Raw genomic sequence first — 57,271 nt, forward strand, 5'->3', positions numbered from 1 at the left:
ACTCCACCAACGCCTCCGGAGTCGCCTTCCCGTACTTCGCCAGCAGCCGCGCATCCAGCGAACCCGCGTTCACACCGATCCGGATCGGCGTACCCACATCCCTCGCGGCCCGCGCGATCTCCTTCACCTTGTCGTCGAACTGCTTGATGTTCCCCGGATTCACCCGCACCGCCGCACAACCCGCGTCAATCGCCGCGAACACATACTTCGGCTGGAAATGAATATCCGCGATCACCGGAATCTGCGACTTCCGCGCGATCGTCGCCAACGCATCCGCGTCATCCTGCGTCGGACACGCCACCCGCACGATCTGACAGCCCGACGCCGTCAACTCCGCGATCTGCTGCAACGTCGCACCCACATCCGACGTACGCGTCGTGGTCATCGACTGCACCGACACCGGCGCATCCCCGCCCACGGCAACCGACCCGACCTGGATCTGGCGGCTGACCCTCCGGTCGGCGAGCTTGGTCGGAACGGACGGCATTCCGAGAGAAATCGCAGTCATGCGCTGAGCATCCCCAAGGTGTGGATCGAGGTCCCGAGATCGGCGGGCTCCGGGTTTCGAGGTTACGGCACCGGCGGCGGCCCGGAGCACACCGCGTCGGGGAGCGCCGTGGAGAGGGACGGGCCCGGACACACGCTGTGTGCCGGGCCGTCACCCTTGGTTCACCGGCCCGGTCGAAAGATCAGGTGATCTTGACCGGATTGACGATGTCGGCGACCAGCACGAGCAGCGTGAAGCAGATGAAGACACCCGCGACGACATAGGCGACCGGCATCAGCTTGGCCACGTCGAACGGGCCCGGGTCGGGGCGCTTGAAGACCCGTGCCACATTGCGGCGCAGGGCCTCCCAGAGCGCTCCGGCGATGTGCCCGCCGTCGAGCGGCAGCAGGGGCAGCATGTTGAAGAGGAACAGCGAGAGGTTGAAGCCTGCCAGCAGGAACAGCATCATCGCGATCTGGTTCTGCGCCGGTACGTCCAGCGTCATCACCTCGCCGCCGATCCTGGCCGCGCCGACGACGCCCACCGGGGAGTCGGCCGCTCGCGGGGCGTCGCCGAAGGTGGCGTTCCACAGATCCGGGATCTTGGACGGGAGGGCGATGATCGAGTCGACGCCGTTCTCGATCATGTCTCCCATGCGGACGACCGAGTCGCCGAGGGAGAGCGGGACGATCTCGGTCTGGGCGGCGAAGCCGAGGTAGCCGGCCGGGACGAACTTCCCGGGGATCACCTCGCCCTTGGAGTCCTTCTTGGCCACCGAGTTCTCCTGGAGCACGGCGTGGAGGGTCTTCTCCTGGCCGTCGCGCCGGACGGTGATGGTGGCGGGGCCGATGGTGCCGCGGATCCTGTCGGAGAGCGTGGCCCAGTCGTCGACCTTCTGGCCGTCGAACGCGACGATCCGGTCGCCCTTCTTCAGCCCCGCGGCCCGGGCGGGCGAGATCGGGTCGGACTTCTTGCAGGCGTCACGGTTCTCGCTCTGGGCGATCACGCACTTCTGGACACCCGCCACCTCGGTGGTCTGGGTCTGGAACCCGAAGGTCATCGCCACGCCGAGGAAGATCGCGACGGCGAGGACCAGGTTCATGAACGGTCCGGCGAACATCACGATGACGCGCTTCCACGGCTTGCGCGTGTAGAAGAGCCGCTTCTCGTCACCGGGTTCGAGCTCTTCGAAGGCGGCTGATCTGGCGTCCTCGATCATGCCGCGCCACGGGGACGTGGACCGCGCCTCCAGCCGCCCGTCCGGTCCCGGCGGGAACATGCCGATCATGCGGATGTAGCCGCCGGCCGGGATGGCCTTGATCCCGTACTCGGTGTCGCCCTTCTTCCGTGACCAGATCGTCGGTCCGAAGCCGACCATGTACTGGGGGACGCGGATCCCGAAGAGCTTCGCGGTCGAGAGGTGTCCGAGCTCGTGCCAGGCGATGGAGAACAGCAGGCCGATGACGAAGACGACGATGCCCAGAATCGTCAACAGGACCGTCGTAATACTCATGCGCGCGCCTCCGCTGTCGCTTTCGCCGAGAGTTCACGGGCCCGGGCGCGTGCCCAGGTCTCCGCTTCGAGGACGTCTGCGACCGTGAGCGAAGTTCCCGTGGCGGGGGTGCCGTGTTCGGCGACCACCGCCGTGACCGTATCCATGATTCCGTTGAACGGCAGCCGTCCTGCGAGGAATGCGTCGACACATTCCTCGTTCGCGGCGTTGAACACGGCCGGGGCGGTGGCACCGAGCGTGCCCACGTGCCTGGCGAGCCCCACGGACGGAAACGCCTCGTCGTCCAGGGGGAAGAACTCCCAGCTGGACGCCTTCGACCAGTCGAAGGCGGGTGCGGCATCCGGGACGCGCTGGGGCCAGCCGAGGCCGATGGCGATCGGGCCCCGCATGTCGGGGGGCGTGGCCTGGGCGAGGGTGGAGCCGTCGGTGAACTCCACCATGGAGTGGACGTACGACTGGGGGTGGACCACGACCTCGATCCGGTCGAACGGGATGTCGTAGAGCAGATGTGCCTCGATGACCTCCAGTCCCTTGTTGACCAGGGTGGCGGAGTTGATCGTGATGACCGGTCCCATGGCCCAGGTCGGGTGCGCGAGGGCGTCCTCGCGGGTGACGTCGGCGAGGTCGCTCCTGCTGCGTCCGCGGAAGGGGCCGCCGGACGCGGTGACGACGAGCTTGCGCACGTCGGCGCGGGTGCCCGCGCCGAGCGCCTGGAAGAGTGCGGCGTGCTCGGAGTCGACCGGGATGATCTGGCCGGGCTTGGCCAGCGCCTTCACCAGCGGGCCGCCGACGATCAGCGACTCCTTGTTGGCCAGGGCGAGCGTGCGGCCCGCCTCCAGCGCGGCGAGCGTCGGGGCGAGTCCGATCGAGCCGGTGATTCCGTTGAGCACGGTGTGGCAGTCGCTCGCCGCCAGCTGTGCGGCGGCGTCGGGCCCGACCAGGATCTCGGGGAGCGGCTCGCCCGTCCCGTACTGCTCGCGCAGCGCCTCCCGGAGCGCGGGTACGGCGTCCGGTGCGGCGACGGCCACGGTGCGCACCCGCAGTTGCCGCGCCTGCTCGGCAAGGAGGGCGACCCGTCCGCCCGCGGCGGAGAGTCCGGTGACGCGGAAGCGGTCGGGGTTGCGCAGCACCAGGTCGATCGCCTGGGTGCCGATGGAACCGGTGGAGCCGAGGATGACGAGATCCCGGCGGCCTTCCGCGGCGTCGAAGACGAGGTGCGGGTCGGCGAGGGGGGCAGGGCTGTCGCTCATGCCCCCCATTGTTGCCGCATCGGCTGTGGGCGTGGACAGTGCGTCCCCGCGCCGGGCCGACGCGGCCCGCCCGGACGCTCGTCGGCCGTACCCCGCCGGGTGGTGCGGGGTACGGCCGACGAGTGGGCGTGTGCCCGCCCGGTGGAGAACGGCTCAGCGAATGGGCCGGTGGACGTCGTCCCGGGCGGACGGCCCCGGGGTGGCGTCGGCGATCCACGGTCCTTCGCCGCTCGGGTCGATGATGCCGTCCTCCAGCCAGGTGTACGCACCGGACAGCACGCCGTCGACCATGCGCCGGTCCAGGTCGTCGGTGTTGGACCACAGGCGGGTGAAGAGCTCCTCGACCCGGACGCGGGACTGGCGGCAGAAGGCGTCGGCGAGCCGGTACGCTTCGCGGCCGTGGTCGCCGGAGGAGCGCAGCAGTTCGGCACGGACACAGGCGGCGCTCATCGCGAAGAGTTCCGCGCCGATGTCGACGATCCTGCCGAGGAAGCCCTGCTTGGTCTCCATCCGGCCCTGCCAGCGCGACATGGCGTAGAAGGTGGAGCGCGCGAGCTTGCGGGCGGAACGTTCGACGTAACGCAGATGGGTGGACAGGTCCGGGTGTCCGGCCGGGTTGAACTCCCCGTAAGTGCGAGGGAGTTGTCCCGGTCCCGCAACGAGCTTGGGCAGCCAGCGGGCGTAGAAGCCGGCCGCGTTCGCGCCCGCTCGCGCCTTGGCGGAGAGGGGCTTGTCGGGGTCGATGATGTCTCCGGCGACCTTCAGATGGGCGTCGACGGCCTCGCGCGCGATCAGCAGGTGCATGATCTCGGTGGAGCCCTCGAAGATCCGGTTGATCCGCAGATCGCGCAGGAGTTGTTCGGCGGGTACGGCCCGTTCGCCGCGGGCGGCGAGGGACGCGGCGGTCTCGAAGCCCCGGCCGCCCCGGATCTGGACCAGTTCGTCGGCCATCAGACAGCCCATCTCGGAGCCGTACAGCTTGGCGAGAGCGGCCTCGATACGGATGTCGTTGCGGTTCTCGTCCGCCATCTGGGAGGAGAGGTCGACCACCGCTTCCAGCGCGAAGGTGGTCGCGGCGATGAAGGAGATCTTGGCGCCGACGGCCTCGTGCCGGGCGACCGGCCTGCCCCACTGCTCGCGCACCGCCGACCACTCGCGGGCGATCTTCAGGCACCATTTCCCGGCGCCGACGCACATGGCGGGCAGCGAGAGCCGTCCCGTGTTGAGCGTGGTGAGGGCGATCTTGAGCCCCGCGCCCTCGGGGCCGATGCGGTTGGCGGCGGGGACCCGGACGCGGTGGAAGCGGGTGACGCCGTTCTCAAGGCCGCGCAGGCCCATGAAGGCGTTGCGGTTCTCGACGGTGATGCCCGGGGAGTCCGCCTCGACGACGAAGGCCGTGATGCCCCCCTTGTGACCGTCCGACTTCGGGACGCGGGCCATCACGACGAGCAGGTCGGCGACGACCCCGTTGGTCGTCCACAGCTTCACACCGTCGAGGATGTAGTCCGACCCCTCCGGAACGGCCGAGGTGGCGAGCCGGGCCGGGTCGGAGCCGACGTCCGGTTCGGTGAGCAGGAACGCCGAGATGTCGGTACTGGCCAGCCGGGGCAGGAAGGCGTCCTTCTGCTCCTGGCTGCCGAAGAGCTTCAGCGGCTGCGGCACGCCGATGGACTGGTGGGCGGAGAGCAGCGCGCCGATGGCGGGGCTGGCGGAGCCGACCATGGCGAGGGCCTTGTTGTAGTAGACCTGGGTCAGGCCGAGCCCGCCGTACTTCGGCTCGATCTTCATCCCGAGCGCGCCGAGCTCCTTGAGGCCGTTGATCACCTCGTCGGGGATCCTGGCCTCACGCTCGATCAGGGCGCTGTCGATCCTGGTCTCGCAGAAGGCGTGCAGCCGGGCGAGGAAGGCCTCGCCGCGCCGGACGTCGTCCGCGGGCGGCAGCGGATGCGGATGGATCAGGTCGAGCCGGAAGCGGCCGAGGAAGAGTTCCTTGGCGAAACTCGGCTTGTGCCAGTCCTGTTCGCGTGCGGCCTCGGCCACTTGGCGCGCTTCACGCTCGGTGACCCTGGGCGTGTTCTTCGGGGCGGATGGTGCGGACATGAGGAGCTCACCTCGCCGCGTCGTGGGATGGGCGGACACGGCCGGAACGCGCGGAGGCATGCGCGCCTGCCGAGCCGTACCAACCGGTGCTACTTGTCCTGATGTACCCGATTCCTGGCACGCCCACCATCCCCGGAACGCCGATCGGGTCGACGGCCACTCCACTGGCCAGCCCCGCGGTGACACGGCGGCCGGGCCGTGGTCGGGGCGGAGAAGCGGAAACGGCCGGAGCCCCCGCTCGGTGGGCTGCTCACACGCCCCTGACCTGCGGGTCTCCTCCGACCTGCGCGAATGCTCAGCCCTTCGGCCCGCATGGGGCCGTTCCGCCCCGTCGCAAGCCGCTTCAGCCCGCCACCACAGCCGATGCACCCGGCCGCCGCTCAGCTCGGCCGGCCTGCACGAAGTCGGCCGGGATACGGATCGCGGCGAACACTCCGCCGCATCGCGGGAGCGCGATACCCCTCGTCGCCCACTGATCGCGAGCTTCTTTCATGTCCGGAGCCGCGCTGAGCAGCCAAGGGCCTACCGCCGACTCCCGTTGCCGCCGAGCGTGCGGGCCCCATCTCGTCGGACGAGGCGGAGCCCACTGCACTGCCGTCAAGGCCGAGCAGGATGAACGCCACGGGCTCAGGGCGTGCCGTTGCCCTGTCGGTTGCCGCCCGTGCGCCGGCTCAGCGTCATCAGGATGATGCCGGTCAGCAGAAGCGCGCTGCCTGGCAGGCTCCCCCACCCCCGGATGCCGGGGCCGAGGATGTCGGGGTCGTTGAGCACCAGCAGGTAGGCCGGCTGCCAGCACAGGGCGAAGGCAGCCACCAACAGGCCCCAGCCGTAGACGCGAGGGCGGCGGACCGGTCGCCGGTTCACGGGGACCACCCAGCCACGGGCGACCGCCGCTACTCCGGCGGCGGCACAGAACAGCGCCAGCAGAGCATCAAATATGGCGAGGTAAAGCATCATGGTCCCTCCCTGCACGCCGGACCCGCGCCGGACGCCCGCGTGATCACGGCACCCGCCGTGCCGCGCGTCCACGCGCTTCCCGACAACCTCGTGATCGGCCGGCCGAGCCCTGGCCTGTCCTCGGTCGACGTCCAGCACACCGGTGATGCCGGGGCCGGGCCTCGCGTTCAGGGCTGCGCGGCGGTTCGTACAGCGCGCTCCGCCGCAGCAGCCCCGAACGCGGCCATGGACATCGAGGCCGTCAGGCCTCCTTGGTGTTGATGTTGACGTCGATGACGGCGTTCTTGATGGCCGTCTCGACCGCGGCGACGATGGTCTCGGTGTCGGCGCCGGTGCCGACCTGCCCCGCGAGTGCGGTGATCGCGGCGGACTGGGCGGCCAGGGTCTTGTCCATGCGACGGATGCGGGCCTGCACGTCCTTCAGGATGGACTGCGCCTGCCATGTCGGGTTCGTGCTGTGGTCCGCGGCGTCCGCCGGGCCGCCGATCGCGTCGGTCTTCCACACGGCGTCGAAGATGTCCTTCTTGGTGATCCCTGCCATGGGGTCCTCCTCGTGGTCGGAGCCGGGGTTCCAGCTCGCGGGGTGCTTCAGCCGCTCAGCCACATCGGCGCGGAGCCCGGCCATGGTGAAGCCGCGGGGGTCGATCTTGTCGCTGGACCATTCCAGGTGGCCGATCACGGACTTCGCGGACCAGCCGTGCTTCCGGCAGAGCGCGGCCTGGACGCGGACGATCGCGTCGTACTGAGCCTTGGGCCAGGGGTCCTTGCCGTCGCCGAGATTCTCGCACTCCCACCCGTAGAACCGGCTGTTGCCGTCGACACCGTTGCTGTTGCCGCGGGTCGGTGGGGTCGGGCGGGTGCCGTAGGACTCGGATATGACCTGCTCCAGCACGCGCGGGTCACCACCGCCCGCGTGATTGGCGCGGCCCCAGCCGACCATGTGCACACGGCCGTCCTTCGCGATCATCCCGTGGCACAGCGGTCCCGGCAGAGATGCGTAGCCGTCCCGGACGGTCGCGACCGTGGCAGCGGTGCCCTTGGTGACCGTGTGGTGCACGATCGACCCGTTGACCGGACCCCATGCCCCCTTCGAATTGCGGTTGTGGGTCGTCCAGTTGCCGACCTCCACCACGCGCACACCTTCGGCGCGGAGGGCGGTGAGGACGGCGGTGGCCGTCAAGGGAGTGGCCATTCAAACCTCCTGGTCACTGAGCGCGGACACGGGGGCCCGGAACAGGGTCGTCCTTCCGGTGCTGATCGGACGCGAGTACGGCACAGGAATGAGACACGGATGCGTGCGGGCGATCCCGTCCTCCATCGGCTTACCGCCAACCGTCCGCGGCCATGGTGTTCCCCTTCGGCCTGCGTTGTACACGACGTCACCGGACTTCCCCTCGAAGCCGCTCGGCCCCCGTAGGTCGCCTCCATCTTCTCCACCCGGAGAACGGCGCCTTACGGGGGGGCGGTGTTCCCGTCCTGGTCCGCGTCCACCGACCGCCACCCTCTCGCCCCCGCCAATGGGCAAGGGAGGCCCGGCAGTTCTCGCAGGCCGGGGCGGAAGAACGCAGGAACGGCCGGAGCCCCCGCACAGTGGGCTCCGGCCGTTCTCCTGCCGCCTGCTGTCATGCTGTCCAGGCGGAACGCAGGCGGCGCTGGTGGATCGGTTCGATCCTGTTCGCGGACTACAGGGCGAGGCCGGTGAGGACCAGCACGCGCTCGTAGGTGTAGTCGTCCATGGCGTAGCGGACGCCCTCGCGGCCGACGCCGGACTGCTTGGCGCCGCCGTACGGCATCTGGTCCGCGCGGTAGGAGGGGACGTCGCCGATGATCACGCCGCCCACCTCAAGGGCGCGGTGGGCGCGGAAGGCGGTCTGCAGGTCGTGCGTGAACACGCCTGCCTGCAGGCCGTACTTGGAGGAGTTGACCGCTGCGAAGGCCTCGGCCTCGCCCGCCACCTTCTGCACGGAGAGCACCGGTCCGAAGACCTCCTCGCAGGAGAGGGTGACGCCGTCCGGGAGCTCGGCGAGCACGGTCGGGGCGTACGTGGCACCGTCCCGCTTGCCGCCGGTGAGGAGCTGGGCGCCGGCCTGTACGGCCTCGTCGACCCAGGACTCGACGCGCTTGGCGGCGTCCTCGCTGACCAGCGGGCCGACGTCGGTGGCGGCGTCGGACGGGTCGCCGGTGACCTGGGCCTCGACGGCCGCGACGATCTTCGGGACGAGCCGGTCGTAGACCGAGGCGTCCGCGATGACGCGCTGAACGGAGATGCAGGACTGGCCGCCCTGGTAGTTGGAGAAGGTCGCGATGCGGTTCGCGGCCCAGTCCAGGTCCTCGTCGGAGGCGTAGTCGCCGAGGACGACCGCGGCACCGTTGCCCCCGAGCTCCAGGGTGCAGTGCTTGCGCGGCACCGACTCCATGATCGAGTAGCCGACCGGGCCGGAACCGGTGAAGGAGATGACCGGCAGGCGCTCGTCCTGGACAAGGGCGGGCATCCGGTCGTTCGGGACGGTCAGCACGGACCACGAACCGGCCGGCAGGTCGGTCTCGGCCAGCAGCTCACCCAGGATCAGCGACGAGATCGGGGTGGCCGGGGCGGGCTTCAGGATGATCGGGGCACCGACGGCGATGGCCGGGGCCACCTTGTGGGCGCTCAGGTTCAGCGGGAAGTTGAACGGCGCGATGCCGAGGACCGTGCCGCGCGGGAAGCGCCGGGTCAGACCGAGACGGCCGGTGCCACCGGCGTCGGTGTCGAGGCGCTGGGCGTCGCCGCCGTTGAAGCGGCGGGCCTCCTCGGAGGCGAACCGGAACACGGAGACGGCACGGCCGACCTCGCCGCGGGCCCACTTGATGGGCTTGCCGTTCTCCGCGGAGATCAGCTGGGCGATCTCCTCGGTGCGCTCCACCAGACGCCGTACCACGTGGTCGAGTGCGGCGGCCCGGACGTGCGCCGGGGTCGCGGCGAACTCCTCGCGCACGGCGTGCGCGGCCGCGACGGCCTCCTCGATCTGCGCGTCGGTCGGCACGCTGACGGTGCCGACGAGACGGCCGTCCCAGGGGTTGGTGACGTCGAAGCTGTCCTCGCCGGTGGCCTGGCGGCCGGCGAGCCAGAAGGCGTGGGTGGAAGTCATGGCGGGTCCGGCCCTTCGAAGTCGTGGGGTGTGCTGCCCCCACCGTAGGGCCGCGCGGCCGACATGGCGTTTGTCCGAGGTGGAGCAGAGCACGCCGGGGACACGCCGCTTTGTCGGATGCGCCGACGGGATGGCGGCGACGGGGCACTGAGGCAACGGGTCGGGCTCCCGAGCCGACGGGCGGTGCCCTGCTCCCGGGTACGGCTCCCGAGCCGGCGGGGGCCCCTCGGGCGCCGCTACGGCTCCGGCGTCGCCGGGGAGGCCGTGGCCTTCAGGGCCAGCCACAGCTCCATCCGGACGTCCGGATCGTCCAGTGAGCGGCCCAGGATCTCCTCCACGCGACGCATCCGGTAGCGCAGGGTGTGGCGGTGCACGCCCAGGTCCGCCGCGGCCGCGTCCCACTGGCCGTGATGGGCGAGCCAGGCCCGTAGCGAGGCCACCAGGTCGCCGCGGCCCTTGGCGTCGTGTTCGTGCAGGGCGCGGAGCATTCCGTCGGCGAAGGCCCGCACGGCGTCGTCCGCGAGCAGCGGGAGCACCGAGCCCGCCGCCAGCTCCTCGTGCTCGACCAGCGCCCTGCCCCGGCGGCGGGCCACCGACAGGGCCTGCTCGGCCTGCTTGTACGCGGCGGAGACGGCGATGGGTCCCGCCGGTGCGGACAGGCCCACGACCACCTGTGCCTCCTCCTGCGCCGTCGCCGGTTCGCGCGGGGGCCGTGCCTCGTGGGCCTCCTGCGCCTCCGCGTATGCCGCGCACGCCGCGACCGCCGCTCCGCCGTCCGCGGCCAGGACGACGAGCCGCTCACCCTCGGGCACGCTGAGCAGGGCCTCGCCGGTCCGGAAGGCCGCCGCCTCCATCGCCTCGCTCAGCGAAGCGGTCGCCGGGGGGGCCGACGCCTCCGCGATGAGCAGCCGGAACGGGGCGTCGAGCAGCCCCCCGTACAGATCCCCGGCGACGGCCCGCGCGTGGTCGGGCTGGCCGGCGAGCAGCATGCGCAGCACCGCCGCGCCCAGCCGCTGCTCCGCGCCCTGGAGGGACCGGGAGCGGGCGGTGGTCAGGGTCAGCAGGGCGACCGCCGAGTGCACGGCGTACCGCTCGGCGGTGCCCAGCGCCGCGCCGGTGCCGACGGCCAGCGCGCCCCGGACACGGCGGCCGGTGCCCAGGGACTGGAGCTCGACCCGGTCGTCGGTGTCGCCGACGACCACGCTGGCCGGGGCGGGACGTTCCCGCAGCCGCTCCACGTCGGGGGTGAGCCGGGCCGCCCGGCGCGCGGCCCACTCCGGGGCCACGGCGACGACCGCGCCGGAGGCGTCGTACAGCGCCGCCCAGCCGTCGACGTGCGTGGCGAGCCGGCAGAGGAGCTCGCTGGGGCCGTCGCCCGCGAGCGCGGCCTTCGTCAGCTCCCGCTGGGCCTCGAACCCCGCTGTCACCGCCCGGTACTGATCGGCGGCGATCGCCGACGACACGGCCTTGGCGATGGCGAGGAACGGCGTGCGGCGCGGCACTTCGAGGAGCGGCAGTCCCTCCTCCTCGGCGGCGTCGATCAGCGCCTGGGGCACGTCGTCGTAGTTGACGCCGACGGCGAACCCCAGCCCGACGACTCCGGCCCCGGCCAGCCGCCGCACGTACCGCCGCATCGCCTCGGGGTTCTCGGCGTCGAGGTTGGTGGCGGTGACCAGCAGGAACTCACCGCCCTCCATGTACGGGACGGGATCGGGCAGCTCGCTGGCGTGTGCCCAGCGGACGGGCGCGTCGAGCCGGTCCGCCCCCGCACGCACCGTGAGCTTGAGCGCCGAATGCTGGACGAGCGAGGCGAGAGTAGGGGGCATGGGGACCGCAGGACCTCAGGAATCGATTTTCGCCGTCCCGTATGAACGGCTCCTCTCGATTCTGCCAGGGCGGCAGGGTCCGTCGTAACCGCTCCGGGCGCGCGGACCCCGGGCCGCTCAGCCGTTCAGGTCCACCAGCAGGGGCGGCGCGTGCTCCCCCCGTACCGTCGTCAGGGACAGCACCGCGTGTCCGGCCGGTACCCGGTGGGCCAGCTCGGAGGCCGACCAGCGTTCCCGTTCGACCTGGCGCACGGTCACCGCGTCGGTGGTGACCGCCTTGCCGGTGACCAGTTTGCGGAAGGCGTGGATGGCCCGGGTCATGGGCTGGTCGGCGAAGACCGTGCGCTGGGTGACGTCGCGGGTCTCGACCCACTCCGTACCCCAGGCCTCGGCGAACTTCTTCCCGTCCCACGTCGTGATCCCGGAGAACGCCATCCGGCAGCCGACCGCGCCGAGCAGCGCCGTGTGCAGGTGTTCCGGCACGTCGTCGAGGGTGCGCAGGGTGAGTACGGCCCCGGCGTGGGCGGAGCGCAGCCGCTGGATTCCGCGGACGGTGTCGGTCGTCAGGGTGCCGGTCGCGTCGTCGAGCACCAGACAGGCGAACAGGGATCGGTCGGTGCGGGCCGCGGCGCTCGCGGTGAACTGGGCGAGGACGAGGCGCGCCAGCACCCGGGACGCCTCGGCGTGACCGCGTTCGGGCAGATCGATACGGACCCGGAGCGGGTGTTCCAGGGCCCGCGGCGAGAAGGGGCGGGACTTGCCCGTGGTGTCGAAGAACTCCGCGAACGCGGGCCGGTCGAGCAGCGCCACGCGGTCGGCGAGAGCGGGGCCCGGGTCGCCGGGCGCTCCGGACTGGCGGGCGCGGGCGTCGAGTTCGCGCCGCATGCCGGGGTGTCCCGTCACGTCGAGCGCCTCCCGCAGAGCGGTGAGGACCTCGGGCACCCCGTCCAGGAGCTCCCGCAGTTCCGGTACGGAGGGGAAGCGGGCGTGGGCCGCCCGGAACGGGCCGAGGAGCTGGGCGAGGGCCGTGGCGGCACGCCTGCCGTCCACCTCGGGGAGGTCGCCGACCAGGCCGTCGGCGAGGACGGTCGCGGCCTCGTCGGGGTCGGTGGTGCCGCCGTACAGGTCGAGGTCGTGGGCCGAGGACGGGTCGCCGACCTTGATGACGACGTCGAAGCCCTGGTCGCCGCCGAGCTGGGTACCGGCCGCGCACACGGCGACGACGGCGGCCTGTCCGGCGAGCGCCTGCAGCGCGAGGGCCTCGACGACGGGCCGGGCCAGTGCCCGGCTCTTGCCCGCTCCGGGCGGGCCGACGGCGAGCAGGGAGGTGCCCAGCAGTCCGGGGTCGAGGGCGATGCCGCTGCCGCGGCGGGCGTAGGGGTTGCGTTCGCCGTCCTCGACGGCGCCGAGCCTGACCTGCTGGACCAGCAGATCGTGCCGGGCGGCGCGGACCGGCAGGTCGCGTGCGCCGGAGGGGTGGGCGCAGGCGGCGGAGCCGTTGCGCAGCACGGTGTCGCTGAAAGCGGAGAGCCGGGAGTGGTCGGCGCGCACGGAGGTCCAGGCGCGGCGGATGCGGACGTAGTCGACGTCGTTCATCCGCCCGGACCGGGTCTCCTTGGCCAGCTCGGCGGCGACCCGCTGCTGTCCGGCGGCGCGCAGGTCGGGCCATTCGGCCGGGTCGTTCTCGCCACCCTCCTCGATGATGTCCGCACCACCCCCCGCGGTCGGCTTCGACGGGTCACGCTGTTCCCGGCCCGGCGCCGACCGCGCGGGCCTGCGGGCGCGCCATGCCTCGGCCCAGCGCCCGAGCCTGGCGAACGGCCACACGATCACCAGGGTGAGCAGGGCGTACAGCCCGTAGCTGATCAGTGTGGACTGCGCGCGGTCGTGGCCCAGCCAGCCGTCCGGCACCAGGCCGAAGACCAGTCCCATCCCCGGCACGGTCCCGTTCCAGACGAGGGCCCAGACCAACAGCGCGCCGATCGCCGCGCCGCCCGCCCGCGCCGCGGCTCCTCTGGCCGCCACGCACCGCTCGAAGGCGGTCGGCCAGTTGCCCAGGCGGCCGAATCCGTAGACGAGGCCCCCGATGATCAGCAGACGGTAGAGGTCGAGCGCGCGGACCGCTCCACGGGTCTGCGGCCGGTCGTCGAACGGCCCCCACCAGTCGCCGGGGGTGAAGAGCTTCAGCGGAACCCGCCAGTACGGGATGTAGTTGTTGCGGAAGAGCGACCAGACGAGGATGCAGGCCAGCAGCGAGATCACCGCTCCGCTCACCAACGCGCGGTCCGGTGGGCGCTCCTTCTCCTCGGCGGGCCGGGGGGCGTGGCCGAGCCGCCAGACACCGGGTTCCGAGACGGGCCTCGGGGTGCGGAGCCAGTCCCCCAGGGAGGGGCCGGAGGCGGGGGCGTATCCCGGCCTCGGGGGCAGTTCTGGCGGTGGTGGGCCGGCCGGGCGCGGCACCGGTGGACCGGAGCGCGTGCCGCGGGAGTCGTACGTGCCCTCGGTGTCCATGTGCTGTCCCTCGTCCCCTGACCAGCGCCGACCGGTAACTCCGGGCGCATGCGCCCGAAGTCATCAATCTAGTGCCCCGCACCACCCCGTCGGACGCGGACCGGCGGGATGTCTTCGGCCGTGGCCCGGGGGCCGTCGTCCCGCCCGCGCACCGCCGCGGCCCGGCCCCCTACCCCCTCGCTATGTCCGTGACGGACAACCACGTCCGGCCACCACTCCCGAACGGAACATGCCGGACCCCGGGCCCCGCCCATAGCCTGCAGAGAGAGAAGCGTCCGAAACACCCCCACAGGAGCCCCTCATGACCGCAATTCCGCAGGAGCGCCGCGTCGTCACTGCCATTCCCGGCCCGAAGTCGGTGGAGCTGCAGGCCCGCCGCCTCTCGACGGTGGCCGCAGGTGTGGGCTCCACCCTGCCGGTGTTCACCGCCCGCGCCGGTGGCGGGATCATCGAGGACGTGGACGGCAACCGTCTGATCGACCTCGGTTCCGGCATCGCCGTGACCTCGGTCGGCGCCTCCGCCGAGGCCGTCGTGCGCCGCGCGTCCGCGCAGCTCGCCGACTTCACCCACACCTGTTTCATGGTCACGCCGTACGAGGGGTACGTCGAGGTCTGTGAGCAGCTCGCCGAGCTGACGCCGGGCGACCACGCCAAGAAGTCCGCGCTGTTCAACTCGGGCGCCGAGGCCGTCGAGAACGCGGTGAAGATCGCCCGCATCTACACCAAGCGCACCGCGGTCGTCGTCTTCGACCACGGCTACCACGGCCGCACCAACCTCACGATGGCGCTGACCGCCAAGAACATGCCGTACAAGCAGGGCTTCGGCCCGTTCGCGCCCGAGGTCTACCGGGTGCCGGTGGCGTACGGCTACCGCTGGCCGACCGGTGCCGAGAACGCCGGCGCGGAGGCGTCCGCCCAGGCCATCGACCAGATCACCAAGCAGATCGGCGCGGACAACGTCGCCGCGATCATCATCGAGCCGGTGCTCGGCGAGGGCGGCTTCATCGAGCCGGCCAAGGGCTTCCTCCCGGCGATCGCCCAGTTCGCCAAGGACAACGGCATCGTCTTCGTCGCCGACGAGATCCAGTCCGGCTTCTGCCGTACCGGCCAGTGGTTCGCCTGCGAGGACGAGGGCATCGTCCCGGACCTGATCACCACCGCCAAGGGCATCGCGGGCGGCCTCCCGCTCTCCGCCGTGACCGGCCGCGCCGAGATCATGGACGCCGCACACTCCGGTGGCCTCGGTGGCACCTACGGCGGGAACCCGGTGGCCTGCGCGGGCGCGCTCGGCGCCATCGAGACGATGCGCGAGCTGGACCTGAACGGAAAGGCGAAGCGCATCGAGGAGGTCATGAAGGGCCGCCTCGTCGAGATGCAGGCGAAGCTGCCGAACGGCGATGTCATCGGTGACATCCGCGGCCGCGGCGCGATGATCGCGATCGAGCTGGTGAAGTCCGGCTCGAAGGACCCGAACCCGGAGGCCGCCGCCAAGCTCGCCAAGGCCTGCCACGCGGAGGGCGTGCTGGTCCTCACCTGCGGCACGTACGGCAACGTCCTGCGCTTCCTCCCGCCGCTGGTGATCGGCGAGGACCTGCTGACCGAGGCCCTCGACGTCATCGAGCAGGCTTTCGGCCAGATCTGATCTGTGCGAACCCCCGGCGGTGACGGAGGCCGTTCCCGGCGGGGTTGCAGGGGGCCGCGTGAGGGCCTGTGAAGAAGGTGTGGGGGGCCGATGGCGGGATCCGTTTCCGTCTGTCGGTCCCCCATCGGCTGACGTACGGTTTCTGCAGATGAGAGAAACACCCCGCCCGCAGGGGACTGCCGGCGACGCCGGGTCGGAGCTTCCCCAGCACCTTCCTGGCCGTGCCTTCGCGCACACCACTGGGGCCTTCGGCTCCGGAACTCCTCACCGATCGGATGGCCGCTCGCCCCAAACCCCCCGGGGCGCGCGGCACACCGATCCGACCGGCCGCCCCGGAACCACCCCCCCTGTTCCCGGGCGGCCGGCTCTTCTCGTTTCTCTGGTGTCGTCCTTCCTCGCACTCTTCGCGCTCACCACCTGGCAGGTCGCGGCCGACGGTCCGCTGCGCGGTCTGGACGAGCGGACCGGCCGGGCCGCCGTCGGCCACGGCCCCGCCCGGGTGGCCGAGTTCCTGGCCGATCTCGGCAACACGCAGGTCGCACTCCCGGTGCTGGGCTGCGCCCTCGTCTGGGCCCTGGTGCGCGGCGCGCGTCGTGCGCCCCTGTACGCGGTGTCCGCCATGGTGGCGGTGCCTGTGCTGGTCGTCCCGCTGAAGGACTGGGTCGCCCGTCCGGGACCGCTGACCGATGCCACCGGCTACTACCCGTCCGGCCACGCGGCGACGGCCGCGGTGGCGTACGGGGCGGCGGCGCTGCTGGTCGCGCCGTATGTGCGCCGGTCGTGGATGATGCCCGTCGCCGCCGTCTCGCTGACGGCGGCGACGGGCATCGGTCTGGTGCTGCGCGGCTACCACTGGCCGCTGGACGTGCTGGGCAGCTGGTTCCTGTGCGGCCCGCTGCTCCTGCCGTGGGTCCTCAGCCGCCGAAATAGGCGTCGAAGTTCTTCGAGAACTCCCCGTTGTTGAAGCGGTCCCAGTTGATCGACCACGTCATGAGTCCCCGCAGCCCCGGCCATGTCCCGTGGGTGGCGTACGAACCGCAGTCGGTCTTCTTCGTCAGGCAGTTCAGCGCCTTGGTCACCTCGGCGGGCGCGGTGTAGCCGTTGCCCGCCTGGGTGGAGGCCGGCAGGCCGATGGAGACCTGGTCGGGACGGAGCCCCGGGAAGATCCTGGCCTGGTCCCCAGCCACCGGGAATCCGGCGAGCAGCATGTCGGTCATGGCGATGTGGAAGTCCGCGCCGCCCATCGAGTGGTACTGGTTGTCCAGACCCATGACGGAGCCCGAGTTGTAGTCCTGGACGTGCAGCAGGGTCAGGTCGTCGCGCAGCGCGTGGATGACCGGGAGGTAGGCACCGGCACGGGGGTCCTGGCCGCCCCAGGGGCCCGAGCCGTAGTACTGGTAGCCGAGTTGTACGAAGAAGGTCTCGGGGGCCATGGTGAGGACGAACTTGTCGCCGTACGTGGCCTTGAGGGTCTTCACCGCGGAGATCAGGTTGACGATGACCGGGGTGGTGGGGTTGCGGAAGTCGGTGTCGCCGGTGTTCAGCGAGAGAGAGTGGCCCTCGAAGTCGATGTCGAGGCCGTCGAGACCGTACTCGTCGATGATCTTGCTGACCGAGGAGACGAAGGTGTCGCGGGCGGCGGTGGTGGAGAGCTGCACCTGGCCGTTCTGACCGCCGATGGAGATCAGCACCTTCTTGCCCGCGGCCTGCTTGGCCTTGATGGCCGCCTTGAACTCGGCCACGGACTCGACGTTCGGGCACTCCGTGACCGGGCAGAGCGAGAAGCGGATGTCGCCCGAGGTGACCGAGGTCGGTTCGCCGAAGGCGAGGTCGATGACGTCCCAGGAGTCGGGCACGTCCGCCATGCGCGTGTAGCCGGAGCCGTTGGCGAAGCTGGAGTGCAGGTAGCCGACGAGTGCGTGCGCGGGCAGGCCGCCGCCGGTGCCGCCGCCCCCACCCGCCGTGGTGGTGGCCAGGACCGCGGCGGACTTGGCGGACTCACCGGCGGAGTTGGTCGCGGCGACCTGGAAGCTGTACGCGGTCGAGGCGGCCAGCCCCGTGACGGTCGCGGAGGTGCCGGTGACCGAGAGGACCTTCGTGCCGCCCCGGTAGACGTTGTAGCCGGTGGCCCCCGAGGAACCGGTCCACGAGAGGTCGACCGAGGAGGCGGTGGCCGCGCCGGCCTTCAGCCCGGTGGGGACGGCCGGGAGCGCGACCGGGTCGCCGCCCGGTCCGACCAGGGTGAGGTCGTCGGCGTAGTAGGCGGGGGTGCCGTACCAGCCGTGGGTGTAGACGCTCACGGAGGTGGTGGCCGGGCCGGTCCTGAACGTGGTGGTCAGCTGCTTCCAGTCGGACGCCGACTGCGTCCAGGTGGACACGTCGGTCGTGCCGGTGCCGTCGGCGCCGAGGTAGACGTAACTGCCCTGCACCCAGGCGCTCAGCGTGTACGTGGAGTCCGGCCTGACCGTCACGGACTGGGAGCACTTGGCGTTGTCGCTGCCGGCCGGGGTCGCTTTCAGCGCCGAAGTGCCGCTGTGCGCGGGCGTGCTGACGACGGCTCCGCTGCCGCCGGTGCAGCTCCAGCCGTCCAGGCCCGCCTCGAAGCCGCCGTTGCGCGCCAGATCGGAGTCCGCGGCGGCGGCGGACGGCGCGGTGGCGGCGAGGCCGCCGGCGGCGAGCAGGGCGGCCGAGAAGGCGGCCAGAATTCCGGTAAATCGGGCGGGGGGTCCCGTGCGTTCCACAACGGCCTCCGTACATGGGGGAATCGAGTGCGGCGGCCACAACATGGTCCAGACCAATCGGGTTGTCAAGACCTCTGTCAGTGGCCCGGCCGCACCGGGGTCCCCGTCCGCTCCGCCGCTTCCTGCCCGCGGCCCGGGTCCGGCCGTCGGCGGGCGCCGACCGCCGGCCCCGGCCGCCCTCGCCCTCGATGTCCCTCGTTCCCGGGCCCCACCGGCCCCCGTCAGCCCTCGCGCATCCCGGCCCGTGCGGCTGCCGCCTCATGCATCGCGAGCTCCAGGAGCGCCGCGTCGTTGAGCGTGCCCGAGCCGTCCGGCGGGATCAGCCAGCGCGCCGCGCCTGTGGCCTCCCGCCCTGGGTGCGGCACCACGATCCACGTCCCCTGCCCCGCTCCCCGTACGCCGGTGCCGACCCAGCGGCCGGCGGTGCCCGGGGCCACGAAGAAGCCCATGCGGGCTTCGCCCGGATCGGAGAGGACCGGTCCGGGCCGGTCGACGAGCCGGGTGAGCACATCGAGCGCGGGATGGCCCAGCTCCCCCGGGAGAATCAGTACGTCCCAGCGCTGGCCGGCGGGAAGGAGCGCGACCCCTCGGGGATTGCGCTCCCACTCCCACCGACAGGCATCCGGATCCGGTGCCACCGATGCGAGCCACTCGACTGCTGCTTTGACCTCCGCGCCAGCCATGACCGGCCTCCGTTCCCGTGTGCACCGGCCATGCGCTGCCGGTGCGTTCACACGGGAGAGAGGGGTGGCGGTGATCCATTACGCAACTTCGGGCCACCAGTTGGCAGTGACCCGGGTCACATCACACCGGTCCGTGCTCAGCTGTCGAAGCCGAGCCCCAGCCGGTCCATCGTCCGCAGCCACAGGTTGCGGTGCCCGCCGTTGTCGTCCGCCCTGGCCAGGGACCTCTTGGTGAGTTCGATCCCGGTCCAGGCGAAGGGTTCCGGCGGGAAGGGCATCGGCTTGCTGCGGACCATTTCCAGAGTGGTCCGCTCATTCTGTTCGCCGGCCAGCAGATCGAGCATCACATCCGCCCCGAAACGGGTGGCTCCGACGCCGAGCCCGGTGTATCCGGCGGCATAGGCGACCCGGCCCTGATAGGCCGTACCGAAGAATGCCGAAAAGCGCGAACAGGTGTCGATCGCCCCGCCCCAGGCGTGACTGAAGCGGACCCCGGCGAGCTGCGGGAAACAGTCGAAGAACTGGCCCGCGAGCTTGAGGAAGGTCTCCGGACGCTGATCGAGATCGGCACTCAGCCGGCCCCCGTACGGATAGATCGCGTCATAGCCGCCCCACAGGATCCGGTTGTCGGCCGAGATCCGGAAGTAGTGGAACTGATTGGCGCTGTCACCCAGCCCCTGCCGGTTCTTCCAGCCGATCGAGGCGAGCTGGTCGGCGGTGAGCGGTTCGGTCATCAGCGCGTAGTCGTAGACCGGCACGGTGTACGGGCGTACCCGCTTGACCAGGGACGGAAAGATGTTCGTGCCGAGGGCGACACGGCGTGCGAAGACCCTCCCGTACGGCGTGCGGACCGCCATCGAGGTGGTGGACCTGGCCAGTTCGAGGCCGCGGGTGTGCTCGTACATCCGCACCCCGAGATCGAGACAGGCCCGCTTCAGGCCCCAGGCCAGCTTGGCGGGATGCAGCATGGCGACCCCGCGCCGGTCCCAGAGACCGCCCAGGAATGTGGGTGAGTCGACCTCGGCACGCACCGCGTCCCGGTCCAGGAATTCCAGCCCGGTGAAGCCGAGCTTTTCGGCCTCCTGGTGCCATTCCTGGAGCTCTTCGAGCTGATGCGGTTGGGTGGCGACATCGATTTCGCCGGTCCGCTCGAATTCGCAGTCGATGGAATAGCGGGCGACGGCGGCCTCGATGGCGTCGAGATTCCGTTCGCCCAGCTCCTCCAGCTTCGCGATCTCGTCCGGCCAGCGCTCCAGACCGTTGGGCAGGCCATGGGTGAGGGAAGCGGCACAGAATCCGCCGTTGCGGCCCGAGGCTGCCCAGCCCACCTCGTGACCCTCGATCAGTACGACGTCCCGCTCCGGGTCGCGTTCCTTGGCGATCAGCGCGGTCCACAGCCCGCTGTAGCCGCCGCCGATGACGAGGAGATCGCAGTGCTCGTCGCCAGTGAGCGCGGGGAGCGCGTCGGGCTTGTCGGGGTCGTCCAGCCAGAACGAGACCGGCTTGGCGTCGGAGAGTGATTGTGCAGCAGTACGCATGGCAGCTGGGGCCATGGTTTCCAACTCCTTCAGGGCTTTCTATCGTGCGGTGTTCTTGCGCCGGTTCGCGATGAGCTGACCGACGACAACCACCAGTACCGCAATGATGAACATCGCCGTACCGATGACGTTGATCTGCACGGGCGTGCCGCGCTGTGCCGATCCCCAGACGAACATGGGGAAGGTCACGGTGGAGCCCGCGTTGAAATTGGTGATGATGAAATCGTCGAAGGAGAGCGCGAAGGCCAGCAGCGCTCCCGCCGCGATTCCGGGGGCGGCGATCGGCAGCGTCACCCGCAGGAAGGTCTGCACGGGACCCGCGTACAGATCGCGGGCGGCCTCCTCCAGGCGCGGGTCCATCGACATCACACGTGCCTTGACGGCCGTCACGACAAAGCTCAGGCAGAACATGATGTGCGCGATGAGGATCGTCCAGAAGCCCAGCTGCGCGCCCATGTTGAGGAAGAGCGTGAGCAGCGAGGCCGCCATGACGACCTCGGGCATCGCCATCGGCAGGAAGATCAGCGAGTTGATCGCGCCGCGCGCCCGGAAGCGGTAGCGGACCAGCGCGAAGGAGATCATCGTGCCGAGGACGGTCGCGCCGATGGTGGCCCAGGTGGCGATCTGCAGGGACAGGGAGAGCGAGCCGCACATGTCGGCGACGCCGCAGGGGTCCTTCCAGGCGTCAAGCGAGAAGTGCTGCCAGGCGTAGTTGAAGCGCCCCTTCGGCTTGTTGAACGAGAACACCATCACGACGATGTTCGGAAGGATCATGTAGGCGAGGGTCAGCAGACCCGCGATGACGATCAGATTCCGGCGGATCCAGCGCAGTACGGGCATCAGACCAGGTCCTCCGTCCCGGAGCGGCGGATGTAGACGGTGACCATGATCAGGACGACCGCCATGAGGATGAAGGAGAGCGCGGCCGCCGTCGGATAGTCGAGGACGCGCAGGAACTGGGTCTGGATGACGCTGCCGACCATCTTGGTGTCGGTGGAGCCCAGCAGTTCCGCGTTGACGTAGTCGCCGCTGGCCGGGATGAACGTCAGCAGCGTTCCGGAGACGACACCCGGCATGGAGAGCGGGAAGGTCACCTTGCGGAAGGTGGTGGCGGGCGTGGCGTACAGATCGCCGGCCGCCTCGTGCAGTCTGCCGTCGATCCGCTCCAGCGAGGTGTAGAGCGGCAGGATCATGAACGGCAGGAAGTTGTACGTGAGACCGCAGACCACCGCCATCGGTGTGGCCAGGACCCGGTTCGACTCGGTCCAGCCGAGCCAGCTGGTGACGTCCAGGATGTGCAGGGTGTTCAGGACGTCGACGACCGCGCCGCCGTCCGCGAGGATCGTCTTCCAGGCGAGCGTACGGATCAGGAAGCTGGTGAAGAACGGCGCGATGACCAACACGAGGACGACATTGCGCCAGCGGCCGGCCTTGAAGGCGATGAGGTACGCGAGCGGGTAGCCCAGCAGCAGGCACAGGATCGTGGCGGTGCCCGCGTACAGCAGGGAACGGACGAACTGCGGGTAGTAGTCCTTCAGCGCGTCCCAGTACGTCTGGAAGTGCCAGGTGACCTCGAATCCCTTCTCCAGGGATCCGGTCTGTACGGAGGTCGACGCCTGGTAGATCAGCGGCAGCGCGAAGAAGACGACGAGCCACAGAATGCCGGGGAGCAGCAGCCAGTAAGGAACGAGGCGCTTGCGGGTGGAGGCTTTGCGCACCTTCGGCTCGGCGGTGGGCGCGGCGGGGGGCGCCTCGGTGACGGTCACGCCGCGTCCTCCACCGTCTCCACACCGGCGTCGATGTCCTGAGCGGCGTCCAGGCCGAACGTGTGCGCCGGGTTCCAGTGCAGGACCACCTCGGCGCCGGGGGCGAGCCGGGCATCCCGCTCGACGTTCTGCTCGTAGACCTGCAGCGCCTTGCCGGCCGGGCTCTCCACCACGTACTGCGTGGACACTCCGATGAAGCTGGAATCCACGATCCGGCCGGTGACCCGGTTGCGGCCGTCGACTATGGAGTCCGCGTCGTCGGCGTGCGCGAGCGAGATCTTCTCCGGGCGCACGCCGAGCAGCAGCTTGCCGCCGTTCGCGGTGGGGGCCGTACATCGTTCGGTGGGCAGCCGCAGCTTTCCGCCGCCGACCGCCACGACGACCTCCGGGTCCGCGGCGACGATCTCGCCCTCGATCAGGTTCGACGTGCCGAGGAAGTTGGCGACGAAGGTCGTCTTCGGGTTCTCGTACAGATCGGCGGGGGCGCCCAGCTGCTCGACCCGGCCCCCGTTCATCACCGCGACGGTGTCGGCCATGGTCATGGCCTCCTCCTGGTCGTGGGTGACATGGATGAACGTGATGCCGACCTCGGTCTGGATGCGCTTGAGCTCCAACTGCATCTGGCGGCGCAGCTTGAGGTCGAGGGCGCCGAGCGGCTCGTCGAGCAGGAGCACCTGCGGGTGGTTGATCAGGGCGCGGGCGACGGCGACGCGCTGCTGCTGGCCGCCGGAGAGCTGGTGCGGTTTGCGCTTGGCGAAGTCACCGAGCTGGACGAGCTCCAGCATGTCGTCGACCTGCTTCTTCACCGATTTGATGCCGCGCCGGCGCAGGCCGAAGGCGACGTTCTCGGTGATGTCGAGGTGCGGGAAGAGCGCATAACTCTGGAAGACCGTGTTGACGGGCCGCTTGTACGGGGGCAGGTCGGTGATGTCCTGGCCGCCGAGCGAGACGGTGCCGGTGGTCGCCTCCTCCAGGCCCGCGATCATGCGCAGGGTGGTGGTCTTGCCGCAGCCCGACGCGCCGAGCAGCGCGAAGAAGGAGCCCTGCGGAACGGTCAGATCGAGCGGCTGGACGGCGGCGAAGGAGCCGTACGTCTTGCTGATCCCGGTGAGGCGGACGTCGCCGCCTGTCTGCTGCTGTGTCATGGGTCGCAGTTCCAGTGGTGTCAGGGGAGGTCGTGGAGGAAGGGCGAGGTGGTCAGGCGCCGATGAGCTTGGCGAACTTCTCTTCGTACGCCGTCTCCTCCTCGGCGGTCAGGGACCGGAAGGCTCGCGACTTGGCCGCCATCTTCTTGTCCGGAAGGATCAGGACGTTGTCGGCCATCGCCTGGTCGATCCTGGCCAGTTCGTCGCGGACCCCGTCGACCGGACAGACGAAGTTGATGTACGCGGCGAGCTTGGCGGCGACCGGCGGTTCGTAGTAGTAGTCGATGAGCTTCTCGGCGTTGGTCTTGTGCCGGGCCTTCACCGGGACGAGCAGGTTGTCGCTGGATATGACGTAACCGGCGGCCGGGATGGCGTACTTGATGTCCGGGTTGCCGGCCTGGAGCTGGATGATGTCGCCCGCCCAGGCGACGCAGGCGGCGATGTCGCCCTTGTCGAGGTCGGCCGTGTAGTCGTTGCCGGTGAAGCGCCGGATCTGGTTCTTGTCGACGCCCTTCTGGAGCCGGCCGATCGCGGCGTCGTAGTCGGCGTCGGTGAAATGGCCGGGGTCCTTGCCCATGTCGAGCAGGGTCATCCCGATGGAGTCGCGCATCTCCGAGAGGAAGCTGACGCGCCCCTTGAGCTTCGGGTCGTCGAGCAGCTGGCTGACGGAGTCGACCTTGCGGCCCCCGGTCGCCTTGGAGTTGTAGGCGATGACGGTGGGGATGCCCGCCCAGGGGTACGAGTGGGCGCGGCCGGGGTCCCAGTCCGGGGAGCGGAACTGGCCCGAGAGGTTGGCGTAGGCGTGCGGCAGGTTCGAGGGGTCGAGCTTCTGCGCCCAGCCGAGGCGGACGATGCGGGCGGCCAGCCAGTCGGTGACGCAGATGAGATCGCGGCCGGTGTCCTGGCCGGCCGCGAGCTGCGGCTTGATCTTGCCGAAGAACTCGACGTTGTCGTTGATGTCCTCGGTGTACTTGACCTGGATCCCGGTGCGCTCGGTGAACGCCTCCAGGGTGGGCCGGTGCTTGCCGTCGTCGGTGACGTCCATGTACTCGGTCCAGTTGGAGAAGTTGACCTGCTTCTCCTGGGCCGAGTGGTCGTCCGAGGCCGCCGCGGCATCCCCCTCCCGCTTCGCGGGCGGGATGCCGCAGGCGCTCAGCGTGCCCAGCCCGCCGATCGCGAGCGCCCCCAGGCCGGAGGCGCGAAGCAGCGATCGGCGGGTCAGGGCGCCCCGGCCACTGGTCAGGCTGCGCCGCATCGCGGCCAGCTGGGCCGCGGAGAGGCGCTCGGGCTCGTACTGCTCCATGCGCGTTGCCCTTTCGGGTGGGTGTGGCCGGGGTCGGCCGGGTTATCGGTCCCCGAAGATCGTGCGGTGCCAGTCCTTGCGGGCGACCGCGGTGTTGTCGTACATGACGTGCTTGATCTGCGTGTACTCCTCGAAGGAGTACGACGACATGTCCTTGCCGAAGCCGCTGGCCTTGTATCCGCCGTGCGGCATCTCGCTGATGATCGGAATGTGGTCGTTGACCCAGACGCAGCCGGCCTTGATCTCACGCGTGGCGCGGTTCGCCCGGTACAGATCGCGGCTCCAGGCAGACGCGGCGAGTCCGTAGGGGGTGTCGTTGGCGAGGCGGATGCCCTCGTCGTCCGTGTCGAAGGGCAGCACGACCAGGACCGGGCCGAAGATCTCTGACTGGACGATCTCGCTGTCCTGGGCGGCTCCCGCGACCAGGGTCGGCCGGTAGTAGGCACCGTCCGCCAGCGCGCCGCCCGGGGCCTCGCCACCGGTCACGACGGTGGCGTACGCGCGGGCGCGCTCGACGAATCCGGCGACCCGGTCCCGCTGGGCGTGGCTGATCAGCGGGCCGAGGTCGGTCGACGGGTCGAAGGGGTCGCCGAGCCGGACGGTCTCCATCAGCGCGGCGACGCCCTGCACGAAGGCGTCGTACAGCGGGCGCTGGACGTAGGCGCGGGTGGCGGCGGTGCAGTCCTGGCCGGTGTTGATGAGCGCTCCGGCGACCGCTCCGTGCACGGCGGCATCGAGGTCGGCGTCGTCGAAGACCACGAAGGGGGCCTTGCCGCCGAGTTCGAGGTGGAGCCGCTTGACGGTGGAGGTGGCGATCTCCGCGACCCGCTTGCCGACGGCGGTGGAGCCGGTGAACGAGGTCATGACGACGTCCGGGTGGCCGACGAGATGCTCCCCGGCGTCCTTGCCCGCGCCGGTGACGATGTTGATCACACCGTCCGGGATGCCTGCCGCGGTGGCCGCCTGGGCGAACATCAGCGAGGTGAGCGGGGTGATCTCGGCGGGCTTCAACACGATCGTGTTGCCCGCGGCGACGGCCGGGAGGACCTTCCAGGCGGCCATCTGGAGCGGGTAGTTCCAGGGCGCGATGGAGCCGATGACGCCGATCGCCTCACGGCGTACGTACGAGGTGTGGTCGCCGTCGTACTCGGCGGCCGACTTGCCCTCCAGATGGCGGGCGGCGCCCGCGAAGAAAGAGGTGTTGTCGACGGTGCCGGGCACGTCGAACTCGGTGGAGAGCTTGATCGGCTTGCCGCACTGGAGGGACTCGACGTACGCGAAGTCGTCGGCCTGCTCGGCGAGGACGGCGGCGAAGCGGTGCATCGCCTCGGCCCGCTCGGCCGGAGTCGCGCCCGACCAGCCGGGGAAGGCCTCGCGTGCGGCGGCGACCGCCGCGTCGACGTCGGCGGTGCCCGCCAGCTCGTAGGTGTAGACGGTCTCGCCCGTTGCCGGGTTCACCACGTCGTGGTGACGTCCCGATGTACCGGACCGCAGCTTTCCGCCGATGTATTGTGCGCCGTCCGCGAAGCGGTCCCGCACCTGGATGCCGTTGCCCATGACGCTCTCCTCCGCCGCGTTCCCCGGAATGCGGGGCGGCGTAGTCTCTACTCGATTTGAGTGCCGATCCTGACAGAGGGGATCGACCCCAACAAGTGATTCCGTTGTTGCCTTTTGGTTACGCAACGGAATCCTTCGACCATGTGTCGCGTCGGCGCGGAATTCCCCGTACGGAGTGTCCGTGGCGGATGCCAGACTCGCGTGTCATGGAACACATGGACGATCTCCTGGCGCGGACCGGGCGCGGCGAGAAGGTGAAGTATCTGCGCTTCTGGGGGCACCGCCCGCGGCCCGACGGCCGCATCGGTGCGAGCTGCCTCAGTCAGTGGTGGCCGGCGCCCTTCACGGTCGACGGCGTGACGTACGCCTCGGCCGAGCACTGGATGATGGCCTCCAAGGCACGGCTCTTCGGCGACGCGGAGTCGCAGGAGCGGGCGGTGTCGGCGAAGAGCCCGGCCCAGGCGAAGAAGGTGGGGCGGCTGGTCCGGGGTTTCGACGAGGCGGTGTGGGTGCGCGAGCGGTACGGCCTGGTGGTGGCCGGCAGCGTCCACAAGTTCGGCGGCGATCCGGAGCTGCGGGAGTTCCTGCTGAACACCGGGGACCGGGTCCTGGTCGAGGCGAGCCCCATGGACCGGATCTGGGGCATAGGGCTGGCGGCGGACGACCCGCGTGCGGAGAATCCGGCGACCTGGCGGGGGCTGAATCTGCTGGGCTTCGCGTTGATGGACGCGCGGGCACAGCTGCGCGCCGCATGAGCCGGCCGGATGCCCGAGGGCCGGGTGGTCCGGACTCCGGACCACCCGGCCCTCGGGTGGGGACTGCTGCCGTTACTACAGGGTGCGATACACCGACGGCTACGACGCGTAGGGCTCCTCGTAGACGGTCTGGTCGCCGGTCGTGCCGCCCTCCTCGAAGTCGCCGCTCGCTATGCCCCAGATCATGAGTGCGAGGAACGCCCCGCTGATGACGATCCCGATCGATCCGAGGATGATTCCGGCGAGCGCCATGCCGCCGTTGGTCGCCTCGTTCCGCCTGACCCGACCGCGGCCGATGATGCCGAAGATCAGCGCGAGGACACCGACAATGACCCCCAGGCCCCACATGCAGAACCCCGCGACCGCGATGATGCCGAGCACCATCGCGGCGATGCCGAGGCCGTTCGCGGGCGCCGGGCCGCCCCAGGCCGTCTGGCCGTAGCCGGGGTAGCCCGGGTAGCCGCCGTACTGCGGGGCCGGTGCGGCCGGGTAGCCGTACTGCCCCGCGACCGGCGGGGCCGGCTGGCCCGGTCCGTTCGGTGCGACGGGCGGTGGCGGTACCTCCCCGGCGCCGAACGCGGGGCCCGGGCCGGGCACCGGCCCGGTCTGCTCCGGTGCGCCGAATCCCGGTGCCGCGGCCGGTGCGGGGCTGTCCCCGACGCCCGGCATCGACGTCACCGTCCGCTGATCGTGCACAGCAGGCGGCCGGGGATCGCCGGCCGGCTTCTCCAGTGGCACCCTGCTGTCCGGCGGAGCCCACGGATCGCGCGGCGCGGCCCCGCCCGCGGGCTGCTCTGTGTTGTCTGACATGGGCCTCCCCCATCGTGGTCCCGTCATGCTACGGCCAGTCCGCGCTCCGCAGGCCCCGGCCTACGATGATCCCCGTCCGCTGCCCGGCCGACCGTGCCGGCACCCGCACCGCCCACGCCTCCGGAGAATCCGATGCCCGATCTGCACCCGTTCATCGCGGGGCTGCCCAAGGCCGAACTGCACGTCCACCACGTCGGCTCGGCCTCGCCCCGTATCGTCGCCGAGCTGGCCGCGCACCACCCCGACTCCAAAGTGCCCACCGACCCCGAGGCGCTGGCCGACTACTTCACCTTCACCGACTTCGGTCACTTCATCGACGTGTACCTCTCCGTCGTGGACCTGATCCGCACCCCGGAGGACGTCCGGCTGCTGACCTTCGAGGTCGCCCGTGACATGGCCCGGCAGAACATCCGTTACGCGGAGCTGACCGTCACCCCGTTCAGCTCGACCCGGCGCGGCATCCCGGAGCAGGGGTTCATGGAGGCGATAGAGGACGCCCGCAAGGCCGCCGAGGCCGAGCTCGGGGTCGTCCTGCGCTGGTGCTTCGACATTCCCGGCGAGGCCGGGCTCGAATCGGCCGAGGAGACCACCCGGCTCGCCGTGGACCTGCGGCCCGAGGGTCTCGTCTCGTTCGGGCTCGGCGGTCCGGAGGTCGGCGTGGAACGCCCGCAGTTCAAGCCCTACTTCGACCGGGCCATCGCCGAGGGCCTGCACTCCGTGCCGCACGCCGGGGAGACGACCGGGCCGCAGACCGTCTGGGACGCGCTGACCCATCTGCGCGCCGAGCGCATCGGCCACGGCACCAACTCCGTCCAGGACCCGAAGCTGTTGGCCCACCTCGCCGAGCACCGCATCCCGCTGGAGGTCTGCCCGACCTCGAACATCGCGACCCGCGCGGTGACCGATATCGAGCGGCACCCCGTCAAGGAGATGGTGGAAGCCGGGGTCCTGGTCACCATCAACAGTGACGACCCGCCGATGTTCGGCACGGACCTCAACAACGAGTACGGCGTGGCCGCCCGCCTCCTCGGCCTGGACGAGCGCGGTCTCGCGGCGCTGGCGAAGAACGCGGTCGAGGCGTCGTACCTCGACGCGGCCGGCAAGCGGACCCTGGCCGCCGAGATCGACACGTACACGGCGAACTGGCTGGAACGCGCGGGCCGCTGACCCCGGTGGTGACAATGGCCCCATGGCCACCACTGTCACCGCCGTAGCCCACCGCGGGGATCCCTATCGTGTCCGCGAGAACACGCTCCCTTCGATCCGCTCCGCTCTCGAACGGGGGGCGGACGCGGTCGAGGTCGATGTCCGGGTCACCCGCGACGGCGTGCCGGTGCTGTTGCACGACGCCACACTGAAGCGGCTGTGGGGCCACGACCTGCGGCTCGACGGGCTGACCCACAAGGAGCTCGACGAGCTGACCCGGGGCGGTGTGCCCACACTGCGCGAGGCGCTGCTCGCCGCCGGGGCGCACCGCGTCATGGTCGATCTGCCCCACTCCACCGACGACTCCGTGCGCAGGGCCGTCGCTGTGGTGCGCGAGTGCGGGGCCGGCGAGCGGGCGTACTACTGCGCGGGCGCCGATGCCATGCTGCGGGTGCGCGCCGCCGACCCTTCCGCCGAGATCGCCCTGACCTGGACGACGCTCGCGCCGCCGCGCGCCGTGCTGCTCGACGCGGTCAGGCCGCGGTGGCTGAACTACCGGTTCGGTCTGGTGGACCGCGAGCTGACGGACCGTCTCCACGCGGACGGGCTGCTGGTCTCGGTCTGGACCGTCGACACCAGGCGCACCATGCGCCGCCTCGTCCGCCAGGGGGTCGACTCGATCACCACCAACCGGATCGACGCCCTGCGCGCGGTCCTCGGCAACTCCTCGGCCACCGGCCCCGCTTGATCGGTCCGGCATCATGGACCGCGCCGCATCCGCCGTGATGCCAGGCGCCCGCAGCCAGAGGAGCAGAGACGTGACCGAAGAGCACACCACCCCCGCCCCCGACCGCATCCGTTCCGACATCGCCCACAACGCGCGGGTCTGGAACCACTGGCTCGGCGGCAAGGACAACTACCCCGTGGACCGTGCGGTCGGCGACCAGGTCACCGGCATGTATCCGAGCATCGGCGAAGTGGCGCGCGCCGACCGGGCGTTCCTGGGACGAGCCGTCCGGTATCTGGCCGGGGAGGCCGGGATCGGCCAGTTCCTGGACATCGGCACCGGCCTGCCGACCGCCGACAACACGCACGAGGTCGCCCAGCACACCGCGCCCGACTCCCGCGTCGTCTACGTCGACAACGACCCGATCGTGCTGGCGCACGCCCGCGCGCTGCTCACCAGCTCGCCCGAGGGCGCGACCGAGTACATCGACGCGGACGCCCACCGCCCGGAGGAGATCCTGTGGGCCGTCGAGCCGACGCTGGACCTGAAGAAGCCGGTCGCGGTCATGCTGCTCGGCATCCTCAACTTCGTCCTCGACACCGGCGAAGCGCGGGACATCGTGCGGAAGCTGATGGACGCGATGCCGTCCGGCAGCCATCTGGTACTGACCCATCCCACGCTGGAACTGGGCGGCGAGGGCAACGAGGCGGCGATGCGGTTCTGGAACGAGAACGCCACCCCTGCGATCACCGCGCGCAGCCGGTCGGAGTTCGCCTCGTTCCTGACCGGGCTCGAACTCGTGGAGCCGGGCATCGTGTCCTGCGCGCGCTGGCGCGCGGAGCCCGGCGCGGCTGAGGTCGCCCAGTTCGGCGCGGTGGCCCGGAAGCCGTAGTGGGCATACGGGGGATGCGGGACTGCGCCCGGGGGCCACGCAGCGTCGGTCCCCGGGCCGTCGACCTCACCGTCGCGCTGCTGGTGCAGGCCGCGGTGACCATGCCGTTCGTCGTCCCACGCGCCCCGGAGCTGCCGGAAGCGACGTGGGCGGCGTACGGACTGACCACGCTGACCGTGCTGCCACTGGTGGCCCGGCGGCGGGCGCCGGTCGCGGTCCTGCTCGCCGTGCTCGCAGCCGGTGGCCTGTACAAGTTCGCCGTCGACGGTCCGGGCCAGCCGCTTCCGTACTCCGGCCTCGTGGCCTTCTACACGGTGGCCGAACTCTCCTCGCCGCTGAAACGGCTCGCGATCCGGGTGCTCACGACCGTGTCGGTGGTGTTCTCGGTCGGACTCGAAAGCAGTGAGGCCCGGGAGCTGTTCTTCTCCCTCTTCGTGTTCTCCGCCGCCTACGCATTCGGCCGGTTCACCGTGACGCGCGAGGCCTATCTCAACGCGGTGGAGGACCGGGCCCGGCAGCTGGAGCTGACCCACCGGATCGAGGCCGAGCAGGCGGCGGCCCGCGAACGGGCCAGGATCGCCCGGGAGATGCACGACATCCTGTCGCACGCGGTGAGCCTGATGATCGTGCAGGCGGAGGCCGGACCGGTGGCGGTCCGTACCGCGCCGGAACGCGCCGAGGCGGCCTTCGACGCGATCTCGGAGACCGGCCGCGACGCCATGACGCAGCTGCGCCGGATGCTGGGCGTGCTGCGTGAGAACGAGAGCCCGCCGGATGCGCCGCGTCGGCCTCAGCCCTCGTTGGCCGAACTGCCCGGACTCATCGAGCGGGTGCGCGGCAGCGGTCTGGAGATCCCGTACGAAGTCACCGGCGCGGCCCGGCCGCTCGGTCCGGCTGTCGAGACCACCGTCCACCGGATCGTGCAGGAGGCGCTGACAAACGTCGTCAGACACGCGGCCGCCGAAACGGTCTGCGTGCAATTGGCGTACGGAGCACAGGCGCTCACCCTCACCATCACCGATGACGGCCGCGGTTCCGGGAACGGCACCGGCATGGGCTTGATCGGCATCCGGGAACGCGCGGCAGCACACGGCGGTACCGCCGTCACCGGCCCCGGTCCGGAGGGCCGGGGGTTCCGGGTCAGGGTGACGATTCCTCAGTCGGGCACGCATACAGGAGTGACACGTTGACGATCCGTGTGGTGGTGGCCGACGACCAGGAGCTGGTGCGCAGCGGCTTCGCGATGATCCTGGACGCGCAGCCGGACATCGAGGTGGTGGCCGAGGCGGGTGACGGCGCCGAGGCGGTCGACGCGGTACGCCGGCTGGCGCCCGACGTGGCACTGCTCGACATCCGGATGCCCGGCACGGACGGCATCGAGGCGTGCCGGACCATCTGCGCGGAGACCGGCTGCCGGACGGTCATGCTCACCACCTTCGACTCGGACGAGTACGTCTACGAGGCGCTGCACGCGGGGGCGAGCGGGTTCCTCCTCAAGGACGTCCGCCGCGACGATCTGGTGCATGCGGTACGGGTGGTGGCCGCCGGGGACTCGCTGCTGGCGCCCTCGGTGGCCCGTCGGCTGATCGCCGACTACACCTCGCGTCCGGCGGCCCCGGCCGCACCACCGTCGGCGCGCCTCGACGTGCTGACCGCGCGCGAACGCGAAACCCTGCTGCACCTGGCCCATGGTCTGTCGAACGCGGAGATCGCGGCCGCGCTGGTCGTCAGTGAGCACACGGTGAAGACCCATGTCGGCAATGTGCTGTCCAAGCTGGGGCTGCGCGACCGGATCCAGGCGGTCATCTGCGCGTACGAGTGCGGTGTCGTCACTCCCTCGCCGGAGGGACGGTCTCCCGCCGCCTCCCTCGCGCAGGTGAGAAGAGCGCCCGGCGAGGACCGCTCGGCCGGGTGATCCGCCGGGGTCCCGCGTTTCAACAGGATGGGTTCCGGCAGCAGTTACGGATTCCATGCCCAGGAGGCACCGACATGAACGCCCGCACTTCCCGCACCGTCGTCGCAGCCGCTCTGGTCCTCGGCATGGCCGCCGGCCCGGCCGGACCCGCGCTCGCGGCGGGCCATGCCCCGGCGGCCGCCGCCGCGACCACCCGGCAGGCCCCGGACGCCGAGGCTCTGCGGGGGGCGATCGCCGGGCTCCCGAGGGCCGATGCCACGGCCGCGCTGGTGCGGGTCGCAGGCACCGCGGGAAGCTGGCGGGGAAGCTCCGGTGTGCGCAACCTCCCGTCGGGCCGTCCGGCGGACCCCGACGGCCGCTTCCGGGCCGGTTCTGTCACCAAGGTCTTCACTGCCGCCGTCGTGCTCCAGTTGGCAGGCGCGGGGAAGCTCGATCTGAACCGGCCGGCCCGGCACTACCTGCCGGAGCTGATCCCGGCGAGCTATCGGAAGGTCACGGTGCGCCAGCTGCTGAACCACACCAGCGGCATCCCGTCCGTCGGCTCCGGCGGCGACACCCTGGACGAGTGGTACGCGCACCGCTTCGACCTGCACGACGCGGCGGACACGGTACGCGAAGCCACGTCCCACGAGCCGGACTTCGCGCCCGGTACGCGGCAGCACTACGACAACATCGGCTACACCGTGGCGGGCCTGCTGATCGAGAAGGTCACCGGCCACACCTACGCGGGGGAGGTCTCCCGCCGCATCCTGAAGCCTCTGCACCTGAAGGACACGTACTTCCCCGGCACCGACCCGACGATCCGCGGCACGTACAACCACGGCTACCAGATCTTCACCGGTACCGGCGGGACCGGTGAGCTGCGCGATGTGTCGGTGTGGGGGGCGACGGACGCCTGGGCGGCGGGTGACCTGATCTCCACCACCGCCGACCTGGAGCACTTCACCCGGGCGCTGTTCCGCGGGCAAGTGGTGCGCGGGCCGCTGTTGGAGGAGATGTTCACGCTGCCCGGAGCATCGGTGCGCGAGTACGGCACGGGCGACCCGGCCGCGTACAGCGTGGGCCTGTCTGTGATGAAGCTGGGCGGGCGCAAGGTCTGGGGCAAGACGGGTGGCCGCTGGGGCTACAACACGGCCGTCGCGGCCACCCGTGATCTCTCCAGGACCCTCGTATACAGCGTCAATGCGACGGACGCGAAGGGCGAGGGCATGAACGCCACGGCGATGAACATCGTGGTGGCCGCCTTCGGCGCCCCGTCGGCCGGGTGACTCAGACCCCTGCCGCGGGTTCGGGCACCGGGTCCGGCGTCCGCGGCAGCGCCTCCAGCCGCTTGATCATGCGGCGCACGAGGAGCAGCGGGATCACCCCGAAGACCCCGAACGACATGTCGATGACGGACCACCAGAAGGGGATGCCGCGAATCGGCCCGCAGATCAGGGCGAGGGGGATGATCCCGGCGCAGGCGATCATGCCGAACTCGATGACCCAGATGTTGCGGACCGGGTCGCGGTAGGGGCCGTAGAAGGCGACCGCGATGACGAGGTGCGCGAAGGCCAGCCAGTCGGTGCCGTACAGCACGAAGGGGTACTTCGCGTCGGCCTCGTCGAGGCCGGTGCGGACTCGGGTGATCCACTCCATCAGGGCCGGGAAGTGCTCGGGAACCGGAGAGGCCGAGGACCTCAACAGGTCCTCGGCCCAGTGGAGTTCATGGACGAGCGGGAAGGCGGTCAGCCCGCTCAGCGCCAGACACACGACAAAGACGGCCAACCACACGCGTATGCGCCTCAGCAGGGCTCTTCGCTCGCTCATGTCCGCAGCGTACGCCCGTGTTCACCGGCTCTTTACGCCGCCCCGGTCCGTCTCAGAGGCCGACGACGGCGTTCCATTTCTTGGCGAACTCGGTGCGCTCGTCGGACGTGATGTCGCGGGCGATCGCCAGCCGTCGGCGCATCGCGTCGTCGGGGAAGATCAGCGGGTCCTCGGCGAGCGCGGCGGTCTCCTCGTCCTTGGAGGAGGCCAGCACCTCGCGGGCGGCCGGGACGGGGCAGACGTAGTTGACCCAGGTCGCCAGCTTCGCAGCCACCTCCGGCTCGTAGTAGTAGTCGACGAGCTTCTCGGCGTTGCGCTTGTGGCGGGCGAGGTTGGGGATCATGAGCGATTCCGCCCAGAGCTCGGCGCCCTCCTCGGGGACCACGAACTCGATCTCCGGATTGTCGGCCTGGAGCTGGATGACGTCGCCGGAGTAGGCCTGGCAGGCGAGCACATCGCCGGTCGACAGGTCCTTGATGTAGTCGTTGCCGGTGAAGCGGCGGATGTGCTTGGTCTTCACCAGCTTCTCCACCTGGTCGCATATCCGGTAGAAGTCGTCCCGCTTCCAGCGGGTGATGTCGACGCCGTTGCCCTGCATCAGAAGGGCGAAGGACTCGTCGAGCCCGGACAGCAGCGTCACCTTGCCGCGCAGGTCGTTCGCCCACAGGTCGCTCAGGTGCTTGATCTCGCGGCCGAGCTTCTTGCGGTTGTACGCGATGCCGGTGATTCCGGACTGCCAGGGCACGCTGTGCGTGCGGCCCTTGTCGAAGGCGGGCGAACGCAGCTGCGGATCCAGGTACTTGGCGACGTTGGGCTGCTTGGCCCGGTCCATCTCCTGCACCCAGCCGAGCCGCACGAACCGGGCGGCCATCCAGTCGCTGATGACGATCAGGTCCCGGCCGGTCTCCTGGTGGTTCATCAGCGCCGGGCTGATCTTCCCGAAGAACTCGTCGTTGTCGTTGATCTCCTCGGTATAGGTGACGGAGATCCCGGTGCGTTTGCTGAACGTGTCGAGGGTGGGCCGCTTCGACGCGTTCTTGTCATCGGTGTCGATGTAGAGGGGCCAGTTCGCGAAGTGCAGGGAGTGGTCGCTCGCGGAGGTGTCGCGTCCGGCGCGGTCACCGGGGGCCACGTAGGCGGCGGGCACTCCGCAGCCGGCCAGCGTGGCACCGGCTGCCGTGGCCCCGAAGGCTCGCAGCAGGGACCGGCGGGACATGGGGTTCTTCGGGGTTGCTCGCACCTGCGCAGGATGCCGGTCGAGCAGCGGTGAGGGCAATGGACCAACCGTCCAGCGGCAGCCGCTCCGTCCGCACACCCTGTCGATGCCGTCGCCGGTTCCGGGGTACGGGAACGGCCCCGGGAACGCGCCCGGGGCCGTACGCGACAGCGGACCGAAAGTCAGTCCTCGATCGAGGTCATGACGTGCTTGACTCGGGTGTAGTCCTCGAAGCCGTACGCGGAGAGGTCCTTGCCGTAGCCGGACTTCTTGAATCCGCCGTGCGGCATCTCGGCGACGAGCGGGATGTGGGTGTTGATCCACACGCAGCCGAAGTCGAGGTTCTTGGACATCCGCATCGCCCGTGCGTGGTCCTTGGTCCACACCGAGGAGGCCAGGGCGTACTCGACGCCGTTGGCGTACTCCAGCGCCTGGGCCTCGTCCGTGAACTTCTGGACGGTGATGACCGGGCCGAAGACCTCGTTCTGGATGATCTCGTCGTCCTGCTGGAGGCCGGAGACGACGGTCGGGGCGTAGAAGTAGCCCTTCTCGCCGACCCGGTGGCCGCCCGCCTCGACCCTGGCGTGGGCGGGGAGCCGCTCGATGAAGCCGCTGACCTGCTTCAGCTGGTTGGCGTTGTTGAGGGGGCCGTACAGCACGTCCTCGTCGTCCGGCTGCCCCGTCTTCGTGTCGGCGGCGGCCTTGGCGAGGGCGGTGACGAACTCGTCGTGGATGGACTCGTGGACCAGGACCCGGGTCGCGGCCGTGCAGTCCTGGCCCGCGTTGAAGTAGCCCGCGACGGAGATGCCCTCGACGGCCTTGGCGATGTCGGTGTCCTCGAACACGACGACCGGGGCCTTGCCGCCGAGCTCCAGGTGGACCCGCTTGACGTCCTTGGCGGCGGACTCGGCGACCTGCATGCCGGCCCGTACCGAACCGGTGATGGAGGCCATCGCCGGGGTCGCGTGCTCGACCATCGCGCGGCCGGTGTCGCGGTCGCCGCAGATGACGTTGAAGACGCCCTTGGGGAGGATCTGGCCGATGATCTCGGCGATCAGCACGGTCGACGCCGGGGTGGTGTCGGACGGCTTGATGACGACGGTGTTGCCCGCGGCGAGCGCCGGGGCGAACTTCCAGACGGCCATCATCATCGGGTAGTTCCACGGCGCGACCTGCGCGCAGACGCCGACGGGCTCGCGGCGGACGATGGAGGTGAGGCCCTCCATGTACTCGCCGGCCGAGCGGCCTTCGAGCATGCGCGCGGCGCCCGCGAAGAAGCGGATCTGGTCCACCATCGGCGGGATCTCTTCGGTACGGGTCAGCTCGATCGGCTTGCCCGTGTTCTCCGACTCGGCGGCGATGAGGTCCTCGGCGCGCTCCTCGAAGGCGTCCGCGATCTTCAGCAGGGCCTTCTGGCGCTCGGCGGGCGTGGCGTCCCGCCAGGCGGGGAAGGCGGCCGCGGCGGCGTCCATCGCGGCATCGACATCGGCCTGGCCGGAGAGCGGCGAGGTCGCGTAGACCTCCTCCGTCACCGGGTTGACCACGTCGATGGTCCGCCCGTCAGCGGCGTCCCGGAATTCTCCGTTGATGTAGTTGCGCAGACGGCGCACCTCGGTGGTCACAACCACCCCTCCTGTCGACACGTCCAGTGGATGAGATGACCAGCGTAGTCGCTCCGGTGTCGCTTTCGACATGCCTACCCGCCGTGAACTTCGGATTCAGTGAGATCAAGACCCTCAGACAACGAATTTCATCGATTTGGGGTTGCCAGACAGACGAGTCCCAGTGCAGAGTGAGTGCGTGGCCAGTCGCAGCGCAGACTCCAGGACAGGGAACGGATCGTCCCCAGCGGTCGATGCCGTGTCCCTCGCAATCATCGAGCAGCTCCAGGAGGACGGACGCCGTCCGTACGCCGCGATCGGCAAGGCCGTCGGCCTCTCCGAGGCGGCCGTGCGGCAGCGCGTTCAGAAGCTGCTCGACCAGGGCGTGATGCAGATCGTCGCCGTCACGGACCCGCTCACCGTGGGATTCCGGCGGCAGGCGATGGTGGGCATCAATGTCGACGGCGACCTCGATCCCGTCGCCGAGGCGCTGTCGGCCATGACCGAATGCGAGTACGTGGTGATGACCGCGGGCTCCTTCGATCTGATGGTGGAGATCGTCTGCGAGGACGACGACCACCTGCTGGAAACGATCAACAAACGCATCCGGGCCATCCCCGGCGTGCGCTCCACCGAGAGCTTTGTGTACCTGAAGCTCAAGAAGCAGACCTATATGTGGGGAACCCGATAGCCGTGAGCAAGGACCTCAGCCGAACCGCGTACGACCACCTGTGGATGCATTTCACCCGCATGTCGGACTACGAGAACGCGCCCGTTCCCACCATCGTGCGTGGCGAGGGCACCTACATCTACGACGACGCAGGCAAGCGCTACCTCGACGGCCTGTCGGGCCTGTTCGTGGTCAACGCCGGTCACGGCCGTCACGAGCTCGCCGAGGCGGCGTACAAGCAGGGGCAGGAGCTGGGCTTCTTCCCGGTCTGGTCCTACGCCCACCCGAAGGCCGTCGAGCTGGCCGAGCGCCTCGCCGACTACGCGCCGGGCGACCTCAACAAGGTCTTCTTCACCACCGGTGGCGGCGAGGCCGTGGAGACCGCCTGGAAGCTGGCCAAGCAGTACTTCAAGCTCCAGGGCAAGCCCACCAAGTACAAGGTCATCTCGCGTGCGGTCGCCTACCACGGCACCCCGCAGGGCGCCCTGTCGATCACCGGCCTGCCGGCCCTGAAGGCCCCCTTCGAGCCGCTGGTCCCCGGCGCGCACAAGGTGCCGAACACCAACATCTACCGCGCCCCGATCCACGGCGACGACCCCGAGGCCTTCGGCCGCTGGGCCGCCGACCAGATCGAGCAGGAGATCCTCTTCGAGGGCCCGGAGACCGTCGCCGCGGTCTTCCTGGAGCCGGTGCAGAACGCCGGTGGCTGCTTCCCGCCGCCGCCCGGATACTTCCAGCGCGTGCGCGAGATCTGCGACAAGTACGATGTGCTGCTCGTCTCCGACGAGGTCATCTGCGCCTTCGGCCGTCTGGGCACGATGTTCGCCTGTGACAAGTTCGGCTACGTGCCGGACATGATCACCTGCGCCAAGGGCATGACCTCGGGCTACTCCCCGATCGGTGCCTGCATCGTCTCGGACCGCATCGCCGCGCCGTTCTACGAGGGTGACAACACCTTCCTGCACGGCTACACCTTCGGTGGCCACCCGGTCTCCGCGGCGGTGGGCCTCGCCAACCTCGACATCTTCGAGCGCGAGGGTCTCAACCAGCACGTCCTGGACAACGAGAACGCCTTCTTCACGACGCTGCAGAAGCTGCTCGACCTGCCCATCGTCGGCGACGTCCGCGGCAACGGCTTCTTCTACGGCATCGAGCTGGTGAAGGACAAGGCCACCAAGGAGACCTTCACCGACGAGGAGACCGAGCGCGTCCTGTACGGCTTCCTCTCCAAGGCGCTCTACGACAACGGCCTGTACTGCCGGGCCGACGACCGCGGCGACCCGGTCGTCCAGCTCGCGCCGCCGCTGGTCTCGGACCAGTCGACGTTCGACGAGATCGAGGGCATTCTGCGGACCGTCCTCACCGAGGCGTGGACCAAGCTCTGACCGACGCTACGACCGGCTGTCCGACCACGGATCGAGCATCCGGTCGACGGCCCGGCCGCCTGTCGGCGGACCGGGGGCCGTCCGGCCGTGAGCGACCGGACGGCCCCTGGGGCTTGACCCTCGCTTGACCACCACGTGACCGGCCTCCGCCGGTCGTTTCATACGGTCCACACGGCCCGGATGAGCCCATTCGAGTGGGAAGGGGTGCATCCGGGCCGTGTGCTGTGCCCACACCGCGGTTCGAATCCCTACGGTGCCGAGTGACCGATCGGCCCCCTCTTCGTTCCCCCGTACGGGGGACGGGAATTACGATCTGAACCGAGGTGTACGCCATGGTGGCCCCGCCGGACAACGACGTGATCTGGGCACGTTCCCTGCAGCACTCCCACAACGGCTCACCCGCGCTCGGCGGAGTCTCCGTGGATGTCCGGGACGGTGAGATCCTCGCCGTGACCGGCCCTCGGGGCAGTGGCAAGACCACCCTGCTGCACTGCCTCTCCGGTCAACTGGTGCCCCAGCAGGGCGAGGTGTGGTTCAACAGCGTCCCCGTCCACACCATGGGCCCCCGGCTGCGCGAGCGACTGCGCCGCGACAAGTTCGGCTGGATCGCCCCCGAGCCCCAGCTGGTGCCGGAGCTGAACACCTGGGAGAACGTGGCTCTTCCGCTGCTGCTGCGCGGCGCCTCGCACCGGGAGGCGAAGCGGACGGGCCTGGAGTGGCTGGAGCGGCTGGACATCGGCGGGTGCGCCAAGAAGCGACCGCACACACTGCCCCAGGGACAACGCCAGCGGATCGCCGTGGCCCGCGCGCTGGCCGCCTCACCCGCGGTGATCTTCGCCGACGAGCCGACCGCGACCCTGCACCGCACCGACCGGACCCATGTGCTGCGCACCCTCACCAGCGCGGCCCGTTCGCACGGCATCACCATCGTGCTCGCCACCCATGACGCGGAGGTCGCCGCACTCGCCGACCGCACGGTCCCGCTGCTGGACGGTCGCCGCGTCACCACCGTCGCCCTGCCCGCCGTATCCGATGCGGAGGGCCGCGCGGCGTGCTCGCTCTCCGTCTAGCCCGGGGTTCCCACCCACTGGTCCTGATGCGGCGGCTGCTGGTCGCGGCCGCCTCCGCCGGAGTCGGCTTCCTGCTGCTGGGCGCCCTGGGCTACGCGTCGGCGCACCCCGCGCACTCCACCGGGGCCGTGCTGCGGCTGCTGTGGTGCTTCGTCCCGCTGGCCGCCACCGTGCAGTTCGCGGTCGCGGTGGCCCGTACCGACCCGAGTAGCCGGCCGCGCACCGGACTGTCCGCCGTGGGCCTCGGACCGGTGCGGCTCACCGTGCTCGCCGCGGTCTCCACCGCCGTCTCCTGCACGCTCGGGTCCATGGTGGCGCTGCTGCTCTTCCTGCATCTGCGCGGTGATCTGTCCGGGCTGCCGTTCGACGGCGCGGCGGCCGGGATGCTCGACGCGGACGCCCCGCTGCCGCTCGCGGCCGTGCTCGTACTGCTGGCCCTGGTCCCGGTGGCCGCGGCGACGGCGAGCGGGCTGGCGCTGCGCACCCGGCCGGTCGCGACGGCGGCCGGGGACGAGGGCGCCTCCGCGGAGATCCCGCCGGAGGCCGAGCCGGCCGCTCCGGCGACGCCCCCGACCGGGCTGCCGTGGGGGGTGGCGCTGACCGCGGTCGGTCTCGCCGTCGAGGCGTACATGAGCGGCGGCACGGGGCGGAGCCTGCTCCCGCTCCCCGGCAGGCTGGACGCCACCCCGGCCGGAGTGCTGGCGGGGTGGACGCTGACGGCGATCGGACTGGCCATGGCCGGCCCCGGCCTGGCGTATCACTGCGGGCGGCTGCTGCAGGCCGTGCGCCCCGGCGCCGTGCGCCTGCTGGCCGGCCGGGTGCTGATGGACGAGGCGCGCCGGATCGGCGGGCCGCTCGGAGTGGTCTGTGCCGTCCTCTCCGCCATGATCGCCGCCTACGTGCTGTACGGAACGGACCCGCGCCCCTTCGGCCCGCTCACCGCGCTCGGCGCGGTGCTCGTCCTCGGCTGTACGACGGCGACGCTGCTGACCTCGGCGCTGGAAGCGAGGCAGGACCGCACCCGGACGACGCAGGCGGTGCTGCGGCTCGGCGCCCCGGTCTCGGCCCTGCGGTTCGCGACGGCGCTGCGCGCCGTCGCCCTGCTGGTCGTCTTCGCCCCGCTGACCTGGCTGATCGCCGAGCTGGCGGCACTGCCGCTGACGGCCTGAGGCCACCGTCTCCCGGCGCGTCCGGCCGGGAGACGGTGGACGACGGCAGTGCCTTGCCACACCCGGGACCGAGTCGCTCGCCGCGTTCGGCGAGGTCGTGTCGTCGGACCGCGGTCGTCCGGCGGGAGGCCGGGCCGTCAGTCCCTCGGTCACCCCGCCGGTCACCGGGTGGGCGACCGCTGCCAGGCCCCTCGGCCAGTTGCCCGGCGGACCGGTGGCCGGGGCGGTTCAGAGAGAGGCCAGCCGGGTCACGAGCGCGTCGAAGAAGGCGTCCCAGCCGTCCTCGGCCGCCGCGTACTGCTCGGCCGTGAGGTTGCCGCCGCGCTGCGTGAAGACCATTTCGGTGGACTTGTCGCCGCGATCGGTGAAGGTGACGGTGACGGTCTCGCCCTCGGTGTCGGCAGGCGCGGTGGCGTCCTTCAGCGTGAAGGCCAGCCGCTCGGGGGCGACCACCTCCCGGTAGACCCCGTGGAAGGGCATCTCGGTACCCGGCACCACGATGACCAGGCTCCAGGCCCCGCCGGGCCGGACGTCCATCGACACCCGGTCGAGCGGGACCTCGGCGTCCCCGCCGTACCAGGCGGCGAAGTGCTCGGGCGTCGTCCAGGCCTCGAAGACACCTTCCCGCGGGGCGTCGAGGACGCGGGTGATGTCGATGCCCTCGCGTGCTGACTCGGTCATGGTTCCCGTCCTTCCCGGAGTCCTTCCGGATCTTGCGCGTGTCCTCCCCCAGCTTGCACGCACACCACCGCGCCGACCCGGCACGCGCCGTCCCTCCGGCGTGCTCCGGCAGGTCCGGACGCCGGGAAGGGCCGGACCGCCGGATGCGGCTCGGCCGGTCCAGTGAACGCGGCCACGGCCTGCGTCGGCAGCGCGACCGGTCAGAGTACGGCGGGCAGGACGACGGTCTCCGCCGCGTCGAAGCCGACCCCCACCGTCGCGCCCTCCTCGGGCGCGTCCCTCAGCGCACACTCCGCCTCCAGGACCGGACCGCCCGGCGGCGTCAGCCGCACGGCGACATGGTTGCCCCGGAACGTACGCGTCCCCACCGTGCAGCGCAGCCCTTCGTCCGGGGCGCCGATCCGGACCCCGGCGGGGCGCACCAGCAGGTCGCACGCCCCCTGCGGCGAGCCCTCGGTCACCGGGATCCTGCCCCACACCGTGTCGGCGGCCGTACCGGACACCGTCGCCTCCACCACGTTGTCGAAACCGAGGAACCGGGCGACGAAGGCGGACGTCGGCCGCTGCCAGACCTCCAGCGGGGTGCCGACCTGCGCGATCCGCCCTTCGCGCATCACCACCACCCGGTCGGCCAGGGCGAACGCCTCGCCCTGGTCATGCGTGACGGCGAGCACCGTCGTACCCAACCGCCCGAAGAGCGTCCGCAGTTCGACGACGAGCCGCTCGCGCAGGCCTCGGTCGAGCTGGCCGAGCGGCTCGTCCAGCATCAGCAGTTTCGGCCGCGGGGCGAGGGCCCGCGCGAGGGCCACTCGCTGCTGCTCACCGCCGGACAGCGCGGCGACGGCCCGGCGTTCCGCGCCGGGCAGGCCCACCAGACCGAGGAGTTCGCCGACCCTGAGCTCCTGGTCCCGTCGCGAGACCCCGCGCATCCGCAGCCCGAAGGCGACATTCGCACCGACGTCCCGGTGCGGGAACAGCTGGTGGTCCTGGAACATCAGGCCGAGACCGCGCCGGTGCACCGGCACCCCGGCCTGGTCCGAGCCGTCCAGCAGCACCCGGCCGCCGTCCGGCGGACACAGTCCGGCGACCACCCGCAGCAGGGTCGACTTGCCGCTGCCGCTCGGCCCCAGCACACACACGATCTCGTGCTCGGCGACATCGAGGTCCACCCTGTCGAGAGCCGCCCGCTCACCGAAGCGAACCGTGGCCGATTCCAGTGTCAGCATCCCTAGAACTCCCCGGATCGGTCGGTACGGATACGTTCGAGCAGCAGCAGCGAGGCAGCGCAGACCACCATCAGAATGGTGCTCAGGGCCATCGCCTGGCCGTAGTTGAGCTCCCCGGCGCGCCCCAGCAGCCGGGCCACCGCGACCGGCAGCGTCGGGCGGTCGGGCCGTGCGATGAACACCGTCGCGCCGAACTCACCGAGCGAGACGGCGAACGCGAAGCCGGCCGCAACCAGCAACGCCCGCCGCACCAACGGCAGATCGACCTCCCGCCAGGCCCGCAGCGGGGACGCCCCGAGCACCGCCGCCGCCTCCCGCAGCCGGCCGTCCACCGCCCGCAGGACCGGCAGCATCGTCCGTACGACGAAGGGCACACCGACCAGTGCCTGGGCCAGCGGCACCAGGATCCATGAAGTCCGCAGGTCCAGCGGCGGCTTGTCCAGCGTGATCAGAAAACCGAAGCCCACGGTGACCGCGGAGACCCCGAGCGGCAGCATCAGCAACGCGTCGAAGCCGCGGACGAGCCGCCCGGCCCGCCGGGTCAGCGCCGCGGCGGCGAGCCCGCCGACGACCAGCGCGATGACCGTCGCGACCAGTGCGTACTGCAGTGAGTTCCCGATCGCTTCGAGCGGTGCGACCAGGAACGTACCGCCGCCCGCGTCCGCGGACCGCAGGGCACGGTAGTAGTCCAGGCCACGACCCCCCGGAGTGTCCAGCGAGCGTTCCACCAGTACCCCGAGCGGCAGCAGTACCAGCAGCAGCACGGTCAGCAGCACCCCGCCGAGGAGCGCCCACTGCCCGGCACCGCTCGGCCTGCGGGCGGTCTGTGCCGGGTCGACCAGCCTCAGCGCGGTCTCCCTGCGCCGTACCGTCCACGCGTGCACGGCGAGGATCGCGCCGACGGCGGCGAACTGCACCAGCGTCAGTACGGCGGCCGTCGGCAGGGCGAGCAACTGGGCGGTCTGCCGGTAGATCTCCACCTCCAGCGTGGCGTACCCCGGCCCGCCGAGGATCTGCACGACCCCGAAGGAGGTGAAGGTGAAGAGGAAGACCATCAGCGCGGCGGCGGCCACGGCGGGTGCCAGGGCAGGCAGGGTGACCCGCCGCCAGGCGGCAAACCGTCCGGCGCCCAGCACCCGGGCGGCCTCCTCCTGTCGCGGGTCGAGCTGTGACCACAATCCGCCCACGGTCCGTACGACCACCGCGTAGTTGAAGAAGACATGGGCGAGCAGAATCGCCCAGACGGTGGTGTCGAGCCGTACGCCCCAGAGCTGGTCGAGGAACCCACCGCGTCCGAGCAGCGCCAGGAAGGCCGTCCCCACGACGACGGTGGGCAGGACGAACGGAACGGTGACGACCGCCCGCAGCAGCTGTTTGCCGGGGAAGTCGAAACGGGCGAAGACGTAGGCGCCGGGCAGCGCGATCAGCAGGGTCAGCGCGGTCGAGGCGAGCGCCTGCCAGGTGGTGAACCAGAGGACGTCACGGATGTCCGGCCGGGTCAGCACCTCGCCGATCCGGCCGAACTGCCAGACCCCGTCCGCCTTCAGCCCGCGGCCGACGATGGCGGTGACGGGGTAGGCGAAGAACAGCGCGAAGAACGCGACGGGCACGGCCATCAGGCCGAGCCGTACCGCGCTCCCGCGCCACGCCTTCGCGCGCACCGAGTCCACGCGCCCCGAGGAGCCGCGCGGCTCCTCGCCTCGCGGCCGCCGCACGTCCTCCTCGGGCGCATCCTTCCCGCCCGCGTCCGATCCGCGTACGGGAGTCTTCGCTACTTCACTACGAGCGAGGACCACGACTGGACCCACTGCTCACGGTTCTTGGAGATCCGATCGGGGGCGACCGTCGTCGGCCTGTCGACCGTCGCGCCGAACTTCATGAAGAGCTCCGGCAGTTTCGCGCTCTTGACGACCGGGTTCACGAACATGTTGAGCGGCATGTCCTCCTGGAACCTCTTGCTGATCAGGAAGTCCAGCAGGGCCTTGCCGCCCGCCTCGTTCTTCGCACCGTCCAGCAGGCCGGCGAACTCGATCTGGCGGAAGCAGGTCCCGGTGGCGACGCCGGTGGGGGCCTCGGCCGGCTGCGGCTTCGCGTAGAGCACCTCGACGGGCGGGCTGGAGGCGTACGAGACGACCAGCGGCCGGTCGGCCTTGGCCTTCCGGCCGCCCGCGGAGCCGGAGAACTCCTCGTTGTAGGCCTGCTCCCAGCTGTCGACGACCTTGACGCCGTTGCTCTTCAGCTTCTTCCAGTAGTCCTGGTAGCCCTTGTCGCCGTAGGTGGCGACGGTGCCGAGGAGGAAGCCGAGGCCGGGCGAGGAGGTCGCGGCGTTCTCGGTGACGAGGAGGTTCTTGTACGCGGGCTTCGCCAGGTCGTCGAAGGACCGCGGCGGCGCCAGCTTCTTGTCGGCGAAGTACTTCTTGTCGTAGTTGACGCAGATGTCGCCGGTGTCGATCGGGGTGACCCGGTGCTTGGCGGCGTCCAGCCGGGTGTCGGCCGCCACCTGGTCGATGCCCTTCGCCTCGTACGGCGTGAAGAGCCCGCTGTCCAGGGCACGGGAGAGCAGGGTGTTGTCGACGCCGAAGAACACGTCGCCGCGCGGGGAACCCTTGGTCAGGATCTCCTGGTTGAGCGCGACACCCGCGTCGCCGCTCTTGAGCACCTTGACGGTGTAGCCGGTCTTCTCGGTGAACTCCTTGAGCACGTCCGGAGAGGCGTTGAAGGAGTCATGGCTGACGAGCGTCACGGTCTTCGAGCCGGAGCCCTTCGTGCCCCCGGAACCGGAGGCCGACTTGTCGGAACTCCCGCATCCGGCCAGTGCCGTGACGCCGAGCGCGGCGGCGGCAGCGGTCGCCGCGAACTGCTTGGTTCTGCGCGTGGTGCGCATGGTGGATTCCTCCTGGGTTTTGGCCAGGAAGAGACGCGGCCCCGCCCGCGCAATGCGGGCAGGGCGCAACAGCATGAGTTGATGACCGAACTTCCTACCCGGAATGACCCGGGCGAGGTTCAGAGGGTCTGCGGCCGACCTGTCCTCGGTGCCGCACTCTCAGCGCTGTGGCGCTCCCCTGTCGGAATATGAAGTTGATTTCAGGCCCAGGTTACACGGGCCGTCCCGGCCTCAGCGCTCGGCCGCCGCCAGCTGTCCGCAGGCTCCGTCGATCTCCTGGCCGCGGGTGTCCCGCACCGTCACCGGCACCCCGTGGCTCGCGATCGCCTCGACGAAGGCCTTCTCGTCCTCGGGCCGCGAGGCGGTCCACTTGGAACCGGGCGTCGGGTTCAACGGGATCAGATTGACGTGCACCCGCTTGCCCTTGAGGAGCCTGCCGAGCAGGTCACCGCGCCAGGCCTGGTCGTTGATGTCCCGGATCAGCGCGTACTCGATGGAAACGCGGCGGCCGGACTTCTCCGCGTACTCCCACGCCGCGTCCAGCACCTCGCGCACCTTCCACCGCGTGTTCACGGGGACGAGCGTGTCGCGCAGTTCGTCGTCCGGCGCGTGCAGGGAAACGGCGAGGCGGCACTTGAAACCCTCGTCGGCGAAGCGCAGCATCGCGGGCACCAGACCCACGGTGGAGACGGTGATCCCGCGCTGCGAGAGCCCGAGGCCGTCCGGCTCCGGGTCGGTCAGCCGACGGATCGCGCCGACCACCCGGTTGTAATTGGCGAGCGGCTCGCCCATGCCCATGAAGACGATGTTGGAGAGCCGGGCCGGGCCTCCGGGGACCTCCCCGTCGCGCAGGGCCCGCATGCCGTCCACGATCTGGTGGACGATCTCGGCGGTCGACAGATTTCGGTCGAGACCGGCCTGTCCCGTCGCGCAGAACGGGCAGTTCATCCCGCATCCCGCCTGGGACGAGATGCACATCGTCACCCGCTCCGGGTAGCGCATCAGGACGGACTCGACGAGCGTCCCGTCGTGCAGCTTCCACAGCGTCTTACGGGTGGTGTCGTCGTCACAGCTGATGTGGCGGACCACGGACATCAGGTCGGGGAACATCGCCTCGGCGAGCTTGTCCCGCGAACCGGCCGGGATGTTGGTCCACTCGGCCGGATCGTGCGCGTACCGCGCGAAGTAGTGCTGCGAGAGCTGCTGCGCGCGGAACGGCTTCTCGCCGATCGCGGCGACCGCTTCCTTGCGCTCGGCGGGCGTGAGGTCGGCGAGGTGCCGCGGCGGCTTCTTGGCTCCGCGGGGCGCGACGAAAGTGAGTTCTCCGGGCTTAGGCATGGTTCATCCAGTGTCGCAGACAGAACGATGAGGGCCCGCCGCCCTGTGGACGACGGACCCTCACTCGTAAATGCCCAGGTCAGGACGGTGGCTCTCGCGAATCAGCCGGAACCCACGAACAGCACCAGCAGCAGCCAGACCACCGGGGCGGTCGGCAGCAGCGAGTCCAGCCGGTCCATGATGCCGCCGTGCCCCGGCAGCAGCGTGCCCATGTCCTTGATGCCGAGGTCCCGCTTGATCATCGACTCGCCCAGGTCACCGAGGGTGGCGCTGACCGCGACCGCGAGCCCCAGCAGCAGTCCCTGCCACCAGGAACCGCCGTCGATCAGGAACTGCATGCACAGCGCGCCGGCGACCATCGCGAAGGCGACGGCCCCGAACAGGCCCTCGCGGGTCTTTCCGGGGCTGATGCGCGGCGCGAGCTTGTGCTTCCCGAAGCGCCAGCCGACGGCGTACGCGCCTGTGTCGCTGACCACGGTCAGCAGCAGGAAGGTGAGCACCCGCTGCGGCCCGTCGTCCGCGGTCAGGAGCATCGCGACGAAGGTCGCCAGGAACGGTACGTAGAACGCGGCGAACACGCCGGCCGTGACGTCCTTGAGGTAACCCTCCGGCGGCTCGGTCATCCGCCAGACGAGCACCGCGAGCGCGGTCAGTGCCACCGCCACCCAGGCGCCCTCGGCGCCCCGGGCGTATCCGGCCACGACCATCGCCGCGCCGCCGACCGCGAGTGGAACGAGCGGCGCCCTGATGCCCTTGCGCTCCTCCAGCCGCGAGGTGAGCTCCCAGAGCCCCACGACGACGGCGACGGCGATCACACCGACGAAGACGGCCTTCACGATGAACAGCGAGGCGACGATTACGGCGCCGAGCCCCACACCGACCCCTATGGCGGCTCGCAGATCGCGACCCGCACGCTTCTTCTGCGGGGGTGGTGGCGCGGTGGACATGGGCTCCTGCGGCTTCTCGTCACGAAACAGGGGGCCGCCGCTCAGGCGTGCGGCCCCCTGGTCCCGGTCATCACGGTCGTCAGCGTCTCTACCTGCGTCGGGAGCGTCCGGCACGATGGGCATGGGCCGAGTCTGCTGGGCGTCATGTACATCGTATGCAGGACCCGCCGGAGCCGCCTGCATCTCGGGCGCACCCCAGCGACCGGCTCCCTGCGGGGCGCCCCGGGAAGAGTCGTTCATCAGACTTCGAGCAGCTCGGCTTCCTTGTGCTTGAGCAGCTCGTCGACCTGTGCGACGTACTTCGCGGTGGTGTCGTCGAGCTCCTTCTCCGCGCGACGCACCTCGTCCTCGCCGGACTCCTTGTCCTTGACCAGCTTGTCCAGCGCCTCCTTGGCCTTGCGGCGCACGGCCCGGATGGAGATCTTGGAGTCCTCGGCCTTGCCCTTCGCGACCTTGATGTAGTCGCGGCGGCGCTCCTCGGTCAGCTCCGGGAAGCTCACCCGGATGATATTGCCGTCGTTGCTCGGGTTGACGCCCAGGTCCGAGTCACGGATGGCCTGCTCGATGTTGCGCAGCGCGCTCTTGTCGAACGGCGTCACGACGGCCATGCGCGGCTCGGGCACCGAGAACGAGGCGAGCTGGTTGATCGGGGTCAGCGCGCCGTAGTAGTCGGCGACGATCTTGTTGAACATCGCCGGGTGCGCACGGCCGGTACGGATCGCGGCGAAGTCCTCTTTCGCCACGACGACGGCCTTCTCCATCTTCTCCTCGGCCTCAAGGAGGGTTTCTTCGATCACCACGTGCTCCTGCGTGTCTTGAGTGGGCCCGGCTGCTCGGGCCCGGCGGGTCCTGCGTCGCGTCCTCACCTGCACGGTGTCCGACCGGCAGGCCGTTGTCCATCCTTCGGGACCTGTACCGGGGTGTACCCCGCAGGCCCCGGACCCTCCCGTCGCTTCCCGGGAAGGTCCCCCGGTTCTCAGGTCCGGGTGCCCTGGTCACTCACGAGCGTGCCGATCTTCTCACCCTTGACCGCACGGGCGATATTGCCCGTCGCGGTCAGCTCGAACACGAGGATCGGCAGCTGGTTGTCGCGGCAGAGCGTGATGGCGGTGGCGTCGGCGATCTTGAGATCGCGGGCGAGCACCTCGCTGTACTCGAGCGCGTCGAACTTCACCGCGTCGGGGTTGGTCTTCGGGTCGGAGTCGTAGACCCCGTCCACCCCGTTCTTGCCCATCAGCAGCCCCTGGGCGTCGATCTCCAGGGCGCGCTGGGCGGCAGTGGTGTCGGTGGAGAAGTACGGCATCCCCATGCCGGCGCCGAAGATGACGACGCGGCCCTTCTCCAGGTGGCGCACGGCGCGCAGCGGGATGTACGGCTCCGCGACCTGCCCCATGGTGATGGCGGTCTGGACGCGGGAGTCGATGCCTTCCTTCTCCAGGAAGTCCTGGAGCGCCAGGCAGTTCATGACCGTGCCGAGCATGCCCATGTAGTCGGACCGGGCCCTGTCCATGCCGCGCTGCTGGAGCTCGGCACCACGGAAGAAGTTGCCGCCGCCGATGACGACCGCGATTTCCGCACCGTCGCGGACGACTGCCGCGATTTCCCGGGCGATGGCGTGCACGACGTCGGGGTCGACACCGAGACCCCCGCCGCCGGCGAACGCCTCTCCGGACAGCTTCAGCATGAAGCGTCCGGGCACCTTGCCGTCGTCGCGCTTGTGGTCACCTTTTGCGGCGTCCGCGCCCTTGTTCATGGAGATTCTCCTCGTACACATACGAAGAAGGCCATTGCCGGTGGGTCTGGTGTTCCCCTGCGGCAATGGCCTCCTCGTCAGATCTGCGGTCGTACGGCATGTGTGCGGCCGACGACTGCACTAGACCCTATCGGGGTCCACCGTTGTTCGCGGACGGACTCAGATGCCGACCTTGATGCGCGAGAAGCGCTTCAGGGTGACACCGGCCTCGTCCAGAACCTTCTGAACGGACTTCTTGTTATCCTTGGCGAACGCCTGCTCCAGGACGACGACCTCCTTGAAGAAGCCGTTGACGCGACCCTCGACGATCTTCGGAAGGGCGGCCTCGGGCTTGCCCTCCTCGCGAGAGGTGGCCTCGGCGACACGACGCTCGTTCTCGACCGTCTCGGCCGGGACCTCGTCACGGTTGAGGTACTTCGGGGCGAAGGCGGCGATGTGCTGCGCGACGTCCTTGGCCACCGCTGCAACTGCCTCGTCCGAGGCGGTCCCCTTGTCGAGGTCGACCAGAACACCGACCTGCGGCGGGAGGTCGGGCATCGTACGGTGCATGTACGCAGCCACGTAACCACCGGTGAACTGCGCGAAGCGGTCCAGAACGATCTTCTCGCCAAGGTTGGCGTTGGCCTCGTCGACGTACGCCTGGACGGTCTTGCCGGCCTCGATCTCGGAGGCGAGCAGCGCGGCCAGGTCGGCCGGCGAGGTCGCGGCGACGTGGGCGGCGAGCGTGTTGGCGACGGTCTGGAACTTCTCGCCCTTGGCGACGAAGTCCGTCTCGCACTTCAGCTCGAGCAGAACGCCGGAGGTCTTGTCCTCGGAGATGAGGGAGACGACGGCACCGTTCTCGGCAGAACGGCCCTCGCGCTTGGCGACGCCCTTCTGACCCTTGATACGGAGCTCCTCGACGGCCTTGTCGACGTTGCCGTCGGCCTCGTCGAGCGCCTTCTTGCAGTCCATCATGCCGGCGCCGGTCAGCTCGCGGAGCTTCTTGACGTCAGCGGCGGTGTAGTTCGCCATGAGTCTGTGTTTCTCTCTCGAAGTCTGAAAGATCTACGGGTGAACGGCGGGGGCGGTGCTTGTGGCACCGGCCCCCGCCGTCATCAGCCGTGACGGATGTCAGGCCTGCTCGGCGTCCGCGGCCGGGGCCTCGGCAGCGACCTCGGCCGACTTCTCGTCGTCCGCGGCCGGGGCCTCGGCAGCGACCTCGGCCGGCTTCTCGGCGTCCGCGGCCGGGGCCTCGGCGTTCGCGGCCTTCTCGGTCTCGGCGGAGGACTGCACCTCGGCGTCGGCCTTCTTGTCGCCCTCGAGCAGGTCGCGCTCCCACTCGGCGAGCGGCTCACCGGCGGCCTTCTCGCCCGGCTTCGAGTCACCGGTGGCGGCACCGGAACGGGCGATGAGGCCCTCGGCGACGGCGTCGGCGATCACGCGGGTGAGCAGGGTGACGGAGCGGATCGCGTCGTCGTTGCCCGGAATCTTGTAGTCGACCTCGTCGGGGTCGCAGTTGGTGTCGAGGATCGCGACGACCGGGATGCGGAGCTTGCGCGCCTCACCGACGGCGATGTGCTCCTTCTTGGTGTCGACGATCCAGACGGCGCTCGGCACCTTCTGCATCTCGCGGATACCACCGAGGGTCTTCTCCAGCTTGGCCTTCTCGCGGGAGAGAACCAGGAGCTCCTTCTTGGTGAGGCCGGAGGCGGCCACGTCCTCGAAGTCGATGAGCTCAAGCTCCTTCAGACGCTGAAGGCGCTTGTAGACGGTGGAGAAGTTGGTGAGCATGCCACCGAGCCAACGCTGGTTGACGTACGGCATGCCGACGCGCGTCGCCTGCTCGGCGATGGCCTCCTGGGCCTGCTTCTTGGTACCGACGAACATGATGGAACCGCCGTGGGCGACGGTCTCCTTGACGAACTCGTAGGCGCGGTCGATGTACGACAGCGACTGGAGCAGGTCGATGATGTAGATGCCGTTGCGCTCGGTGAAGATGAAGCGCTTCATCTTCGGGTTCCAGCGACGGGTCTGGTGACCGAAGTGGACGCCGCTTTCCAGCAGCTCCCGCATCGTGACGACGGCCATGGCCGTACTCCTTGAGGTGCTCGGTTGTCGCGACCGCAGGATTGCTGTCGCGCCTGACGCCCCGACGCGCCGTGCCACGAGGGACCGAGGAGCGCGGCCACCGTCCGCGGAGAGGGAGGTGGCGGGGCGTGCGAAGTCGACCCGGTGACCCGGATCGCCATAGGAAGTGTACGGGACAGGTCGGGTGCCGGGTGACGGCACTGTCCACAACCGGTCGGTAGTCCACAGATCCGGTCCATGATCCGCGCGATTCCGTGCGGCGCGGGACGGTTCTGCCATGCGATGCACAACCGATCCGACCGTGCCCCGCTCCGGGCACGGACTCCGTTTCCGCGCGGCCGCAGCGGCCGTGCTCATGGTGGCCGCCCTTCTCGCGGTGCTGTGCGGCACGCGGGTCGTGGCGGCCGAAGCGCCTCCGCCGACGCCTGCTCCCGCACCCGTTCCCACGCCCGCACCGGTCCCCCGGCCGGACGGTGCGCGATCGTGGCCGCTCGCCGGGCGGCCCGCGGTCGTACGAGGGTGGGAGCCGCCGGCCGACACCTACGGGCGGGGCCACCGCGGGGTCGATCTCGCCGCGGGGCCCGGCACGCAGGTGCTCGCCGCAGCCTCGGGGCGGGTCTCGTTCGCAGGTCGTGTGGCGGGGCGCGGGGTGCTGGCGATCGAAGTGGCCGGGACCGGCGATCCACCGCTGCGGACCACGTACGAGCCGGTGCGCGCGCTGGTCGCGAAGGACGAGCAGGTGACGGCGGGACAGGTCGTGGCGATTGTGGAGGCGGGCTCCTTCCACTGCGCGTCGGGCTGTCTGCACTGGGGGCTGCGGCGCGGTGCCACGTATCTGGATCCGCTCTCGCTGCTGCCGCCCGCGCTGCTGCGGCGGGGGCCGTCCCGGCTGCTACCGGTGTTCGGCGTACCGGAGCCCCGGCCCTCCGCCGAGGGGGCCGGGGGCGGACTCGCCGCCTCCGGCGTGCTGCCCGTCGCCGCGACAGGGCGCCGACGTCGCCGACGTCAGCCCTGTCCGCCCCGCACGCCACGCAGAATCATGGCCACGGCGGTGTCCGCGATCACGGCCGGCTCCTCCGCCACGCCGAGTTCGATACGCCGGACGGCGGCGTCCACCGAGCCCTGCAGCAGCATCGCCGCCAGCCTCGGCTGTTCATGGCCGAGGTCGCCGAGCGCCTCGACGATCATGGCGATCAGCCCGCCGTGCGCGGCCCTGATCTTCTCGCGTGCGCCCGCGTCCAGTTCGCTCGCCGAGATCGCGACGACCGCCCGGTGGCGGCGGTCCCCGACGAGGTCGAGCTGTCGGCGCACGTAGGCCTCGACCTTGCCCTCGGGTGTGGTGGCCTGCTCCATCGCGTTCTCGACCTCGGCCGCCCAGACGGGGAAGTCGACGGCGCAGAGCTCTTCGACGACGGCCGCCCGGGAGCGGAAGTATTCGTAGACGGAGGACCGGGCGAGGCCCGTGCGTTCGGCGAGGGCGGGGAAGGTCAGCGCCTCCGTACCACCCTCGGACAGCAGGGAGCGGGCGGCGTCCAGGAGGGCGCCGCGCTGCATGGTCCGGTGCTCGGCCACCGAGGCCGCTCGAATCCTGGGCACGCGTCCACTCTACGGCGACCCGTGTTCGGGAGAGTGCCTACGGCTCCGATCGGTGGCCGAAGCGGACCGGGCCCGCGTCGGGCGCCCGCGGCCTCAGCGCCTGTCGGGCGGCCTTCGATCGGGCAGCGGACGCGGGTCTGGTGCGTGCGATTCCAAGGCGCCGGGATGTCCTCGGACGGGGTCTCCCCTGCTCGAACGAAGCTGAGAGCTCGGGGATGGAGCTACCAGGGCATTTCGGCAACGCGGGAGGGGGTCCCCCCTGGCCCTCAAGGCCTTGGGGGAGTGCGTGCCAGGACGTGGCCGCCCGATCAGAGGCCGCCCGACAAGCTCTCAGCGCCCGGCGTCGGCCAGTTTCGCGCGCAGTTGCAGCACCGATTTGGTGTGGATCTGGCTGACGCGGCTCTCGGTGACTCCGAGGACATTGCCGATCTCGGCGAGCGTGAGGCCCTCGTAGTAGTAGAGCGTGACGACCGTCTTCTCGCGCTCCGGAAGCGTGTTGATCGCTCGGGCGAGCAGCCGTCTGAGCTCACGGTCCTCGGCGACCTCCACCGGATCGTCGGCGGCGGTGTCCTCCAGCGTGTCCATCAGGCTCAGCCGGTCGCCGCCCTCGCCGCCGACATGCAGCAGTTCCTCCAGCGCCACCACGTTCGCCAGCGACAACTGGCTGAAAACCGCGTGCAGTTCCTCCAGCGCGATGCCCATCTCCGCAGCCACCTCCGGCTCGGAAGGGGTGCGCCGCAGCTGGGCCTCCAGCGTGGCATAGGCACGCTCCACGGCCCGCGCCTTCTGGCGCACCGAGCGCGGAATCCAGTCCAGCGCACGGAGTTCGTCGATCATCGCGCCCCGGATGCGGGTGATCGCGTACGTCTCGAACTTGATCGCGCGCTCGATGTCGAACTTCTCGATCGCGTCGATCAGTCCGAACACCCCCGAGGAGACAAAGTCCGCCTGCTCGACGTTGGAGGGCAGGCCCACGCTCACCCGGCCCGCGACGTACTTGACCAACGGCGAGTAGTGCAGGATCAACTGCTCCCGCAGCCGCTCGTCGCCCGTGGACTTGTATGAACGCCACAACTCGTCGAGCGAGGAGGGGGCGGTGGGGCGCACAGTGCCACGCGCAGCCGGTGGTACTGCCGCGCGGTCAGACCCGGAGGTGTGCTGGGGCATGTGGTGCCTTGAGCCGTTCTGCCGTGAAGTGCTGGAGGACGTGTGTGTGAGTGGGATTCCTTGTGAGCGTAGCGTGACTGAGGCGTCGCGGTCCGCGCAGGACAGCGGATCGGTGCTGTGTGGTCCCGGCCGGTCGGACATGACTGGGATCCGGGGCCGCCGCCTCGTGCGCCGGCCCCGGAGGCGTCGCTTAAGGATCCGCCGAGGTCATCGGCATCACCTTTTCACCCGAATGCTCCAGGTCAAGTACCGCCTCGCCGCGCGTCGCCATTGCATGTCGATCGCGGCGTCAACCGCCATCCGTCGCCATCGCGTTCGACGAACCCCAGTGAGTGCAGTTCGTACAGCCTGCCGAGCGCTTCGTCGGCGCCGGTTCCCGCAGCGCGGGCCACGTCCCGCCCGCTGACTGCGCCGCGGGACGGCAGCGCGTCGAGGACCCTGGCGGAGACCGCGTCCAGCAGGTCCCTGGGGTGGACGGGGCCGCGTCTGGGCGGAGCCAGCTCGCCGATGTCCCCCACCAGCTCGGCGACTTCCGCGGCATCCGTCACCAGGACGCCCTCGCCCCGGAGCAGCTCATGGACCCCTGCCGACAGTCCGCTGGTGGCGGGGCCCGGCACCCCCATGGTGAAGCGGCCGAGCCGCTGCGCGCTGCGTGCGGTGACCAGCGAACCGCTGCGGTACTCGGCCTCGACCACGACCGTCCCACGCGTCAACGCGGCGATGACCCGGTTCCGGAGAATGAATCTGCTGCGGGTCGGATGATCGGACGGTGGCAATTCACCGATGACGAGCCCCTGTTCCGCCATCCGTCCGATCAGCTCGGCGTGTCCCCGCGGATAGGCGACGTCCACCCCGCAGGCCAGGACCGCCATCGTCGCCCCGCCGACGGCGAGCGCCCCACGATGCGCGGCCCCGTCCACCCCGAATGCCGCCCCCGACACGACGACCCACCCCAGCTCGGCGAGCCCGGCTCCGAGACTCGCCGCCATGTGGGATCCGTACGGTGTGCAGGCACGGGCCCCGACCACGGCGACCGAGCGCAGCGCCCAGAGCCGCAGGTCGCGCGGCCCCCGCACCCAGAGGCCGATCGGCCTGCCGTCCCCCAGGTCGTCGAGCTGGCTGGGCCACTCCAGCTCACCGGGGCAGACGAACCGACCGCCGAGCGCGGCAACCGCCGCCAGGTCCCGCTCGGGCTCGACGTGCTCGGCCCGCAACCGGTATCCGTCGAGACGTTTCGGCGTCATCCGGCTCAGTCGCTCCGCGGTCCCGTCCCTGGTGGTGATCCGCCGTATCAGTTCGACGGCACCGCACTCGCGCAGCCAGCGTCCGCCCTGCTCGTCCCCCGGTTCCAGGACGCGGGTCAGTGCGGCCCGTGCCACCCGTTCCCGCTCGCTCACCGCCGCTCCCGGTCCTCTCGGGGGCCCCGCCACCGCGTCGCGCTGCGCGCGCCGCCCCGGAAGGCGCCCCGGCTCCCGCTCCCGGCCGCTGTCGGCCACGGGCGTCATGACGCCCCGGCCTTCGTTGCGGCGCCCCGTGGAATCCCGGTCCGCAGTTCCAGCGCCACCGCGATGTCGGAGGCCTCCGGGCGGTCGGCGCCGCGCAGATCGGCGACCGTCCACGCCACCCTGAGCACCCGGTCCAGGCCGCGCGCGGTGAGCAGGCCCCGCTCCAAGTCCCGCTCGGCCTCCATGAGCGCGCCCGGTGCCGCAGCCAGCCTGGTCCGCAACTCGTGGCCGGGCACCTCGCTGTTGGTCGTCCAGGCGGTGCCGGCCAGCCGCTCCGCGGCCCGCGCCCTGGCCTCCCGGACCCGGGCCGCCACCGTGGCCGTCGACTCTCCCCTGCCGCCCTGGCCCATCAGGTCACGACGCCCGACCGGGTCGACGACGACCCGGAGATCCACCCGGTCGAGCAACGGTCCGGAGAGCCTCGCCTGGTAGCGCCTGACCGTCGAGGGCGGGCATTCGCAGCCGGCGCCGCTGAGGGTGTGCCGTCCACACGGGCAGGGATTGGCGGCGAGAACCATCAGGAACCGGGCGGGCAGCCGCACCACCCCGGCGCTGCGTGCCACCACCACCTGCCCCGACTCCAGCGGCTGGCGCAGCGCGTCCAGCGCCCGCACGGAGAATTCCGGCGCCTCGTCCAGAAAGAGAATCCCCCGGTGTGCCAGCGAGACCGCACCGGGCCGCGGCAGCCCGTTGCCCCCGCCGACCAGCGACTGCATCGTCGCCGAGTGGTGGGGAGCGCAGTACGGCGCGCGGGTGACCAGCGGTTCCCCGGGCGGCAGAATGCCCGCCACC

48 protein-coding genes, 1 pseudogene and 1 riboswitch (1 of these 50 cut by a window edge) are annotated in these 57,271 nt (G+C 70.5%); of the genes and pseudogenes, 14 read left to right on the forward strand and 35 right to left on the reverse strand.

Features of this window, described 5'->3' with window-relative positions; all coding sequences use genetic code 11:
- The 9 genes from ABZ826_RS25150 to ABZ826_RS25190 form a co-directional block, all read right to left on the reverse strand.
- A partial coding sequence (locus tag ABZ826_RS25150) for a flavodoxin-dependent (E)-4-hydroxy-3-methylbut-2-enyl-diphosphate synthase (protein ID WP_361452424.1) occupies window positions 1-508 on the reverse strand: 508 nt, incomplete at its 3' end.
- Between the two features lie 181 nt (window positions 509-689).
- The gene (locus tag ABZ826_RS25155; RefSeq protein ID WP_361452427.1) at window positions 690-2,000 is read right to left on the reverse strand and encodes a site-2 protease family protein; all 1,311 of its coding nucleotides are present in this window, start codon (window positions 1,998-2,000) and stop codon (window positions 690-692) included.
- Window positions 1,997-3,250, reverse strand: a complete 1,254-nt coding sequence (gene dxr, locus ABZ826_RS25160) for a 1-deoxy-D-xylulose-5-phosphate reductoisomerase (protein WP_361452430.1) — start codon at window positions 3,248-3,250, stop codon at window positions 1,997-1,999. Before dxr ends, ABZ826_RS25155 begins: the two co-directional genes overlap by 4 nt.
- A 153-nt stretch (window positions 3,251-3,403) precedes the next feature.
- Window positions 3,404-5,350 carry an acyl-CoA dehydrogenase family protein gene (locus ABZ826_RS25165; RefSeq protein WP_361452433.1) on the reverse strand — a complete coding sequence of 649 codons (1,947 nt, stop codon included), beginning with the start codon at window positions 5,348-5,350 and terminating at the stop codon, window positions 3,404-3,406.
- Window positions 5,351-5,977: 627 nt separating this feature from the next.
- Window positions 5,978-6,307, reverse strand: coding sequence for a hypothetical protein (locus ABZ826_RS25170; protein WP_361452436.1), 330 nt, complete (start codon window positions 6,305-6,307; stop codon window positions 5,978-5,980).
- Between the two features lie 241 nt (window positions 6,308-6,548).
- Window positions 6,549-7,499 carry a peptidoglycan recognition family protein gene (locus ABZ826_RS25175; RefSeq protein ID WP_361452439.1) on the reverse strand — a complete coding sequence of 317 codons (951 nt, stop codon included), beginning with the start codon at window positions 7,497-7,499 and terminating at the stop codon, window positions 6,549-6,551.
- Window positions 7,500-7,989: 490 nt separating this feature from the next.
- Entirely contained in the window at window positions 7,990-9,435 is a 1,446-nt protein-coding gene (locus ABZ826_RS25180) for an aldehyde dehydrogenase family protein (protein WP_361452442.1), read from the reverse strand.
- A gap of 236 nt (window positions 9,436-9,671) precedes the next feature.
- Window positions 9,672-11,261, reverse strand: coding sequence for a PucR family transcriptional regulator (locus ABZ826_RS25185; RefSeq protein ID WP_361452445.1), 1,590 nt, complete (start codon window positions 11,259-11,261; stop codon window positions 9,672-9,674).
- Between the two features lie 117 nt (window positions 11,262-11,378).
- Window positions 11,379-13,772 (reverse strand): ATP/GTP-binding protein, encoded by a 2,394-nt coding sequence (locus tag ABZ826_RS25190; protein ID WP_361452448.1) that lies wholly within the window; start codon window positions 13,770-13,772, stop codon window positions 11,379-11,381.
- A gap of 301 nt (window positions 13,773-14,073) precedes the next feature.
- Between ABZ826_RS25190 and gabT the strand changes: the two genes are divergently transcribed.
- Both gabT and ABZ826_RS25200 read left to right on the forward strand, forming a co-directional pair.
- Window positions 14,074-15,414 (forward strand): 4-aminobutyrate--2-oxoglutarate transaminase, encoded by a 1,341-nt coding sequence (gabT, locus tag ABZ826_RS25195; protein WP_361452451.1) that lies wholly within the window; start codon window positions 14,074-14,076, stop codon window positions 15,412-15,414.
- 148 nt (window positions 15,415-15,562) lie between these two features.
- Window positions 15,563-16,378 (forward strand): phosphatase PAP2 family protein, encoded by an 816-nt coding sequence (locus ABZ826_RS25200; RefSeq protein WP_361452454.1) that lies wholly within the window; start codon window positions 15,563-15,565, stop codon window positions 16,376-16,378.
- Here the strand turns inward: ABZ826_RS25200 and ABZ826_RS25205 are convergent.
- The 8 genes from ABZ826_RS25205 to ABZ826_RS25240 all read right to left on the reverse strand — a co-directional run bounded on the left by ABZ826_RS25205 (window position 16,329) and on the right by ABZ826_RS25240 (window position 26,147).
- Window positions 16,329-18,155, reverse strand: coding sequence for a glycoside hydrolase family 18 protein (locus ABZ826_RS25205; protein ID WP_361452457.1), 1,827 nt, complete (start codon window positions 18,153-18,155; stop codon window positions 16,329-16,331). The two genes, ABZ826_RS25200 and ABZ826_RS25205, sit on opposite strands and share 50 nt — an antisense overlap.
- A 221-nt stretch (window positions 18,156-18,376) precedes the next feature.
- Complete coding sequence (locus ABZ826_RS25210) at window positions 18,377-18,838, reverse strand: hypothetical protein (protein ID WP_361452460.1); 462 nt, start codon at window positions 18,836-18,838, stop codon at window positions 18,377-18,379.
- A gap of 137 nt (window positions 18,839-18,975) precedes the next feature.
- Entirely contained in the window at window positions 18,976-20,391 is a 1,416-nt protein-coding gene (locus ABZ826_RS25215) for an FAD-dependent oxidoreductase (protein WP_361452463.1), read from the reverse strand.
- Window positions 20,392-20,415: 24 nt separating this feature from the next.
- Window positions 20,416-21,216 carry an ABC transporter permease gene (locus tag ABZ826_RS25220; RefSeq protein ID WP_361452466.1) on the reverse strand — a complete coding sequence of 267 codons (801 nt, stop codon included), beginning with the start codon at window positions 21,214-21,216 and terminating at the stop codon, window positions 20,416-20,418.
- Window positions 21,216-22,142 (reverse strand): ABC transporter permease, encoded by a 927-nt coding sequence (locus tag ABZ826_RS25225; protein WP_361452469.1) that lies wholly within the window; start codon window positions 22,140-22,142, stop codon window positions 21,216-21,218. Before ABZ826_RS25225 ends, ABZ826_RS25220 begins: the two co-directional genes overlap by 1 nt.
- Window positions 22,139-23,287, reverse strand: a complete 1,149-nt coding sequence (locus tag ABZ826_RS25230; RefSeq protein WP_361452472.1) for an ABC transporter ATP-binding protein — start codon at window positions 23,285-23,287, stop codon at window positions 22,139-22,141. Before ABZ826_RS25230 ends, ABZ826_RS25225 begins: the two co-directional genes overlap by 4 nt.
- A gap of 52 nt (window positions 23,288-23,339) precedes the next feature.
- Entirely contained in the window at window positions 23,340-24,590 is a 1,251-nt protein-coding gene (locus tag ABZ826_RS25235; RefSeq protein WP_361452475.1) for a spermidine/putrescine ABC transporter substrate-binding protein, read from the reverse strand.
- Window positions 24,591-24,632: 42 nt separating this feature from the next.
- On the reverse strand, window positions 24,633-26,147 hold the full coding sequence (locus tag ABZ826_RS25240; RefSeq protein WP_361452478.1) for a gamma-aminobutyraldehyde dehydrogenase: 1,515 nt from the start codon (window positions 26,145-26,147) through the stop codon (window positions 24,633-24,635).
- A 206-nt stretch (window positions 26,148-26,353) separates the two neighbouring features.
- On the opposite strand from ABZ826_RS25240, the gene ABZ826_RS25245 reads away from it, so the two are divergent.
- Window positions 26,354-26,902 (forward strand): NADAR family protein, encoded by a 549-nt coding sequence (locus ABZ826_RS25245; protein ID WP_361452481.1) that lies wholly within the window; start codon window positions 26,354-26,356, stop codon window positions 26,900-26,902.
- Between the two features lie 99 nt (window positions 26,903-27,001).
- On the opposite strand, the gene ABZ826_RS25250 is transcribed toward ABZ826_RS25245, so the two are convergent.
- Complete coding sequence (locus tag ABZ826_RS25250) at window positions 27,002-27,712, reverse strand: DUF4190 domain-containing protein (RefSeq protein ID WP_361452484.1); 711 nt, start codon at window positions 27,710-27,712, stop codon at window positions 27,002-27,004.
- A 132-nt stretch (window positions 27,713-27,844) separates the two neighbouring features.
- On the opposite strand from ABZ826_RS25250, the gene ABZ826_RS25255 reads away from it, so the two are divergent.
- The 6 genes from ABZ826_RS25255 (at window position 27,845) to ABZ826_RS25280 (ending at window position 33,660) form a co-directional block, all read left to right on the forward strand.
- Complete coding sequence (locus ABZ826_RS25255; protein WP_361452487.1) at window positions 27,845-28,879, forward strand: adenosine deaminase; 1,035 nt, start codon at window positions 27,845-27,847, stop codon at window positions 28,877-28,879.
- A gap of 22 nt (window positions 28,880-28,901) precedes the next feature.
- On the forward strand, window positions 28,902-29,606 hold the full coding sequence (locus ABZ826_RS25260; protein ID WP_361452490.1) for a glycerophosphodiester phosphodiesterase: 705 nt from the start codon (window positions 28,902-28,904) through the stop codon (window positions 29,604-29,606).
- Window positions 29,607-29,676: 70 nt separating this feature from the next.
- A complete protein-coding gene (locus tag ABZ826_RS25265) occupies window positions 29,677-30,477 on the forward strand; it encodes an SAM-dependent methyltransferase (protein WP_361452493.1) in 801 nt (266 codons plus the stop codon).
- A gap of 14 nt (window positions 30,478-30,491) precedes the next feature.
- On the forward strand, window positions 30,492-31,667 hold the full coding sequence (locus ABZ826_RS25270) for a histidine kinase (RefSeq protein WP_361452496.1): 1,176 nt from the start codon (window positions 30,492-30,494) through the stop codon (window positions 31,665-31,667).
- Window positions 31,664-32,392, forward strand: a complete 729-nt coding sequence (locus tag ABZ826_RS25275; RefSeq protein WP_361452498.1) for a response regulator transcription factor — start codon at window positions 31,664-31,666, stop codon at window positions 32,390-32,392. Before ABZ826_RS25270 ends, ABZ826_RS25275 begins: the two co-directional genes overlap by 4 nt.
- A 74-nt stretch (window positions 32,393-32,466) precedes the next feature.
- Window positions 32,467-33,660, forward strand: coding sequence for a serine hydrolase domain-containing protein (locus ABZ826_RS25280; RefSeq protein ID WP_361452500.1), 1,194 nt, complete (start codon window positions 32,467-32,469; stop codon window positions 33,658-33,660).
- Window position 33,661: 1 nt separating this feature from the next.
- Here ABZ826_RS25280 and ABZ826_RS25285 read toward each other — a convergent pair whose 3' ends face one another.
- From ABZ826_RS25285 to ABZ826_RS25295, 3 genes are all read right to left on the reverse strand, one after another.
- Window positions 33,662-34,201 carry a hypothetical protein gene (locus ABZ826_RS25285; protein ID WP_361452503.1) on the reverse strand — a complete coding sequence of 180 codons (540 nt, stop codon included), beginning with the start codon at window positions 34,199-34,201 and terminating at the stop codon, window positions 33,662-33,664.
- Between the two features lie 52 nt (window positions 34,202-34,253).
- Window positions 34,254-35,417, reverse strand: a complete 1,164-nt coding sequence (locus ABZ826_RS25290) for a spermidine/putrescine ABC transporter substrate-binding protein (protein ID WP_361452620.1) — start codon at window positions 35,415-35,417, stop codon at window positions 34,254-34,256.
- A 182-nt stretch (window positions 35,418-35,599) separates the two neighbouring features.
- On the reverse strand, window positions 35,600-37,039 hold the full coding sequence (locus ABZ826_RS25295) for a gamma-aminobutyraldehyde dehydrogenase (RefSeq protein WP_361452506.1): 1,440 nt from the start codon (window positions 37,037-37,039) through the stop codon (window positions 35,600-35,602).
- A gap of 178 nt (window positions 37,040-37,217) precedes the next feature.
- On the opposite strand from ABZ826_RS25295, the gene ABZ826_RS25300 reads away from it, so the two are divergent.
- The 4 genes from ABZ826_RS25300 (at window position 37,218) to ABZ826_RS25315 (ending at window position 41,312) form a co-directional block, all read left to right on the forward strand.
- Window positions 37,218-37,709, forward strand: coding sequence for an Lrp/AsnC family transcriptional regulator (locus tag ABZ826_RS25300; protein ID WP_361452509.1), 492 nt, complete (start codon window positions 37,218-37,220; stop codon window positions 37,707-37,709).
- A complete protein-coding gene (locus ABZ826_RS25305; protein WP_361452512.1) occupies window positions 37,694-39,073 on the forward strand; it encodes an aspartate aminotransferase family protein in 1,380 nt (459 codons plus the stop codon). Before ABZ826_RS25300 ends, ABZ826_RS25305 begins: the two co-directional genes overlap by 16 nt.
- A gap of 332 nt (window positions 39,074-39,405) precedes the next feature.
- Entirely contained in the window at window positions 39,406-40,143 is a 738-nt protein-coding gene (locus ABZ826_RS25310; protein WP_361452515.1) for an ATP-binding cassette domain-containing protein, read from the forward strand.
- Entirely contained in the window at window positions 40,125-41,312 is a 1,188-nt protein-coding gene (locus ABZ826_RS25315; protein WP_361452518.1) for a hypothetical protein, read from the forward strand. The genes ABZ826_RS25310 and ABZ826_RS25315 overlap by 19 nt, the downstream gene beginning before the upstream one ends.
- A gap of 228 nt (window positions 41,313-41,540) precedes the next feature.
- On the opposite strand, the gene ABZ826_RS25320 is transcribed toward ABZ826_RS25315, so the two are convergent.
- The 10 genes from ABZ826_RS25320 to rpsB form a co-directional block, all read right to left on the reverse strand.
- Complete coding sequence (locus tag ABZ826_RS25320) at window positions 41,541-41,993, reverse strand: SRPBCC domain-containing protein (RefSeq protein WP_361452521.1); 453 nt, start codon at window positions 41,991-41,993, stop codon at window positions 41,541-41,543.
- A gap of 200 nt (window positions 41,994-42,193) precedes the next feature.
- Window positions 42,194-43,219 (reverse strand): ABC transporter ATP-binding protein, encoded by a 1,026-nt coding sequence (locus tag ABZ826_RS25325; protein ID WP_361452524.1) that lies wholly within the window; start codon window positions 43,217-43,219, stop codon window positions 42,194-42,196.
- 2 nt (window positions 43,220-43,221) lie between these two features.
- Window positions 43,222-44,835, reverse strand: coding sequence for an iron ABC transporter permease (locus ABZ826_RS25330; RefSeq protein ID WP_361452623.1), 1,614 nt, complete (start codon window positions 44,833-44,835; stop codon window positions 43,222-43,224).
- Window positions 44,836-44,990: 155 nt separating this feature from the next.
- The gene (locus tag ABZ826_RS25335; RefSeq protein WP_361452527.1) at window positions 44,991-46,103 is read right to left on the reverse strand and encodes a thiamine ABC transporter substrate-binding protein; all 1,113 of its coding nucleotides are present in this window, start codon (window positions 46,101-46,103) and stop codon (window positions 44,991-44,993) included.
- A 73-nt stretch (window positions 46,104-46,176) separates the two neighbouring features.
- Window positions 46,177-46,293: riboswitch (TPP riboswitch) on the reverse strand.
- A 41-nt stretch (window positions 46,294-46,334) separates the two neighbouring features.
- On the reverse strand, window positions 46,335-47,441 hold the full coding sequence (rlmN, locus tag ABZ826_RS25340; RefSeq protein ID WP_361452530.1) for a 23S rRNA (adenine(2503)-C(2))-methyltransferase RlmN: 1,107 nt from the start codon (window positions 47,439-47,441) through the stop codon (window positions 46,335-46,337).
- Between the two features lie 101 nt (window positions 47,442-47,542).
- Window positions 47,543-48,628, reverse strand: a complete 1,086-nt coding sequence (locus ABZ826_RS25345; protein WP_361452533.1) for a phosphatidate cytidylyltransferase — start codon at window positions 48,626-48,628, stop codon at window positions 47,543-47,545.
- A complete protein-coding gene (gene frr, locus ABZ826_RS25350; protein WP_361452536.1) occupies window positions 48,628-49,185 on the reverse strand; it encodes a ribosome recycling factor in 558 nt (185 codons plus the stop codon). The genes ABZ826_RS25345 and frr overlap by 1 nt, the downstream gene beginning before the upstream one ends.
- Window positions 49,186-49,364: 179 nt before the next feature.
- Window positions 49,365-50,141 (reverse strand): UMP kinase, encoded by a 777-nt coding sequence (gene pyrH / locus ABZ826_RS25355; RefSeq protein WP_351083131.1) that lies wholly within the window; start codon window positions 50,139-50,141, stop codon window positions 49,365-49,367.
- Window positions 50,142-50,300: 159 nt separating this feature from the next.
- Window positions 50,301-51,155, reverse strand: coding sequence for a translation elongation factor Ts (tsf, locus tag ABZ826_RS25360; RefSeq protein WP_361452540.1), 855 nt, complete (start codon window positions 51,153-51,155; stop codon window positions 50,301-50,303).
- 99 nt (window positions 51,156-51,254) lie between these two features.
- Window positions 51,255-52,211 carry a 30S ribosomal protein S2 gene (rpsB, locus tag ABZ826_RS25365; protein WP_361452543.1) on the reverse strand — a complete coding sequence of 319 codons (957 nt, stop codon included), beginning with the start codon at window positions 52,209-52,211 and terminating at the stop codon, window positions 51,255-51,257.
- A 277-nt stretch (window positions 52,212-52,488) separates the two neighbouring features.
- Here rpsB and ABZ826_RS25370 point away from each other — a divergent pair.
- A pseudogene (locus ABZ826_RS25370) lies at window positions 52,489-53,130 on the forward strand (M23 family metallopeptidase); the annotation flags it as partial.
- An 86-nt stretch (window positions 53,131-53,216) separates the two neighbouring features.
- Here the strand turns inward: ABZ826_RS25370 and ABZ826_RS25375 are convergent.
- The 4 genes from ABZ826_RS25375 to ABZ826_RS25390 all read right to left on the reverse strand — a co-directional run.
- The gene (locus ABZ826_RS25375) at window positions 53,217-53,783 is read right to left on the reverse strand and encodes a helix-turn-helix domain-containing protein (RefSeq protein WP_361452626.1); all 567 of its coding nucleotides are present in this window, start codon (window positions 53,781-53,783) and stop codon (window positions 53,217-53,219) included.
- A gap of 354 nt (window positions 53,784-54,137) precedes the next feature.
- Complete coding sequence (gene whiG, locus ABZ826_RS25380; RefSeq protein WP_361452546.1) at window positions 54,138-54,974, reverse strand: RNA polymerase sigma factor WhiG; 837 nt, start codon at window positions 54,972-54,974, stop codon at window positions 54,138-54,140.
- 242 nt (window positions 54,975-55,216) lie between these two features.
- Complete coding sequence (gene dprA, locus ABZ826_RS25385; RefSeq protein ID WP_361452549.1) at window positions 55,217-56,371, reverse strand: DNA-processing protein DprA; 1,155 nt, start codon at window positions 56,369-56,371, stop codon at window positions 55,217-55,219.
- 104 nt (window positions 56,372-56,475) lie between these two features.
- A protein-coding gene (locus ABZ826_RS25390; RefSeq protein WP_361452552.1) for a YifB family Mg chelatase-like AAA ATPase crosses the window boundary here: on the reverse strand, window positions 56,476-57,271 show its final stretch. The gene runs 830 nt beyond the window's last position; only the last 796 of its 1,626 coding nucleotides appear in the window; the start codon falls outside the window, past its right edge — the gene reads right to left on this strand; its stop codon occupies window positions 56,476-56,478.

The organism is Streptomyces sp. NPDC047515 (assembly GCF_040643055.1).
Lineage (GTDB): Bacteria > Actinomycetota > Actinomycetes > Streptomycetales > Streptomycetaceae > Streptomyces.

What these genes read in the sequence shown, in the direction of transcription:
- ABZ826_RS25155 (WP_361452427.1), bottom strand. Translation starts at nt 2,000, where the DNA reads ATGAGTATTACGACGGTCCTGTTGACGATTCTGGGCATCGTCGTCTTC.
- dxr (WP_361452430.1), bottom strand. Translation starts at nt 3,250, where the DNA reads ATGAGCGACAGCCCTGCCCCCCTCGCCGACCCGCACCTCGTCTTCGAC.
- ABZ826_RS25165 (WP_361452433.1), bottom strand. Translation starts at nt 5,350, where the DNA reads ATGTCCGCACCATCCGCCCCGAAGAACACGCCCAGGGTCACCGAGCGT.
- ABZ826_RS25170 (WP_361452436.1), bottom strand. Translation starts at nt 6,307, where the DNA reads ATGATGCTTTACCTCGCCATATTTGATGCTCTGCTGGCGCTGTTCTGT.
- ABZ826_RS25175 (WP_361452439.1), bottom strand. Translation starts at nt 7,499, where the DNA reads ATGGCCACTCCCTTGACGGCCACCGCCGTCCTCACCGCCCTCCGCGCC.
- ABZ826_RS25180 (WP_361452442.1), bottom strand. Translation starts at nt 9,435, where the DNA reads ATGACTTCCACCCACGCCTTCTGGCTCGCCGGCCGCCAGGCCACCGGC.
- ABZ826_RS25185 (WP_361452445.1), bottom strand. Translation starts at nt 11,261, where the DNA reads ATGCCCCCTACTCTCGCCTCGCTCGTCCAGCATTCGGCGCTCAAGCTC.
- ABZ826_RS25190 (WP_361452448.1), bottom strand. Translation starts at nt 13,772, where the DNA reads ATGGACACCGAGGGCACGTACGACTCCCGCGGCACGCGCTCCGGTCCA.
- gabT (WP_361452451.1), top strand. Translation starts at nt 14,074, where the DNA reads ATGACCGCAATTCCGCAGGAGCGCCGCGTCGTCACTGCCATTCCCGGC.
- ABZ826_RS25200 (WP_361452454.1), top strand. Translation starts at nt 15,563, where the DNA reads ATGAGAGAAACACCCCGCCCGCAGGGGACTGCCGGCGACGCCGGGTCG.
- ABZ826_RS25210 (WP_361452460.1), bottom strand. Translation starts at nt 18,838, where the DNA reads ATGGCTGGCGCGGAGGTCAAAGCAGCAGTCGAGTGGCTCGCATCGGTG.
- ABZ826_RS25215 (WP_361452463.1), bottom strand. Translation starts at nt 20,391, where the DNA reads ATGGCCCCAGCTGCCATGCGTACTGCTGCACAATCACTCTCCGACGCC.
- ABZ826_RS25220 (WP_361452466.1), bottom strand. Translation starts at nt 21,216, where the DNA reads ATGCCCGTACTGCGCTGGATCCGCCGGAATCTGATCGTCATCGCGGGT.
- ABZ826_RS25230 (WP_361452472.1), bottom strand. Translation starts at nt 23,287, where the DNA reads ATGACACAGCAGCAGACAGGCGGCGACGTCCGCCTCACCGGGATCAGC.
- ABZ826_RS25235 (WP_361452475.1), bottom strand. Translation starts at nt 24,590, where the DNA reads ATGGAGCAGTACGAGCCCGAGCGCCTCTCCGCGGCCCAGCTGGCCGCG.
- ABZ826_RS25240 (WP_361452478.1), bottom strand. Translation starts at nt 26,147, where the DNA reads ATGGGCAACGGCATCCAGGTGCGGGACCGCTTCGCGGACGGCGCACAA.
- ABZ826_RS25245 (WP_361452481.1), top strand. Translation starts at nt 26,354, where the DNA reads ATGGAACACATGGACGATCTCCTGGCGCGGACCGGGCGCGGCGAGAAG.
- ABZ826_RS25250 (WP_361452484.1), bottom strand. Translation starts at nt 27,712, where the DNA reads ATGTCAGACAACACAGAGCAGCCCGCGGGCGGGGCCGCGCCGCGCGAT.
- ABZ826_RS25255 (WP_361452487.1), top strand. Translation starts at nt 27,845, where the DNA reads ATGCCCGATCTGCACCCGTTCATCGCGGGGCTGCCCAAGGCCGAACTG.
- ABZ826_RS25260 (WP_361452490.1), top strand. Translation starts at nt 28,902, where the DNA reads ATGGCCACCACTGTCACCGCCGTAGCCCACCGCGGGGATCCCTATCGT.
- ABZ826_RS25270 (WP_361452496.1), top strand. Translation starts at nt 30,492, where the DNA reads ATGCGGGACTGCGCCCGGGGGCCACGCAGCGTCGGTCCCCGGGCCGTC.
- ABZ826_RS25280 (WP_361452500.1), top strand. Translation starts at nt 32,467, where the DNA reads ATGAACGCCCGCACTTCCCGCACCGTCGTCGCAGCCGCTCTGGTCCTC.
- ABZ826_RS25285 (WP_361452503.1), bottom strand. Translation starts at nt 34,201, where the DNA reads ATGAGCGAGCGAAGAGCCCTGCTGAGGCGCATACGCGTGTGGTTGGCC.
- ABZ826_RS25290 (WP_361452620.1), bottom strand. Translation starts at nt 35,417, where the DNA reads ATGTCCCGCCGGTCCCTGCTGCGAGCCTTCGGGGCCACGGCAGCCGGT.
- ABZ826_RS25310 (WP_361452515.1), top strand. Translation starts at nt 39,406, where the DNA reads ATGGTGGCCCCGCCGGACAACGACGTGATCTGGGCACGTTCCCTGCAG.
- ABZ826_RS25320 (WP_361452521.1), bottom strand. Translation starts at nt 41,993, where the DNA reads ATGACCGAGTCAGCACGCGAGGGCATCGACATCACCCGCGTCCTCGAC.
- ABZ826_RS25325 (WP_361452524.1), bottom strand. Translation starts at nt 43,219, where the DNA reads ATGCTGACACTGGAATCGGCCACGGTTCGCTTCGGTGAGCGGGCGGCT.
- ABZ826_RS25330 (WP_361452623.1), bottom strand. Translation starts at nt 44,835, where the DNA reads ATGGCCGTGCCCGTCGCGTTCTTCGCGCTGTTCTTCGCCTACCCCGTC.
- ABZ826_RS25335 (WP_361452527.1), bottom strand. Translation starts at nt 46,103, where the DNA reads ATGCGCACCACGCGCAGAACCAAGCAGTTCGCGGCGACCGCTGCCGCC.
- rlmN (WP_361452530.1), bottom strand. Translation starts at nt 47,441, where the DNA reads ATGCCTAAGCCCGGAGAACTCACTTTCGTCGCGCCCCGCGGAGCCAAG.
- ABZ826_RS25345 (WP_361452533.1), bottom strand. Translation starts at nt 48,628, where the DNA reads ATGAACGACTCTTCCCGGGGCGCCCCGCAGGGAGCCGGTCGCTGGGGT.
- pyrH (WP_351083131.1), bottom strand. Translation starts at nt 50,141, where the DNA reads ATGAACAAGGGCGCGGACGCCGCAAAAGGTGACCACAAGCGCGACGAC.
- tsf (WP_361452540.1), bottom strand. Translation starts at nt 51,155, where the DNA reads ATGGCGAACTACACCGCCGCTGACGTCAAGAAGCTCCGCGAGCTGACC.
- rpsB (WP_361452543.1), bottom strand. Translation starts at nt 52,211, where the DNA reads ATGGCCGTCGTCACGATGCGGGAGCTGCTGGAAAGCGGCGTCCACTTC.
- whiG (WP_361452546.1), bottom strand. Translation starts at nt 54,974, where the DNA reads ATGCCCCAGCACACCTCCGGGTCTGACCGCGCGGCAGTACCACCGGCT.